Below are 57,320 nucleotides of genomic sequence, written 5' to 3'. Positions count from 1 at the left end.
TCACGGCGATGTATAAAGATATTTGGAAAAATTAAATGGAATTTCACGAACTGCTTCCCGTTTCAGCCATACCGTTCTCTTTGAAATTCTTCCACCCCCACCACCCGGCAAGCAGCCCGGTAATCAGGGTCTGGAAGAAGATATAAAGGATGATTACAGAGAGAACACCCTGACCCTCGAAACTCCCCACACCTATAAGAAATGCTACACCGGCATTGCGGATGGAGGTGCTGACCGCCATCGATTTCCTCGTCCCCTCCGCCGATCCCCCGAGATAATAGCCCGCTGCAAGGGATATGAACACGAGCAGGACGATCGCAAGGATCCCGCGTATGCCGATAATCCCAGCGAGGGAGGATTCAGATTCCGAGAAGAACTTCAGCCCGAATGCAAGAATCACGACAACAAGCGCGGAGATGTTGGAGATCCAGAAGACGGGGCCGGATGCCCTCTCCGCCATGTGCGGCCTCTTCGCCTTCAAAAACATACCGAAGAAGAGAGGGATCACCTGTATTACCGCAAGCGTCTGGATTACCGGCCAGATATCGATACTGCCGGTACCGGGTACCAGCAGAAGGACCGTAAGCGGGGCGGAAATTATCGCGATCATACACAGGAGGAACATGACGCCTATCGAATGCCCGACATCCCCTCCTGCAAACTCGATTATCTTCGGCCCGTATGAAGCCCCGGGTGAACAGGCCATTATCAAAAACCCGAAGAGGGCGACTCCGTCAAGACCGAGGAGAATCGCAAGCCCCACACCTGCGAGAGGTATCGCGATAAGGTTCAGCAACAGAGAATTAACGAGCACACCGGGTTTCCTGAACGGATCGAGTATCTCTTTTACCCCGAGATTCAGGCCGATCTGAAACATCGACGAGACGATAAAAAAATAGATCAGCCAGAGGATCAGGTCGAAAGGAGTCACAATAAATAATAGATGCCTATTACTTAAATCCTGCTCTTTTTAAGAGAGTATTACAGGCTTTCTGAAGTATGAAAACCGGATCAGCGAAGACCGGACTTTTTTTTCTCAAGGGCGATCATCTTCTTCATCCCTTCCGCTGCCAGTCTGATATCGTCTGCACCGGCAACGGCGGAGATTACCGCGATACCATCCGCGCCTGCCGATATAACATCCTTCACGTTGTGCAATCCTATCCCCCCTATACCAATCACGGGGATCTCCACATTCGACCGGATTTGAGAAAGCATCTCCAGCCCGTGGCCCGGCCCTGCATCAGCCTTGGAGCCTGTTGAAAAGACAGGGCTCAATGCGACATAGTCGGCTCCGGCTGACTCTGCTTCGATCGCCTCGGCGACGTTTCCGACTGAGATTCCAATAATAAAACCAGTGGGGGATATTCTCCTTGCCCAATCGGCAGGCATATCGTTCTGCCCGAGATGAACGCCATCAGCTCCCACCGCAAGGGCGGCATCGATCCTGTCGTTTACTATGAACATTGCCCCCGAAGTGGCTGTAATATCCCTTATTTCCTTTGCCGTTTCAATAAATTCGCGAAAAGGGAGGGTTTTGTCGCGGAACTGGATGACATCCGCCCCTCCGGCAGTAGCCTCCAGGGCGATCTCCCGGTGGGTTCTCCCCCGCCCTATCTCCCTGTCTGTTACGACATAAAGATCATACGGCATCCTTTGTCCTCACCTTTGCATGCTCCGCGAGATCAGCTTCAGTCAGACTGAAAAGCTCATCAATAAGGGCAGTCCGGAATGAATATGGGCCTTTTGATTTCCCGGCTGCAAGCTCGCCGGCTCTTCCGAAGGTGGCGAATGCTGCCGCCGAAGAGATGACATAGTCTTTTTCCACGGCAGCAAACGCCCCAGCGAGGGAGGCCCCCATGCACCCGGTTCCCGAGAGATTGCCCATCATGGAAACACCGTTTTCTACAAGCATCACTTTTTTCCCGTCGGAGGTTATATCGACAGGGCCGCTCATTGCAACTGTTGTATTCAGGCTCTCGGCACATGTACGTACGGTTTCTTCGGGATCACTCAGAACACCGCATGAGTCGACACCTCGGATACCACCCTCTATTCCTGCTATCGTGCCGATCTCCCCGGCATTGCCTTTTATTATCGCGATATCGATCCTGTCAAGGAGCTCCATAACTGTCTGTGTCCTTAGTTTTGTGGCTCCTGCACCAACCGGATCGAGGATTACAGGAGTTCCGAGTTCATTGGCCCTTTTCCCTGCCTCAAGCATCGATTCCACCTGAAAAGAGGTCAGTGTACCGATATTCAGGACGAGAGCATTCGCAGCAGAGACCATCTCGGCGGCTTCGGCCTTATCACAGGTCATCACCGGTGCAGCACCGGCAGATATGGTGATATTTGCGCAGTCGTTGATTGTCACGATATTCGTAATATGATGCACAAGAGGCCGGTTCGCCCTCACTCTTGCAAAGATCCCAGCTATATCCTTCCCGTTCATATGCCTGACTCCTGTCCCCTGATCTTTAACCCGGACAGGCAATTCATATCATATATGTAAGGACTGCCTCATATACGGTTTCACTATACATCAAAAACGACAGCAGAATTTCTAAGTTTATAATACACAAAATGTGAAACACCAACCAAATTTCAATAATTACGGAGACCCGGTAAAATTACGGGAAATCCGATCTTTAAAATATTCTGACGAGTTAGGGTATACATATAATATTATGAGGAAGCCCTGAAACATATAAATTCAGATTTAAAATCTTTCGAAAATCCCTCAATGTATTATATCCCTCAAGGTGAAAGATATTAGAAGTAAAGGAGCCGCATAAATAATGAGCGACAACAGCCCCGGTCTCGGAAAGAAATTAGAAAATTCATTTGAAAGGGTTCTCTGGAGCCTGAGGTTCATTGTGCTCCTCGGGGTAATATTCGGTGCAATAAGTGCGATTATCCTCTTTGTCGTAGGATCGTTTGAAATTTTCAGCGTTCTTAGTGAGGCATTTTTTGAAGTTGAATCCCACTTATCACATGAAACGATACTCATCGGACTTATAGGCGCAATCGACTTCTACCTGATCGGCCTCGTCCTCCTGATATTCAGTTTTGGAATATATGAGCTTTTTATCTCCCAAATTGACATTGCAAGGAGCTGCGGAAGTTTCACAAATATTCTTGAAGTAAGGAACCTTGATGATCTTAAAAACAAGATCCTGAAAGTCATTATAATGGTGCTTATCGTAACTTTCTTCCAGAGAGTCCTCGACCTGGATATGGCGTCGTCACTCGACGCCCTTGCGATGGCAATCTCGATCTGCCTGATCTGCATAGGCGTCTATTATATGGGAAGGCACAACATCTGAATTTAAAAATTGAATTTTTCTTTATTTACGGGTTGAATAACCCTCTTCAAGAAGTATCCGTTCCATTTCGGAGTCCCATAATTTCTGGTCGGAGGGGTCAAGCAGTGCGATCCTTTTCGCCCAGATCTCTTTGAGCGTATCGTCATTTGTCCTTAGAATCCGCGGCCCTGTTATCCTCCCGACGGGCTTTCCGCCGGCTTCAAAAATAAGGATGCGCCAGCAGCCATAACTCCTGCACATATCCGTCCTTGTTTCGTGGATGATGCAGCAGACTCGGTTGTTGGCAGGATCGGGCCTGAGAAAGGGGCAGGCCTCGGGAAGCTCTTCGAATATGCTTCTGTCAGGGTAGAGGTGCAGCTTATCCTGATCTATGCTGACCCTCTTTCTCTCGCCCGTATACTGGTTGCATATGACGAATTCGGTCTCGCCGATCTCCTCCTCAATGGTAAGAACCGTTCCGAGGTAGCTGCAGCATTCGCCGCACTGAAGGCATTCAAAGCCCAGAAAAATCTCTCCTCATTTTTCCGTCAGCCATATCGTTCAGAGATTTATTGAACTGCAATTATCAAAAAGGAACCTGAAATAAAACTCAACGGCCCGGATCAATCTTTTCCCCCGAAATAATTTTATGCTGATGCTGAACCGCGATGATCAATTAATATTTATACTGTCGAAAAAGAGAAGGAATCATCATGAAATGGCTGGTCGCTGCCGGACTGATCATGGTCATCTCCTGCGGCTGTGTTGCATTTACGGATGAGGCCGTTGGCACATGGGAGAACAAAAGTCTGCCCCTGCAGGAGATTATGACGATCAAATCCGACGGAACATATTACATGTCCGATATGAACGGAAACGGGCTGTCTGGTGGAACATGGGTAAATATCGAAGATCACTACATATTCACCCCGGAGAGTGGCGGTGAGAAGATGTACGCAGGAATCGCACGGGGAGGAAGAGGGCAGGTTTTCATGATCTTCGACAATATCACGTATCTTAAGATTTGAATCCGAAAAAACGTTTATGAAACAAAGTTTTCATGGACTGTTTCATGTAAATCACAACGTGATTTTCATGTAAAATCAGATCTTGTTTAGGTACTTTGTATATTCCTCCCCGTAAGAACTAACCACCTTCACTGACAACTGGTCCTGTTCCCCGGGAGACCCGGAAAGGAAGAATTCTGTTTTTGGAAGATATTCCTCATCTTCAGCCGATTCTACGGATTTATCTTCAACAGAACCGTCCGCTTTTACCAGTTTGGCTTCTATCGCACGAATGAAATAGCTCTCCGGACCCCCATTGTATGATACCGTAATCCTGCCCGTATCATAGTTCTTCATTACCTGAAAATCAACCTGAATATCGTGCAGTCTCCAGTAGACCTTCTCACCGCCAAGTTCAAGTTCGAGATATGTATCCGGAGAAACTGAATAATTTTCAGCCACATCATAGATTATCCATCCTGTAAGGGCACCGGACCCTTCTACAGCGTTAAGGGACGAAAATACCTCCTTCCCCACATATATCTCACCCACACCCCGGATTACGAAGCGGCCGTTGATCATAGTATCATGAGACACATCATTTTCTATTACCGCACCGAGACCCTCAGCAAAATTCAGATTCGGAGTGATATTTTCCGACGGGTCCACTACGATGAAATCTCTGGTTGCAGGAGTAGTATGTCTTTCAAGATGGGCAGCGACCGGGGCGGCAGTTACACTCACAAGCAGAAATTTGAATCCGGCAGGAGGCGATATCTCATATTCATGGCCCGAATAAAGGTCTTTGAGATACATACGGTTCATGGTCTTCGTCCTTCCGACAGATAATGATATATCACTTCTTTCGTCTCCTTCGGAGAGGATCTGCATTCCGTCTTCATCGTAGAGTACATATTCACCGTAGCCGTGAGCCACGGATGCAATCTCGCTGAAAAGTTCGTCCGGACCTTCCGACGAATAGGAGCCGGTATAATTATCAGGACTCTCAGCCTGGCCGGCAGATTCAGTTGAAATATTCTGGCCGGAAGGTGCTGATTCTGTTCCCGAAACTAATTTGGATTTATTATGAGCAGAAATATAGTCCGAATCTGCCTGGATGTAAAATAAAACTACAAGGAAGAATGCTATAAGGATAATCAATGCCGCAATCATCCGTTTTTTCATTATTCCGGTATATCGGGCAGAAAAATATATATCGTTTTTCAATTATCAACCCGATCAGGCCTATTGCACCCGGTTAGGAAGAATCCGATACATGAAAATAGATGAGAATTATTTTCATCTTAATAGCAGATATAATAATTACAGATAAACCCGGCTCCTGTAGAGGAAATATTGCATTTCAGCTATTTTTTCCAGAAATATCCTGAACCGGCACCAGATTAACGGAGTTAATCATATGGCAGATACGATAAAAGGCAATGCAAAAAAAATCTTAATTGTCGAAGATGACGATCTCGTCGCCTCGCTTATAGAGGACGTTCTCGGCAAAAGAAATTATACAATCATCGATAAAGTCACCACAGGCGAGGAAGCACTCGATAAGGCGATTAAACACCTGCCCGACATCATACTTATGGATATCCGGCTGGAGGGAAGGATAGACGGGATTACTGCCACCAGGTACATAACATCACTCTTCGGAATCCCGGTGATATTTATTTCCGGAGAAAAAAACGAAGAACTGTTCAGGATAGCGGCCACGGCAGGGCCGAGCAGCTTTATTACAAAACCTTTTACTGCAAACGACATCTACTCGAATATCGAGATCGCTCTTGCAAAGGGTGAGATGAAGAAAAAAGAGAAGAAGAACCAGTATGATCTCCCTGCGGTCATTCTATACAAATCTCTCTCAGAGATGGACGCCTACTTCATCCTCGATGAAAAAGGGGGAATTATATTTTTGAACCCATATGCAGAACACATGATAAACACCAATATTTCCGGGGCTGCAAGAGAATCTATCAACAAGTATCTGCTCTTTTATAATGCGGCAACAAGGGAACCCTACAGGGATACGTTCAACAGCATTGTCAGGGAATGCAACTTCTTCGGGGAAAAATCAAAGATAGCTATAAAAATGTCAAACGGAGCGTTCAGGCCTGCTGTGACCAAATCATTTGTCATCTATGACCTCTTTCAAAACCAGATCGGCACGGTCTTCAGGCTCCATCTCAAAGCCAAAGGAGAGATGTGATTTTATTTCTTTTCTTTACCAGGGATATTATTTTCAAGTTCTCCAATCCTGGACGAGAGATCGTCCTGAAAACCCCTGCATTCCTTTAAGAGCGAATGAATCTCCCCAATCTTTGCGGTAATCTCCGGATCAGGCCCGGTATCCTCTTTCCGGGATACAAGTTTGGTCGACAGAAAACCTGCCAGTGTTCCGAATACGCTGACTCCCGAGATCATAAGCACAATACCCACAATTCTTCCTTTGACCGTAACCGGATAAAAATCTCCGTACCCGACAGTTGTAACTGTTACGCACGCCCACCAGATGGCATCTCCCCCGGTAAGAATATTTGCTTTCGGGGACACACTTTCGAACTGGACCACAAGGACCGACGATAGTTCGATAATTATTATGATGAATATCAGGATGAAGAATAAGGCAACCTCGGCCCTGTTCTTTGATACCTCTTTCCGGATCTTATCGACGCCGTTCTTTCTCATCACATAGACAATCCGTATTATCCTGAAAAGACGGAAGATCTTGGCTATTGGAAAAGGAACTGCAGAGAGGAGATCGGCCCATCCCCAGTTTTTAAAGAAATAATGGTACTTGGAATCATATGTAAAAAAACGGAAGAGAAAATCAGCCATGAACACTAAACTGATGAAGAGATCGATTATGCCAACGATCTCTGTCGCCGCAGGAACCAAATCGGGGAGGAGATAGAATATTATATTGAATACGGAAAGAGCAGACAGCAGCAGGATGAAGACTTCATATCCGGTGCCTTTGTATTCATCAGAAGAATGATCCGCTTCCTTCATAGCCAATCATATTTACCGGAGGGATTTTATGGATTTTGGTTTACCGGGACCTTCAGGTTGACAGCCGTTTCAAAAATATTAATATGAAAGATCATAAGGCAGGTAACCGCCGTCATGAGGAACCAGTCCCATACCGGTTACCAGGTGCAGGATAACCAGAAAAAGAATCATCTCCACCAGGATAATCGCAGATGAAAACAGGATAAAACGACTGATACCATCTTTCCCGCCAATCCAACGGTTACCATCGACAAAATACCCGATTAATCCTCCGATTATTCCGCGGGAACGGGAACGAAAAAGAACTGGAACCCGAAAAAATACAATATGAAAGAATTGTGAAGTATGGTTAGATCAAGGATATAATAAAAGATTCCGGGAATAAAGGCGGCAACAAGTGCTGCAAGCAGACCTGAACCGGTCTTTTGTTTCTTCGATCGTTTACTGATTAATTCAAAATCCCGTGATGCAAGGTATGCAGCAATCATGGTAAAAACAAAAGCCATGAAATAAAACTGTATTGCAACCTCCCACCCGAGATTATTGTAATTTCCGTACCTCACAATACCTGTGGCCATAAAGTACAGGACAAGTCCGAACACACAGGATATAATCGAAATTATGATGCCGTACTTTATTGCAGGTTTTTTCTCAAAAAAAATAAACAATTCACCTTTAGATCATCCATAATCATTCTGTCGCAGGGAGAATATTTGATCTTTTTGAAATGATGCGGGCACCTGCGGCAGGTGCCGGAACACCGAAAAATCATAAAACCGGCATCCATCGTTATGCATGACCCGATCTTCCATCAGGCCCTTTTCAGGGCAGATCGAATCCCGCAAAAAACGATCGTTTTTATTGATAAATCCGGTATAGGATTTGTAATTATTTATCATCAGCAAAGTACTTAAATTCAATAAATTCAGTTTACTAAAAACAAAACTATAAATATTGCTTGTTGGAATATATATTCCATAAGCTATAAATATTTAATATGTTAACTTACTATTTGTCAAAAGAAACAATGGGTGTAAACACATGCGACAGATAGCAATTTACGGAAAGGGTGGTATCGGAAAGTCGACTACCACACAGAACACAGTAGCGGCACTTGCAGCTTCAGGAAAGAAGGTCATGGTAGTCGGGTGCGACCCGAAGGCCGATTCAACGAGGCTTTTGCTCCACGGACTATGCCAGAAGACGGTGCTTGACACACTAAGGGATGAAGGAGACGACATAGACCTTGAGGATGTCCTCAAGCCCGGTTTCGGAGAGACTATGTGCGTTGAATCCGGAGGTCCTGAACCTGGTGTAGGCTGTGCAGGAAGGGGTATCATCACATCGATCAACCTCCTCGAATCACTCGGTGCATATACCGACGATCTCGACTACGTCTTCTACGATGTCCTTGGTGATGTCGTATGCGGAGGATTCGCAATGCCTATCCGTGAAGGAAAGGCTCAGGAGATCTATATCGTCGCCTCAGGAGAACTGATGGCGCTCTACGCTGCAAACAACATCTCCAAGGGTATCCAGAAGTATGCCGAAACAGGCGGCGTCAGGCTCGGCGGAATCATATGCAACAGCCGTAAGGTCGACCACGAACTCGAACTTCTCCAGGCATTTGCAACAGAACTCGGCTCGCAGCTCATCTACTTCGTTCCCCGTGACAACCTCGTCCAGAGGGCGGAGATCAACAAGAAGACAGTCGTCGATTTCGATCCCGAATCCAACCAGGCAAACGAGTACCGCAGCCTTGCAGCTGCAATCGACGGCAACAAGATGTTCGTCATCCCAAAGCCTATGAGCCAGGATCGCCTCGAAGAACTAATGATGGAGCACGGTTTCCTCGGACTCTGAACAGAACCAAATATCAGGAGAGTGACAAAGATGCAGTTCGTAAGAGCGATAGTCAGGCCCGAAAAGAAGGATGAGGTTCTCGAAAACCTCTCGGCAGGCGGATTTCATGCCGCAACAGTCGTCGACGTAGTAGGCCGCGGAAAACAAAAGGGTATCAGGATGGGAGACGTCTTCTACGACGAAATCCCGAAGACCTTAATCCTTGTTGCCATCGAAGACAAGGACAAGGACAAAATTACGGATATAATAATAAAGACCGCAAAAACCGGCACCAGCGGAAACTTCGGTGACGGAAAGATATTCATAAGCCCGGTAGAGGAGGCATACACGATCTCCAAAGGAACAAAGGGTCTTTGAGCAGGAGGTGCTGAAATGAAGGAAATTTTGGCAATCGTGCGAATGAAGAAGACCGGCGCCACGAAGCGTGCCTTAATCGAAGCAGGTGTCGCCGGTTTTACCGCGATGAGGGTCATGGGCCGGGGAAAACTCGTCCATGACGAGAATATCATCACGCCATGCAAGGACATTCTGAAGGGCATGGCGCCGGACGACGTCATCGAAGAGCATGAATCCGAAGAGCAGATCGTTACATTCCTCGACGACACGAGGATGTTTCCCAGACGTCTCTTCACGATCCTCGCGTATGACGAGGATGTCCCAAGAATAGTTGAAGCAATAATGAAGGCCAATCGCACAGAACGCGGTGCAGGCGACGGAAAGATATTCGTTACCCCGGTAACCGACTCAATCCGTGTTCGCACGGGAGAATCGGGCGACGCTGCGATCTGGTAAGGCTGACAGGAGCGAGAAAAATGACACTTACTGAACTGAACACAGACGAGATAATGACTCCTTACCCTGACAAGGTGAAAAAGAACAGGAAGAAGCATATCGTCGCAAAGACCGGTGAGGCCGCCTCCTGCCCGCAGATCGAGGCGAATACGAGAACGGTCCCAGGCATAATATCCCAGAGGGGATGCTGTTATGCAGGCTGCAAGGGTGTGGTCGTAGGTCCGATAAAGGATATGATCACGATCACTCACGGCCCCATCGGATGCGGCTACTACAGCTGGGGAACAAGGAGGAACAAGGCAAGAGCCGATGAGAAGACACCCCCCGAACACCTCTTCGGAACGATGTGCTTTTCGACCGACATGCAGGAGAGCGACATCGTCTTCGGCGGCGAAAAAAAGCTCACGAAGATGATCGACGAGGTCGTCGAGATCTTCCACCCCAGAGCGATTAACATCTGCTCCACTTGTCCGATAGGACTTATCGGAGACGACCTGAGTGCAGTATCGAAGGCCGCAGAAGCAAAGCACGGGATTCAGGTTCTCCATTACAACTGCGAAGGATACAAGGGAGTCAGCCAGTCGGCGGGCCACCACATCGCCAACAACCAGATAATGGAGCGGATCATCGGAACAGGAACCGACGAGCTGGAAGGCGATTACATCATCAACATCCTCGGCGAGTACAACATCGGCGGGGACGGATGGGAGATCGAGCGCATCCTCAAAGATATCGGATATAATGTCAACTCGATACTTACCGGCGATTCGGCCTACGTGAACATCAAAAACCTGCACAAGGCACACCTCAACCTGGTCCAGTGCCACCGTTCGATCAACTACATCGCCGAGATGATGGAGACGAAGTACGGAACTCCCTGGCTGAAGGTGAACTTCATAGGAGTGGAGGCGACGATCGAAAGCCTTCGCGACATGGCGCAGTGCTTCGGGGACGAAGACCTGATTTCAAGAACTGAGATAGTAATCGAGCGCGAACTTGCCGCAATCTCACCGGAACTTGAAAGGTACCGCAAGATATGTGAAGGCAAGACAGCATTCGCATTCGTCGGCGGTTCACGAAGCCACCACTACCAATACCTCCTCAGGGACCTGGGGATGGAGGTTGTGGTTGCAGGTTACGAGTTTGCCCACCGTGACGACTATGAAGGCCGTGAGGTAATCCCGACGATCAAGAGCGACGCCGACTCGAAGAACATCCCCGAGCTCCACCTCGAGCCGGACCCCGAGATGTACGAGGAGCCCCACCTCCACCTGAAGATGTCGAAGGAGAAATACGACAAGATGGTTGAGATGGGAAAACTCGGCAATTATGACGGAATGTATCCCGATATGATCGACGGCAGCGTAATGATCGACGACCCGAACCACTACGAGACCGAGGAGCTCATAGAGATCTTCCATCCCGACCTGTTATTCTCGGGAGTCAGGGACAAGTACATTTCGCACAAGATGGGAGTCCCGTCAAAGCAGATGCACTCGTACGACTACAGCGGCCCGTACGCCGGATTCAGGGGTGCGATAATCTTCGCACAGGATGTTGCAAACGCACTGTCGACCCCTGCATGGAAGATGATCACCCCGCCCTGGGAAAAGGACGAAACCGGAGGAGATGAGTAAAGATGCTCGACTGCGTACCAAAGGAACCTGTCACAACACATACTACAGGAAAGATCAACCCGGCAAAAACATGCCAGCCGCTCGGTGCGATGTATGCCGCCCTCGGAATTCACGGTTGTCTCCCGCACAGCCACGGGTCACAGGGATGCTGTGCATATCACAGGATGGCGCTCACCCGCCACTTCCGTGACCCTGCAATGGCATCATCAAGCTCCTTTACGGAAGGAGCTTCAGTATTCGGAGGCGCTGCAAACCTGAAGACATCGATAAAGAACATATTCGAGATCTACAACCCGGACATCATTGCAGTCCACACGACATGCCTCAGTGAGACAATCGGGGACGATATCCCGACGATCATCAAGCAGACCGAGATCCCGGAGGGCAAGTATGTCATCCACTGCAATACCCCGAGCTACTACGGCTCGCACATAACAGGGTTTTCGAACATGTGCAAGGGAATCGTAAACTACCTTGCAGAGTCGGACGGAAACCCGAAGAAGGAGCAGGCGAACATATTCCCCGGCTTCGTAAACCCTGCGGACATGAGAGAGGTAAAGCGGATCGTGACCGAGATGGGAGTTCAGTCGATAATGTATCCGGACACCACCAATGTTATGGACTCGCCCCTGCTGAAGAAGTATGAAATGTACCCGATGGGCGGGGCGAAGATCGAGGACATCAAGGACTCGGGCAACTCTAAGCTGACGCTCGCACTCGGTGCATGGTCGTCTGCAGAGGCAGCTGCGATCCTCCAGGAGAAGTGCAAGGTCCCCGGTGTCCCGCTGAAGATCCCAATCGGGATCAAGGCGACAGACGCTCTCATCATGGCGGTAAAGGACGGCTTCGGAGTAGAAGTCCCACAGTCCCTCGAGATCGAGAGGGGTCAGGTCATCGACACGCTCATCGACACACACTTCCATTACCAGGGGAAGAAGGTCGCTATATTCGGTGACCCGGACACTGTAATCGCGATGACCGAGTTCCTGATCACTATGGGAATGATCCCGAAGTATGTTCTTACGGGAACAAACGGCAGGAAGTTCGAGGAGACTATCAGCGCAATGCTCGAAGAGGCCGGAATCGAAGGAAGCAAGGTCAAGGCCGAAGGAGATCTCTTCGACCTTCACGAGTGGATCAAGGAAGAGCCCGTCGACCTGCTGATAGGAAACACACACGGGAAATATATCGCAAGAGCCGAGGACGTCCCGTTCGTAAGGTTCGGGTTCCCGATCTTCGACCGTGCAGTACACCCCCTGATGCCGGTTACCGGCTACAGGGGATGCCTTCGCCTGATCGAGATGATAAGCAATGCACTTCTCGACCGCCGTGACCGCGACTGTGCCGACGAAGACTACGAACTCGTATTGTAACGGAAAAGGAGGAATGACAATGGATAACACATGTTCGCTGACAGCGGATACGGATAACCTGATCACAGAGCGCCGGAATTCGATCGTCACCACAGGTAAAAACAAGAGCAGCATATGCTGCACATCAGACAGCCTGGCAGGCGCGGTAAGCCAGCGGGCATGTGTATTCTGTGGTGCAAGGGTCGTTTTGAATCCGGTGACCGATGCGATCCATCTGGTTCACGGGCCGATCGGCTGCGCCTCGTATACATACGATATACGGGGCAGTCTTTCGAGCGGTTCTGAAAACTACAGGAAGAGCTTCTCCACCGACATGAAGGAGAAGGATGTAATCTTCGGAGGGGAGAAGAAGCTGGCCGCCTGCATAGACGAGCTGGTGGAGAAGTACAACCCTCCCGCGATATTCGTCTACTCTACCTGCGTTGTCGGGATGATCGGGGACGACATCATCGCCGTCTGTAAGAATGCCTCGCAGACATACGGGATAGACGTAATCCCGGTCGAGTCGAGCGGTTTCGTATCGGGCAACAAGGTTGTTGGTTACCGGGCTGCAGGAGAGGCACTCTACAAGCTCATAACTCCAAAGGAAGGAGATGTCATCGAGAAGACAAGGAAGCTGAACTTCCTCGGCGAATACAACCTCGGGGGAGAGAAGTGGGTCGTCGAGAGATATCTCCGTGAGATGGGGATCGAGATCAATGTCGCAATGACAGGCGATTCGACCGTCGAAGCCCTGAAGAAGTCTCCCGGTTCGTGCCTGAACCTCGTGCAGTGTACTGGTTCAATGCACTGGCTGGCGAACAAGATGCAGGAAGACTTCGGCATACCGTACATCGATGTGAACTTCTTCGGTGCGGACAACACGGCCGAGAGCCTTAGAAAGATCGCTGAGTTCTATGACGACCCGGAGATCACCGCACATTGCGAGGCCCTTATCGAAAGGGAGATCGGGGCTGTCCGTGAAGTCAACGCGAAGTACAGGAAGAAGCTCGAAGGAAAACGTGCCGCGATCTACGTGGGCGGTGCTTTCAAGGCGTTTGCAATCATCCGCCAGCTGCAGGATCTCGGGATGGAGATCGTCCTTACGGGCACCCAGACAGGAAAGCAGGAAGAGTACGAGAGAATGGGCAGACTGCTCAGTGAAGGAACGGTCATTATCGATGATGCAAATCCGGCGGAGATAGAGAAGTTCCTGGTCGAGAAGAAGGTCGACGTCATGGCAGGCGGTGTGAAGGAGCGTTTCCTTGCATACAAGCTGGGCGTCGGCTTCATCGACCACAACCATGACAGGAAGGACGGCCTCATTGGATTTGAAGGGGCTATAAAGTTCATCCGCGAGGTCTATGCCACCACATGCTCCCCGGTATGGAAGTACATGAGAGAAGAGAAGGGAGGAATGTAATAATGCCAAATTCCGATCACACCAGAACCAATCACACGGATACGGCCAAACTTGTCAACGAGAACCAGTGCCACATGTGCATGCCGCTCGGAGGAGTTGTCGCCTTCAAGGGCGTCGAAGGATCTATGGCCCTGGTTCATGGTTCGCAGGGATGCAGCACATACATGAGACTGACCAACGTGGAGCATTACCACGAGCCGATCGACGTGGCATCATCCTCCCTGAACGAGAAGCAGACCATCTACGGTGGTGAACAGAATCTCATGAAGGCGCTCGACAATGTGAGGAGAGTCTATAAGCCGAAGGTCATAGGCGTCCTCACAACCTGCCTGACCGAGACGATGGGAGAGGATCTGAACAGGATAATCTCCACTTACAAGGCAGAGAAGGGAGAGATCGACACCGACATAATCCCTGTCTCGACACCGAGCTACGACAAGAGCCACACCGAAGGATTCTGGACCGCGACCAGGGACATAATCGTACACTACACAAGAAAGGACATCGCCTACCACAAGAGGATCAACGTGATAATCCCGCATATCAGCACTGCCGATATAAAGGCGATCAGGATGATCCTCGATACATGGGGCGTCGAATACACGCTCCTGCCCGACTATTCCATGACTCTTGACCGCCCGTTCGCCGGAAAGTACATGAAGATCCCGGACGGTGGAACACCAACGTCGGCTATTTCGGAGATGAGCGGTGCCCCGGTTACGATCCAGTTCGGACTCACCTGTGAGAAGAATATCTCACCCGGGCATTACCTTGAGGAGAACTTCGGTGTCCCACTGATCAACCTTCCCCTGCCGATAGGCATAGGTAATACGGACATGCTCATGGACACCCTGAAGAGAATCACCGGAAAGCCCATGCCGAAGAGCCTCGGTTATGAACGTGGCTGGCTTATTGATGCAATGGCCGATTCGCATAAGTATAATGCATCGGCAAGGCCGGTAATCTACGGGGAGCCGGAGCTTGTCTATGCCTATACCTCATTATGCCTTGAGAATGGATCGATCCCTTCGGTAATCGCGACTGGATCGGCCCATTCGCGGCTTATACCTGCACTCGAAAAGCTCCTTGAAGAATCGGACTGCGACGAGTACCCGGTTATTCTCGAAGGTGCGGACTTCTCCATGATCGAGGCGGCCGCACTTGAGGCCGGTTCGAATATTGCCATCGGCCATTCGGGAGGAAGACTGCTCGAGGAGAAGCACGACATCAGGATCGTCAGGGCCGGTTTCCCGATCCATGACCGTGTCGGAGGCCAGAGGATACTATCTGCAGGATACGGAGGAACGTTATCATTCCTCGACCGGTTCACAAACACCATACTCGAAAAGAAGCACTCTTCATACCGCGAACTCAGAAAGCAGGAGCTTCTCTCGAAGATAGCCACGGTAACGGAGACTGGATTTACAGCAGAATAAACAGAGGCAAAAGACATGCAGAAACCAAAATACCACATATTCGTATGTTCAAGTTCAAAGCCTAACGGCCAGCAGAAGGGATACTGCCATTCCCAGGCAGGAGTGGATATCCTGATGAGATTCGTTGAAGAGATAGATGAACGAGACCTCGGCGGAGAAGTGTTCGTCAACAATACCGGATGCTTCGGGATATGCGACAAGGGACCGATCGTTGTCGTATACCCGGACAATGTCTGGTACGGATCCGTCACGCCCGACGACGTGGAGGAGATCCTCGACGAGCACATCGAAGGTGGGAATGTCGTAACCCGCCTGGAGATCTGAGTAAAATTCATGTGTCCATGTGAAGCCTGCGAAGGGAAGAGAACTGAAGTTGCAGTAATCCTGGGTTCCGAAGGGACCACTGGAATACTCTCCGAGCCCGGAACGATCATAGTATACGAAAGAGGCGATGACTGCTCGTGGCAGCCCATCCGCGAGACCGGGTTCGAGATGAAAGGAGAATCCCTTCAGGAGATCAGGCTTAAGATCTCCGGCCTGATGGATTTCTTAGGGGATTGCCGTGTCTTTGTGGCGAGAGCCGCAAGCGGAGCGGTTTTCTTCGAACTCCAGAAGGCCGGTTTCTCAATCTGGGAGATCGAAGGACGGCCGGCTGAATTTCTCGATGACGTCGTCGAAGAGGAGGAAGCCGAAGAGAAAGCCGGAAAGTCAACCGTATTCGAGATCCCTGCACCCCTTGAAATATCTCCAAAGAACTATACCATCTCTATCAAAGATGTCCAGGGAAAGATCCCCGGAATCAGCAGTAAAAAAATACTCCAGCATTTCGTCAGGACAGGAGATTTCGAGCGGCTCGAGGTTATCTGCGACCACGTTCCCCCGTGGATCGAACTCGACGCCGTTATGAGCGGACTTGACTGCGAGTCCGAAAAGACGGGGCCGGGAGAGTACCTTGTCGTCCTGACCCCGAAGAGAGCCGAATCATAACCTTATCCATCAACTACCTTCTTTTTTATTTTTTAACCTGGGCTGCCCGGAACACGTAATTGGTGCAATTATTCATCAGTGTTCAATAGTGGCGGGATCGATTACAGGAAACTGTTCGGAGATCTGGATCACCTGCCCGGTTTTGCTTATAAACACCAGATAAGGTATCGGCAGTTTTCCTCCCTTATCGACGGATATTTTCACGTAATAGACGTCCTGTTCGTTCAGTACGGCTGGGCCGTAATCGATGATTGCGTACTCATGACCATCGAAAATTTCAGCAACACCTGGATCGGCCAGTGCTATGTCGGTCAGTTCATCGCCGGTATATTCCTTTTCCGACAGGCATCCGGGAGTCAGGATAATAACAATCAATAGTAAAATGAGTGTACCTTTATTCACAATAACCCCCATTCAATAAAATGTAATTGAGAACGAACAAATATTTCTTTTTCGATCAGCAGTAAGTACTAACCCTGACTTTCCGGCCGGGAGCAACCGGATTACTGTATTATTACGGAATTTTTTTTCCCGGAAAAAGATCATTACTAATAATACTCATATATTGCAAATTAACAGGACCGCCCGAAGAATATCCCGATATATTAAATGTGAAATAATGAATTTGAAAAAAATTGGACAAATTACACAGAGACCGCCGCTCTACGAGAAAGGAAACTGTGAGATGTGGAATGACGAACACATCTCGAAAATTCTCCTTGAGACGCACCTCAGCCAGGATTCGGATCTCGCAAGCCGGAGAAAACCGGCGATTGAAAAGACAGTCGGATGGATTTTTGACCGGCTTGGAAAGGAAAACGCCAAAATCCTCGATCTCGGGTGCGGCCCGGGACTCTACTGCGAGATGTTTGCAAAGGCCGGGCATGACATAACCGGCGTCGACCTCTCGAAAAGGTCCATAGATTATGCAAAGAAATCGGCACAGGAAAAGGATCTGGATATAGAATACATCAACAAGAACTATCTCGAACTTGATCTTTCTGAAAAGTTCGATCTCGTTATGATGATCTTCTGCGACTTAGATGTCCTTAATCCTGGCGAGAGGGATGTCCTCCTTGAGAAGGTGTATTCGGTATTGAAGCCCGGAGGAATGTTCGTCTTCGATACGATGAACGACAACACACCTACAGTAATGAACCCCGGTGAAAAAAGCTGGGAAGCTGCCGGTTCGGGTGGATTCTGGAGGGCCGAACCGTATCTTGCCCTTACGGAATCATTCCATTATGAGGACGAAAAGGTCATCCTAAGCCAGACGATCATATATTCGGAACCTGAGGACTATCGCATCTACCGGTTCTGGACGCATTATTATAATTCCGGCGATCTTAAACAGATTCTTGAGGGCAGGGGATTTTCGGATGTCACCTGTTATGAGAATGTTCTCTCCATAGAGGACTTTTACTGTGCGGAGACCGTTGATTTCTATACTGCAATAAAGTGAGGATGAAACTCCTCAGTTTATTCTTTTCCTTCGAATAATTCCATCGCAGTGTAGCCGATCTTCCTTTGGACGATTTATTCCCTGCTCTGGATTGCGGCTTTAAAAATTATAAAAATAAATTTTCATTCTTCTTTATAGGAGACCGCAATAAAATCAGTCCCCTCCGATCCGAACTTTTCAACATCCGGAATCGATCCGGAATAAGATGGATCATATTTTACTGCATTATCGAAGCATACCGATGCCCCTTCCTTGTCGCCCGAATTTAAGAGGATGATGCCTTTAACGTACCATGCAAGAGCATATTCAGGTTCCAGTTCCAGCGAACGGTTCACGCTTTCGAGGGCTTTATCGTGCTGGTTGAAATTGCCGTTGTAATACATCGCCCTGACGCACCATGCAGTCGCGTTTTCAGGATCTGATTCTACCGCATGGTCGTAGTATTCAGCACTTGCATTCACATTTGCGGCAAATTCTGCCAGTCTCTCCTGGTAGTCCTCGTCCGAATGCCCCGTGCACCCGGAGGAGAGGAGAACCGGGATCACCATAAGAATAACGGTCAGTAATATGTTCATCTTTTTCATAATTTTAAACCTCATAATTCAGGTAATGGTATCCTGTAATCGTGATCAATGTCCTTTGTAGAATATACGATATACAAAGGCTTCGTAGAATTCATAGCGGATGCCCTCTCCTGGGCCGGACTTACATGTATGCCGAATCCCTCACCGGACTGTGACTGGAAAAAGATCTCCTGACGGTACAGGCCGGAACCTCCTCCGGCATCATCGCTGAATTCAAATAGCCCCGCCCCGGCGCTTTCCGAATCGTTGATATAATGGATTATGGAAGAATACGAATCAACACCCAGCCCGTTTTCCAGCACACTGCTTTCAATGAATATATAATTCAGGTCGTATACGGTATCATAGATCCTTGTTCTCAGGGTGGTGGAATTATCCCGCTTTAATCCCAGATCATGAATTTCCACCAGGTCGCAGGTCATGACATCAGGCGGAATGTAGATCGTCCCGTATTTCTCAGTGATATACTCCGGAACAGGCTCGCTCGTATTGAACCTTGCCTCGACTGCATTGGTGTATCCGATTATATCACAAATAAGCTCGGCATTTTTCGGATTCTCCTCCACAAAGGACTGACCGCTACCACCTGAAAAAATAACCGCCGATAAAGAGATAACGACAATAAATACGGCTGCAAGACCTAAAGCCAATATAACCTTTTTTTGTTCCATTAAACCCCCACAACATTTAACAGTTGGAAACGAGTATTAAAAAAATGTTCGGACTGAAAAGCGAAATCAGGATATAAGAAAAAATTATCAATCACCGGATATAACTTGATATATCAGCCGGGCCTGCTTCGGCAGGTTTGAAGATGGGGTATAGAAATTGCTGAAGACAGATTTTTTCGACAAACTTCTTGATGATTGGGCGGACGGGCTTTTATATCCGGAAAGCCAAATTGCGGTTTTCAACCGGATCCGTGATCTGCCATATGCCATAATGCCGGACCAGACCGATCCGCTCAGGGGACCTCTCAACCTCTTAAAGGAAGGGAGAGGGGACTGCACTTCTAAACATTTCCTCCTTGGGATTCTTTTTGAGAGGCTTGGAATCTCGATAAAATACGTGAGTGTCCCGTTCCTATGGGACCAGCAGGAGTTCCGGTATCCCGACAATCTCAGGGAGCTCGCAGCATCCCTTCCTGTGAGTTACCACCTTGCCTGCCGGGCCCTGATCGGCGAGAGGTGGGTGCTGGTCGACGCCACATGGGACGTTCCGCTTGCAGCAGCCGGGTTCCCGGTGAACAAAGAATGGGACGGTCTTTCAGACACGCTTCTTGGGGTTATACCCGCACTTGCCGTTCCCCCGGATGAAGATGAAAGCGTCTCCGAGATCGTTCACGAATCTGCGGATGAGAGACCGGAACTGCACAGGAAGGTCAGGAGACAGTATACTCCTGAAGATTTCGCCAGGAGGAAGGAGTTCGATGAGGAGCTTAATTTATGGCTGGAAGAGATCAGGAGAGGGAGCCGGAGAGAGGAGTGATTTTATATCTAATAATCAATCTCCCAATAATTTCTGAATTATTATGGAAGTAAACCATGATCATAATTTTTATTTTTATAATAATCCCGATCCTGCTTTCTCTTTCAATATACGCATTCTTGAAGAATTTGAATGGTAAATTTAAAAAAATAATGCTGGTTTCTGCCCTCTATACAATATTGTTCATAATAATTGCATCCTATATGAATCAGATACAACCTGATGATCCTCTTGTAATCATTTTAGGTCTGATATTACTCACGTTCTCGATTGCATGCCCTTCTGCCATTGCCGTTTTTTATTTTGAAAATACATTCGAAAGAAAATATGAGATGGTTGAGGCATTCTTTTTCCCGCTCGTATCATTGCCCTACCTTGCATTCTTTATCGGTCTGGAATTAATCGAAGGGCAACCTCTTCCTCCTGATTATTTTCAGAGCATAATTCCGCTATTCGGATGGTTCATCGATCCGGTCTTCAAAGATGCCGACCTGGCAGTAAGCCCTGAAACATCGATTATTACGGGTTTGATATCAGACATCGGTATCTTTTTCGAAGTTCTCATCACTCTCTTTGTTCTGTGTATTATCATGCGAAAAATTAAGGAGATTGTTGATAATGTCAGTTCATAGTTTTATTAAATTCCCGCTAATCAGATCTAACCGTAGAAGAGTTCCCGGGGGAATCTGTCTTAAAAAAAAGAAAATTTTCCAGCAGTAAGTAGTTTGTCGTTAGCCGGATAAAGTAAGTATAAAGATACAAGGAAGGATTTGAAACAATGAATAAATTTCAGAAATTACTGGCCTCATCAGTAATAATTATCCTTATTGTTGTTATCTTAGCTTTCCCGCATCTGATGTCATCAACAGTTCCCCCGGATATTCTGCAGGTAATTCAGGTTTCAGAACAGAAGGCCGGGGAAGGCAAAATTATTCATCTTGATGATGAGATTATTTTGAATTATCCGGTTTTGGAAGAAGTTCTCCAAAACACCGATAGTTATGAAACCGATGAACCATATCAGGATGGAGACCTGCTAATCATCGGCAGTGTTGATTTTCCTGAAAAGATAAAACAGGATACTGTTGATAAATACATCTTTGATAATGAATCGGCCAAGAGAAAATACTTTGAATATGCCGAAAATTACTACAGGATAGGAACCATATATGCAGATTAAAAGGACACACCGGTGCCTTACATAAATAACTAACCGGTTTCAATCAATTATGAGAGACATAAAGAAAACCCGGAAAAATATCATCCTACTCATTGCAGCAGTCTGCATAATTACTGTTGTATTAATCTGTTCATATGCAGTCTATCATCACATATTCACCCCGGATACTGTTTATTTCGCCGGAGCTTATCCTTTTGAGGGAACGGATTTAAATTCCGATGCCGTCGTTCTGAATTTAAGTGAGTCCGATTTCGAACAATATCCTGTTCTGATGTCGCTGGTGAATGATCCCGAAGGAGGTCATATTACATTCAGTCACTTTGAATGGGATTATGACGAAATCCAGGATTTCAGGAATTTATACTGTGTAAAAAGAGAAGTTAACAGGTATGTCTTCTGGAACGGTACCTATTATCAGATTGTTGTCGGCCAGTCGTGATACAGAAAATTTTGAAAATTTGGTTTGATTTTGGAGAAGATGGCTTTCACTTAAAATCAAGAAAAAGATAATGGAAGAACAAAAATAATTTCTGTAATAGCCTCTGAAACCGGATAAAAAATACATGATCACAGGAGACACTGATGGCAGAAATTCCACTGACCGATACAAAAACTGAAAATATTGCTGTAAACCGTATTCTGAAAACTGTCAAAGCAATAAAGGAGATGACTGGATATGCAAAAGCCTGATAAGAGTGAATTCTATCCTAATTTTTTTCCGGACTTTCTGAAACCAAACATGAATCTAAAAACTATTTTTTGTATTTTGGCCTTATTCGGATTGATTGTCATTACCGGATGTACTGAACCCTATATTACGGATGCGGAAGCAGTCGTAATCAAAATCTCTCCTGATGGAGAGAAGATATCGGAGACTGTTATACCCTGTCCTGATATCTATCATACATCCTCTTATATCCATACCTCCGCCGTGGAAATATCCGGGGACGGATCCTTTGTCATAGTCCAATACCCCAACAAAACTTCGCAATTTATAACTCGTGCATTAATTATTGATAATAATGGCAAAATGATAAAAGATACCGTCTTCCCGGCGATTAACAAAGAAATTTATGACATAATCACTTTAGAAAATGATACCATCATTGCAATTTCAATAGATGGAATGTTCTATTCCTTCAGTTCAAACGGGGATTTAATTACAAAAAACAGTGTTGACGAATTTGACAGAAATCTAACGAATTCAGGAGAATCTTCCAATTCTACCTCCCCTTTCTCCGAGAACAGTATCATTCTGGCGGGTGAAGATAAAAAACCCGGATATGTGTACATCCTTAAAATTTCTTTGGATGACGGAAAAGCAAGTGAGATCAAAATCAAAATCGGCGGAATGCCGTGGGTCCACAAAGTAATTCAGACAGGTGACGGAGATTTCCTGATCGGCGGCTCATATTCGGACTCCGAATCATTTCCTCTTTCCCGTCCATGGATTGCAAAGGCGGATGATGAAGGCAGTCTGCTATGGGAACATAAATTTGGCAACGTAGGTGATGGGTTCCTCGGTTTTTATGAGAGCGAAGTCGGAGAATATCATATCATCTACGCTTCATCAATAACCGATGAAAAAGGATCCGCCCGTGACCAATATATTGAGGCAATTGCGGATAACATCGGGAATCTGTTAAGTACGACCAATGACACTATTTTAAAATATCCCAGTCTGATCTCGAAAGACGGCCTGGTATTCACGGAAACCATATCCGGCACAGATGGCGGGAAGAAGCTGCATATCACAAAAACAAATGCCGAAGGTGAAACAGAATGGGATAGTCTCTGTGAATTGGAAGATTCTTCTGCGACAAGTTCAAGTATCGGTTCCGGGATAGTTCAGATGGCTGACGGAGGATACCTGATAACCGGAGCGAGATATTATTACTGAATCGTTTTTTTAGAACTGAAATAAGGAACGGCAGGAGTTGTACAAGTTTATTTACAGGCGAAGGAGAGATCCACCACCACTCTCATTCTACAAAAATACCAGTGAAATTTAAGTCAAAGAAAAAAAATTAATTTTATACAGCCTTATGGAACTGAATAAAAATTACATCATAGCAGGAACTTCGTTGATCCTGATAGTACTTCTAATTCTGATGATGTTTTCGGGAGTATTCTTTCTTCTTCCCTGGCAGATATATCAGATAATTAACGGGACATTTCCCCTGATCATCCTGGTTCTTTTGATTATTGTACTGTTCGCATTGATGATAGGCAATCCTGAGAGTACTTTAGGGAAGATCATCAGCAGTACTGCTATTATCGGACTGCTGGTGATAATTGCAGGGATCTTCATTCCGATCCTTTACTTTGAGGCTTTCGTTCATAATCAGGGACAGACTTATGAAAGCCCTGAAATCCCGGATTACCAGAATACAAATTATTCAAGAGAGAATACCACATTTATTGACATTTCCCATAAAGACGGCATTGGAACAATTTTAGATCCGGAAGACACCGATTACCCGGCCATACATGCAGAATGTCTTGAACAGATCCGCTGCATCAACGCCCAGATAAAAACAGGATTTTCCAGGACAGAACTGATTGCGATGAGGCAAAACAACTCATACGTTGCATTACGTTTCCCTGCTCCGGCTACGTTCAACACGAGCTATATCGTCGACGGTGCACCCAAGACGATAACAATAGATGAAGCGATATTCTTCCTGGATTCGGAATACGACGATATAATAATCACCCCCTCCCGGGATGGCACCGGCGTATGGGGAACGTCAGGTGACCGCGGAAGACTCATGGAACTTGCTGATCCGGTTTTACAGATGTTATCAGATGAGCTTCAAGACAGCGAAATTCTGAACTCCCAGATGCATATATAACGAGAGCAATTCAGATCGCCCTGGAAAATGCAAAAGTTCAGATGATGCCTCCATAGAATATGAGATCATTGATGGATTCCATACTTAAGCCTATAATGGAGCGGGATATTAGCGCCAAAAAAAGGATTATTAATTTTGATAAGGAATATCCCTTAACACAAGAACATCACCAGCGCAGGAGAAAAAATCAGTGGTCATCATCCACAGTTTCTCTAAAGGTTCCCAAAATATTAGTTATACCAAATCTAAAAAAAATATCACCCATTAATAAAATAATTCTTTCAACTTTTTTTGAGTATTGTTCAAGAGCATGGTGAAAATCGTTATTATAGGGCCACATCATATTTTCAACCGGGGGCGGATGAAGGAGTGATCCTTCACTAAACCCATTTTCAAATAAATCCAATGAAATGGCTAATAAAGGGCTGAATTATAGAGCCTAAATTTCACGTCAAACTCTATTAACAGTCCTTCATTTGCCGACTTGTAAAACCGGCATCTCCTATGTCAGCATAATTGCGGATTAAGGTTTGCATGCCGGTAAAACTGGTAACAGGTGAGAAAATGAAAACGAAATTCGGTATGCAGGCTTTAATCCTGCTATTGGTAGTGGCACTCGCCGGTGCGATCTTCGTTCCGGTCGTTAGTGCTGATGAAAAGGAACAAATCGTCGACAATAACGACATTGTCGCATTATTTGAACCATTAAATGATGAGATAGTAAGTAAGATGGCAGAAACCGTCACAACCAACGGACTTGCAAAAACAGACTTTAATTCCGACAAATATTCTGAAGAATTGATGAAGAAATATCAGAAAAATCTGGATCTGATCATCGATTCTCTTAAAAAAGAAACCGGAAAGGAATTATCAGAAGAGCAAAGTGAAGATCTAAAACGAATTATCGTCCAGGAACATATCGAAAGAGTAGCCTGGGATGAATTTAAGAAAAAAATGGGAGTAAAAGATGATGATTTCAGGGCACTTACTCCAACTAAGATAGATCCAATGACACAAAATGTAAAAAGTCTCCCCCTTTCTCTTATCCTTATTCAGGTTGAAGATGATGTAACCGGAGGTATAGGTATTGATGGGTCAGGATTACCTTACGAAGTCAGAGGTGACAATGTTCTTTTAGAGGTGTCTGTCGATACGGTGTATAATGGAAAAGATCTTTATGAGTGTCTTTTCAGTGATGAAGATGCCCCTAATCCAGACTTAGATCTAAGCTATGATGCACTCCGCCTAGCAATTTACCATACGCTTAATGATCGTCAGGGGTTCTTTATATATGATCCCGATTCATTAGGAGATCGCGATATCGAATTTGGAAATGATTACGATAACGGGTACTCATACGCAGAAACCTATGGACAACATGGTGCATTAGTGACATCGTGGGATGTTGGTGACGAGATCTATATCAGTAATGTATGGAATCATGCCATGAGTCTGGATGACCGGAATTCAAACATGGATAAGATACCACACTATTACTCCTAATTTTTTTTAATTCAAAAGGGAGAAATGATACCTAATGAATCTTTATAGAGCAGCAAAGAACCTTGATCGGATATTCTATTACAGCCTGCTCGGAATTTTAATTTTAAATTCATTAATGTATATTTTCATGTTCATACTCAATTGGGAAGCCTGGTTTTTCGGAATGAAAATGGACGGGCTGTATGCAGGTGTAATACTGTTCACGTACTTTTTTATCTCTGCCATTCTCGCATATATCCTGTACAGGTACCCCAGGAGTATTTTGATAATTTCGCTTTTATCGATCCTCTTTTTCGGTTTCAAGTTTATCGATTCTGCGGAGACTGTTCAGGAATTAAGCAAAGGATTAGGTTCATATAACGAATTCATGATAATCTTTTTAGTGATCCCTCTGGTTGTCCTCACAGGGCATATCATAGTCTCACGGTTTTATAATCCTGATGAATTTTTTAGAGAGAGCGGACAGGTGAAAAGATCGCTTTTTATTTCACTAAGAAACCTGGAATCCGGAGACTATCTTTCAAGAGATATTTTAGCCCTGTTAATCATAGCATTGGGTGCATTTCTCCTATACGGTATACCGGGTTTAATCGTGATGCTTATTTTAATTTCCATTATCGTTTCTTTTTGGATCTTCAAAAGAAAAGAAAAAGAGAATGATGAAAGGAACAAAAAAAACAAAGATCCATGATCCTGAAAATGGGGGCTCCATCAAAAACGATCTTTCCAAAAATTATCCTGAGCGGGAAATTGTCTGGGAACCAGACTGGTTCGAAGGCGGAAGACTGGGATTTGTATTCCCGAAGAAGACTGATCCTGCTGTGATTGCGAAGACGATGAGGGAGATTATTGAGGAGACGAGTGAGAGGATTTGAGGGGAGATTGAAAAAAATTGCTTTTAGTAAAAATCGAGAGTTAGATTATCCTATTTCCATATGGATATCCTACATAGATACTACAACAACCCTTATTAGTTTACAAAACATACTAAAAGTTACGGTTTGTAAACCGTGTGTGTGTGGAGATGAATCAGATAGGCGAGAGAATAAAAGCGGCCCGGAAAGGTTCAGGGCTGAGCCTGAGAGCACTGGGCGATAAAACCGGCGTTTCACAGACTGCCATATCGAAATATGAAAAAGGTGAGATCATTCCCGATTCCGGTATGTTGATAAAGATTGGCAATGCTACCAACACCACTCTTGACTACTTTTTCAGGCAGAATACTGTCGAACTGGCGGAACCGTGCTACAGGTGCAGAAAGAGTATCGGCCAGAAAGAAAAAGATGTAATCCATGCAAGAACTTCCGACTGGCTCGAAAGATATCTTGAGATTGAACATCTCAGTAACGAGAGGATCGAAACCGATCTGCCAGATAAGGCAGACCGACATGCTGATTCACCGGATGACATCGAATCAATCGCAGTAAAAATTCGCAGGCACTGGAATCTCGGGCTGGATCCGATCGAAAACCTGATCGACAGTTTTGAGATGCACGGAATAAAAGTGGGTCTCATAGATGCCGATAAAAAATTCGATGCATTAACCTTAATGTACGAAAGAAGCCCGGTTATCGCAATCGCAAAAAATATTCCGGGCGACCAGCAGAGATTCAACCTGGCACATGAACTCGGACACATCATCCTTGATTTAAATCCCAAAATCGATAAAGAAGCAGCAGCGAACAGGTTTGCAGGTGCGTTCCTCATTCCCAAAGAGATGATAAAATATGAATTGATGGAGAAGAGAAAGTCTCTCGATATCAACGAACTCTACAGACTGAAGCACAAATACGGGATAAGCATGATGGCCCTGATTCACCGTGCATCCGATCTCAATATAATCAACCGGAATGTTGCAGTAAGTTACTACAGATTATTCTCAAAGAAAGGCTGGAATAAAAATGAACCGGGGAAAGAATTCCCCAGTGAAAGACCGATTCACATGGAACTTTTAATCCTCCGTGCCCAGGCAGAGGAAAAGATCAGCAGATCGCGAGCGGTCGAGCTTTTCGGGGGGCCGCTTACAAACATCCTCGGCGAATACCGGGAACCGGAGATGATTAATGGCTGATTTTGAAAAATTCCAAATTTAAACTGGTGAACATGAATGATCATGCTTTGGAATTCTGCATTTAATTTCTTTCAGATCAGATCCAGAAATTCTTCTTTGGTTATTTCAGCACCTTTTAAAATTGAGATCAACGTTCCCCTGTCCAGTTCATCATGGAGAGGAACCGTCACCGTTATCTTTCCGTCATCTGTCATTTTAGCCAGACGAACATGGCTTCCTTTCTGGCGGTTTACGACAAAACCCTCTTTGACCAGAATTTTAATTAGATCTTTTCCGGATATGACAGGCAAACCTGTCATACCGTGACCTCGACGACTCTCGCCTTGCCGGGAATATTAAGCACGTCGTCATCGGGCTCAAGGTAAAGTTCTATGGCTTCTTTTATATTTGCGAGTGCTTCATCCTCTGTTTTGCCCTGTGAGACGCAACCCGGAAGAGCAGGAACTTCTGCGACAAACCAGCCGTCTTCCCCTGGTCTTATGATGACCTGTAACTGCATGTTAATTTTCTATTTGATTTTTTGAGATTTATAAATGTGGTTTGAACGAATGTTGTCGTGATCGTCCACGAGTCCCAAGGGAAAGGCAGGAGTTATACAAAAGGGCGAGGAGGAGATATACCATTAAAGATATTGCCCGGAGGAAGGAGTTTGATGCGAAGTTTAATTTGTGGTTGGAGGAGGTTCGGGGAAATTTCTAAATATAATCAGAATTTTTATTCAGGATTATGTTTCCGATAATTTCTGATTCTTTCAAGACTTGCTTTGTCACCGAGAAGTACCAGCCGTGATCTGGCTCTGGAAAGGGCAACATAGATTAATTCTTTATCCATTACAATATCCCCAGTAATAATCAGATATACGATCTGACTCTCCAGTCCCTTGAACCGACGTATGGTATCAAGAATAATCTTGTCATCTGAAGGGTCTGAACAGAGATTACAGGAAATTGATCCTATTTTTCCTCTATTGACTAACCGATCAAGTATTTTTTCTGAGCTGATCAGAACTGCAATATTTCCGGGCATTACCTTTTCTCCAGAAATCAGACGGTTTATGTCAGAATATAATTTCTGCCGGATATCGCTGAATGAATCACATACATGCCATTCTGGTTCAATACCTTCTGGTCCGATACTTTCAACCGGATAACCATTATAATATTTCATGGCCAGCTGATGAACAGGACGAGAATTTCGCATATTTTCCCGAAGATGGATTGGAACCATCTCAAATTCAGATGAGAGATAATCGGTACTTCCATATACTTCCTGATTGCAGTCATAAAACACTCTCATCAGCTTTTTACCTGATGGATCAAGTGCCATATCCAAAGCTTGCCACCAATTTTTAATGAAATCCTGACCTTCGTCAACAATAATGACATCATATCTGATGTCAGGAAGTATTTCCATTGCTTTGATTAAGATTGCCGGATATATTTCCTTAAATAATCTTTCACTATTTGCGCCTGCAGGAATTCTGATACCCGCAAGGTCTGCTGTATGGTGACACAACTTATGAAATGTTGCAACATGTATATTTTTTTCCTGCTCAAGCTGTACTTTCATGTGCTGTGCAAGTGGATTGTTATAACAGGTAAGTAAAACCCTCAAGCCTGAATCAGCACACCGTTTTGCTTCCTCCATTGCAAGGATCGTTTTTCCGGTCCCTGCCCCTCCTGCTATTGCTGCTTTAGGAATTGCTTCAATTGCAGAAAGAAGATGGTATTGTTGCTGAGTAAGAATTCTGATTTTTTGATCATCTTCATCAAGAAGTTTTCTCAGGGGAACATGGAGATGAAAAGGATATGCCAGAAGTTTTTCAAGTGCCAGAATTCCGTCTTCTCCGAGGGGATATTCACGGGAACTCAGAGGAACCTCTGAACCCATACGTTTTACAATCCATGAACGAAAATCTCCTTCAATATCCTCCAGATAACAGACCATATCCCTTGGAATATCCGCTGCTAGATTTTCTTCGGTTGCTGCACAATCCGGAAAAATTATCCCGTGACGTGCTCTGATCCATCTGGGACTCCATTCTCTTGATTCATTCAGTTTTTTAATAATCTGGTGTTTTGAAGTTCTTGCCTGTCCTACAGGATTCTTGATAAAATGAGTGATATTATAACGATCTTTACTGGTCCATTTATCAAGAGCAGCATTGTATAATATCCCACCTCCTTTTACTTCCAAGGCAAGAAAACCAAGATCCGGATGAGCAACGATAAAATCACATTCACCGTCAATTTCTTCCCCATTGGGTCTTTCCCCCAGCCAAGGGCGTGAATAAAAAACAACGAACGGATCTTCAAGTACCTCTTCGAGACGACGGAACACTTTACACTCGGCAGCTCTTAGGCTGTTATGGGTTATATGATTTGGAAGCCTCTTAGGCCACATTACAACCATTAATTTACCTTTTCAGTAACTGGGTAAAATAACCGGTCCCAAGTTTCTCAGGTATTCCTATTAGTGTTGCCCGATCTAGGAAACGGTTATATGTTTCACATGAGGTCTCAGGTGCCAGACAGCAGGCATGACAAGCTGCGAGATTAAAATGGTTTTCCGACGCATCGGATAATTCCTGATTATGAATACACAGCGGATCCGATGAACACCACTCCATACTTTGAATCGCAGACCGTACAGCATCCTCGATCCTCCCGGGAGTTCCCTGACGCTGCAGTCCCCCAAGGGTTCCGTCCGAATCAGATGTTGCAGTATAGATCAGAACTCCGGCCATACCAGTCTTTCCCTCACTGATATATAACCGCTCCCGCAGGGAGGCGCTAGAATATCCGCAGTCAAGCGTCAGCTGACGCATCAGGGCATGAGCAAAGGTATGAACCAGCAAATATCGGGGTGTAATTTTAGCAGGGGGGTTACTTTCCGCACCATAACGTTTTCTCCATTCCTGCAACCACGGATTATTCACCTTATCCGCACGCTCAATATTATCCCTGTTTTTTTCCCATTTTAGCAGAGCTTTTTTTTCAAACTCCAGAAATATTCCTTCTCCCCTAACTTCAATTGCCGGCAGCCAGTGGAGGTCTTCGCTGAATATAGGAGAGATTACCTGATCATCAGATCCCCCAGGTGGATTAATTCGTGTGAAGCCCCTTAATGCACGGACTTCCCGAAGCCTCACTACTCGAACTATATGGCTGAAATATGAGGATAGAGAATTCGGAATATTAATATTCCGCATTTCGAATTCACGGTCATCCTCACGACTTGTATTTGTCCCGGATGTTAACTGACGGTATTCCTCCTGTCTGATATCAGGATCAGTATCCTCAGAGTATCTTGATAACCGTTCTTCGATCTGGTCTGCAAGCTCTTCAGGTGTCATATGAAACTCTCCCAGAACCTGTTTTAAATCCTTACGTGCAAGAATCCGAATATATAAAGCACGTTCAGAAGGGTCTTCTGTTCCAACAATAGAGCTCCAATATATTCCAAGTGCTGACTGTAACCGGTCTGTCCAGGGAGGAATACTCAGTGCAGATTCAAGAACAGGGAAATAAAGGTTTGATGCACCTCTCTGAAGAGTAATTGGCTGTTTGGTGCAGTTCTGATCAGGTCCACTCAGCCACGGTCTTTTCCCATAACAATTTGTTACTCCCATCATAGTATCTGGATTAAAGATACCGTCCATTGAACGTGATGCACCACATTCCGGACAACTAACATACAATCCTGCCAGACCGGGTCGTTCATAATGCAGTTTGAGGAATCCACGATGATGATTCTTATTCCAGCTGCAACTGTCCTTGTGCCCAACCCACCTGTGCCAAGGAAAATCCTGAATGTGTCCGCTTTCACAGGCCATAATAAAACGCACAGGTATCACGAATACCTTTTTTCGTCCGGATGAGCAGTTTGGACAGTATCGATATGCCCTGCCGGGATCATTATTCCATTTCCAGAAAGGAGCGATTCGTTCACATTCCGGACACTGAAGCCATTTGGGAAACCGAACTGCAACAAGGCGGCGCCCGTCCGGTCTACCGCTTTCATCACGATAACCTTCATCGACGACAGGTGGCAGGCGAAATCCCCCGACTCCAAGTCTTTTTTCAAGACGCGGTTCTGATATCTTCTGTGGATTCGTAAGACCATAAGGAGGGAAATTACGATCCCATTCTTCAAGTCCTGCAACAACACCTGAAACCGGAGCACCATCTGCACGAAAATCGACAATCGCTCCCGGGGCATGCGTCATCACAACCATACTTCTTCGCAGCTTACCCAGATCATTGTTTACCATTCTAATCACCATCCCTAGAAAAATCCTTCAGCTTTTCCTTTAGCCGAAATGGCGTTGAAGGTTCTACACTTCGCATATTGTTCATTGTTGGCCAAGCGTTACCGATATGATAACCAAGGGCCTTCAGTGTTGCAGCTTTTTCGGCATCCTGCAATAATGACTGGCTTGGCTTACGTGAATCCCAGTAAGCTCTGGGCTGGCGGATCTGCCAAGTGTCAAGATAATCCTGAAGTTCATAACCAATCGCAGATTCTTCCGGATCAACCTTTCGGGCACGTTCAGTAATATATGAAATCATATCATCAGCAGTTCTGAGGTCATCCTCACTGATTATTGGCTGATCCAACATTCCCGGTGCATTGTAACGCAGAAGTGCGACTAAGACTGCATGTAGTGCCCGATCACGTGCACGGGACGCAAACGGAGTAACACTGGTTGCCTCCACATCACGGTAGAGAGTGTTATGCCACGTCCCAAAGGATTCATAATGTGACCGGTCACGGGCCTTTGCGTTGTTTAATAGTGCGACGATCAGTCCCGGAACCGTGCCACGACCGACACGGCTTGTTGCCTGAATATATTCGGATATGCCCTTTGGCTGACCATTCACAAGCATCAAACCCAACCTTTTAATATCAACACCAACACTCAGCATATTTGTTGCCAGAACAACATCGATCGCTTCCCCGCTGTCCGCTTTTCTTTCCAGAAGTTCAAGCATTTCACGAACTTCTTCCTGTGTGCGCATGGAGGTCAGTTCTTCCTGATCTTCTGGTTCCCGCTGACGCTCATGTCTCCGTGCGGCAATCATGGAAATGGTATCATTTACGTCATCCCGCATCAGGACAACTGCACCGCCTAATTCCCTGAGTGAGTTGAAATATGATACAAGAGTCCAGTAATAATCCCTGTACGGATCTTCGAGGCCTCCTTCAACAGACTGTAACAGGGATGCACTGACAGCCTGCAGACTGTATTTTGCTGATCTTCCTGCGGTTGTTACACCCAGATAGACACGTCCCGGTGCATCTTTATCCACAATAGCAAAACCCGAATCGTCAGCATCAATAGCTGCAGGAGGGAATTGACAGGTTTCACGGTTGAACAGAGCATTGACCTGATCACGAGCTCTGCGAATAGTTGCTGTTGATCCGATAATTTTCGGCCGGATTCCATTCTGCGTGAACAACTGATCAATGGCAGTTTCATAAAGGCCAGCCAAGGTACCAAGAGGCCCCGAAATCAGATGTAGTTCATCCTGAATGATCAGATCAGGTTTTCTTCCTTCTTTCAGCGAAAAAAGATGGCTCACTTCCTTCCGACGAAGTATTTGTGCAAACTTATCGATAGTACCTATCAGGAGTGTTGGCTGGCTCCTGTAAATGTCATCATCAACCGTATATACCGGCAACGGATTTCCGCCATTATGAAGGATACATTCTGTATCAGGACATCTTACTTCAATTTTTTCAGTGGAGTCATCAAAGGTCCATTTAAGTGCTGATTTACATGCAGGGCATATTTTTAACTGTTTTGGAGTTGCGAGACCCGGTGTTCCTTCTAGAGAATCCCTTGCAATCCTGAATTTGTTGGGTGTAGCCTCTCCACCAACCCAAAGCCCAATCGAAAAAGGCGTATCACCTAATTTATCAGTGCCAGACACTTTGCCTGCTTGCCCACGGCGAATTGCATCACATGCAAGAATCATCGAAGATGCACGGATAAATTGTTGGGTTGTGAGTAGCCGGAGCGTATATCTCATTAACGCCGCAACCCCTGCACCTTCATCAGGATTTGAGGGAGAAGACAATCTTCTGTAAAATGCAAGAAATGCAATCAGTCCCAAATAGGCCTCTGTTTTCCCTCCGCCAGTAGGGAACCAGAGCAGATCCATTACGTTGCGATCCGGATGGGAACGATCTGCAACAGAACTGACGGCAAGAAGAATAAATCCCATCTGAAACGGTCGCCATGTCAGGATTTCGCCGGGATTTTCAGTATTCCATTGATACTGTAATTCCATAGCTCTGTTTGCAAGTCTGAATGCTTCAGCGACAGCGGGATTGCTACCAATAAGTTCAGCTCCCTGATGCATTCTTTGCAGTGATTGCCGACAGCGTGCAATGTTCCGTTTTGCCTGTTCACCAAAGGGAGGAGAGAGTATATTTATTTTCTCTTCCTGAAGAGCAATCCATCTGGCATAAGCATTTGGTATTTCATCCAGTGCCTGCCCTAGTTCAGCGTCAGAGGCATCAGAAAGCCATTCTGCAGATAACGGCCCGGGTGTTTCCGAGGACCTGAGTGAACTAAATATATTATGACCTTCTGAACTGAAGGAGGGTAAAAAGGCGTGGGGAATCCATGTAGTAGCAACCATCGATGCGGTTCCGGGATCCGATCCTGACTCCCATTCTGCAGAAGATGTGTGGCCAGTGGCATATTCTAGTGCATTACGATAAAGAAGTGCTGTGGAGAGGTCTTCATCATCATCGGAGTTTCCGGTTACCGCCCGTCGGGATGGCCGGGCTACAAGTGATGTGCCTGATTCCGGACGTATTTCAAGACGAACCTGAAATAAAGAAAATAACTCCCGATCGTTTCTGCCAGTTCCCTGTGGGGGTTCGCTCTTGTTTATTAGTGTCGCTGTGACAAGCCAGTGTTTTTCTTTCCAGTGGACTGATCGGATATGGAGCTGAATTCTAGGTAGTAAATCGGGATCTTCAATTTCAATGATATTGTTTCCGCCGTCCGGAACTTCGATATGAAGAATGTCAATTTTATGTTGGTGACGGATCCATTCGATTTTTGATTTTTTCCTTTTTTCTGCTTTATTCCCATCTGAATTATCCTCTTCTTCATCTGTTTGGACATTCTGATATGAATAGGTGGCAAAAAAGACTTTTGCAGCTATTTTAGGTATTTCCTTATTTGATGCAACAGCAAACGACAATCCTGCACTACTTGGCCGGTTTATGGATGATACTGCGATCTCTTCTTCCTCACCTGTTCCGGCAGATTCCTCGTTGTCAAAACCGGCCGATGCCAGACCAAGTTGATCATCTTCCTCCGGACCTATGCGTGTATCCTTTGGCCAGAGAATCCCGGATATATATACATCTGAGGGTCTGGATTCCAGTTTTTCATCTTCTTTGTACGGACCAACAAGATCCTCAGATAATCTTTCAATTATTTTTTTTCGCTCTGTTACCGTCATAATCAGCTCCGTTAATAATACTTGAAAAATGCCTTAGGATAACCTAGGACTACCGGTGCCAGCATAATCCCACTCTCCGACCATGGTTCAAATAACTTTCCACGTTCGGAAGAATCAGGTGGGAGTACAAGTGTTCGTGTTCCATAAATCCGAAGATACCTTAGCTCATCAGGTGGACGCCGTTTTCCTCCACCGAGAATTGTATGAATCTCCTTGCCTACTTCAAACAAATCTGAATTCACGGATTGTGACAGGCAGCAGACATCTTTACCATATGAGAATTCTCCTGATTTCAACCTGTAAATATGTCCACTTCCATGATCAGATACGGCATACGCTGGCGTGATCTTTCCCCGAAGACTAAGGATCAGCTCCTGTTTTTTCCGTACATCATCAATTGAGGAATAGTGACTAGTTCCGGTAATTCCACTCGCGGTAATATCACCATCTCTTCCAATCTCTACCTGTGCCGTAGGCGAACCCTGGTTACATAAAAGTGTATACGCTCTGCCAGATACGGGAAGTCTTTTGGCGTGGAGAGTTGCGAAACCTGACCCGACATGAAGCAGGGATTTTGCACGAGTTGCACCAACAAATACCACACGTGTTTCCTCATCATCATCCAATTTATGTCCATGATTTTCCGGAATAAGAAGACAGACTTCATCTGTTTCCCGTCCCTTGGATGCGTGGATTGTACCGATAATCGGGCCTCTGAAGCCAATTTCGCTATAACAGAATTCTGAGGGAGGTTGTTTCCTTCCAAGAACCTGTTGCAGATTTCCCATATTTACAATTTTATCTGACCGCCCCGCATGCCTTATCAGATGATTCCACATCATATCGGCATTTCTTAAGCCTTTTTCAGAATTGTCAAAATTTCTTTTCCAGAGGGAAACGAAATCACTTTTTCCAATTGTTCTTTTTGTGTATTCAGACAAACACGCTCCTATCCATGAATGCAGACAGACCGGCAGGCCCGACATACGAATTCGGTGTGGGTTTGTCCCGAAAAATGAAGCAGCATAATGCACATCTGCTCTCCTGCGATATAAAATAAAACTTTTATTGGGATTCTGAATTTCATGATCCTGAATTTTTCCAGATATCGAATAGTGAGCAAGACCTCTAATTTCTTTTTTGATTTTTTTATGTTTGAGTTTAACGTCGGGGTCTTCCTCCAAGACTTTTTTACGTGTATCGGTAAAAAGTGTTTTCAGATTTGGATCACTTGTCCGAAAAACCGTACTCAGACCGTATTCCCTAAATTCATTTTGTTTGGATTCCCTGATTTTTTGAGGAAGTGTAAGCTGGACAGCATCATAGGAAGATGGTTCATCATCTTCGAGCGACCACCCATATATTGCCTGTGCCTCATCAGCAAAGACTGAAACGCCACATGATAAAGGTAATTTTTTAATGATTTCAAGAATCAAATCTGCACGGATTCCAACTATATCCTGAGCCTCATCAATAATAAGATATTCAAATGAAGATTCCAGATAATCGATAACACTGGGGTCAGACCTGACCATCCCGGTCATTACTTCGATATTTTCATCATAAGAGCTGAATATTTTTGGAGTTTCATCAAATCCATAATGGATTGCCCATGCATGTGAATCCAAAGTTGCAATTTTCACTGAATTTGCATCTCCTCCGTTTCCGACATAACTATGAATACGATCACGTATTTCCCTGACTGCTGTCCGTGTAAAACTGACAACCCAGATATTACCGGGTGCGACTCCTTCACTGATCAACCAAGCAACACGGGCACAGGATACTGCAGTTTTTCCGGTACCTGGCCCTGCATCGATAATACATCTTTCAGATTTGGGTGCCTGAATAACCTTTAACTGACTTTTATCCCAAGTCTCCACTATTTTTGTCATTTATTTTTCCGGCAATACTTTTTATAAAAAATAATCATTTTTAATTATTATGTTTTTACTTTTTTTACTTAATTAAAGATATTTAGCATTAAAAGGAATCATTGAATTTTTTAACCAATTTAGAATCTAAAAAGCATTCTTTATTAGTTAACCAGGCAAAGAATAGATTAAAAATAATGATTTTGCTATGAAAAAAAATTATATTGCTCTTGATATGTTCGCAGGCGGTGGGGGCCTTACAGAGGGATTCATACGTCAGGGATTTGATTTTGCCGCACATATTGAAATGAATGAGCATGCAGCAAAGACACTGGAAACACGTCTTTGTTATCATTATCTAAAACAGAACAAAGATCTTTCTCATTATGCCGATTACTATATGGGAAAAATAAACCGTGAAGAATTATTTGACGGTATTAATGAGCCAAGCATAGTAACAGATTCCATAGTCAAACATGAAATTAACGATGAATCTGAAAAAATACTAATAGAATCGATTAAAAAAAATCTTTATGAAAAATATGGCAGAACTGATGTTGATATTGTTATAGGAGGACCTCCATGCCAAGCATATTCCCTAGCCGGAAGGGGGCGAGATAAGAAGGGAATGAAGGATGACCCCCGGAATTATCTCTACCGACACTATATCAGTTTTTTGGAGGCATTTGAACCAGAAATGTTTGTTTTTGAAAATGTTAAGGGCATTACCAGTGCAAAAGACCAGACAATATTCCCGGATATCTTTTTGCGTTGTAAAATGGCCGGATATCATATTGACTCTGAACCAAGAATAATCAATGCCAGTAAATTTGGTGTACTTCAGAACCGTGAGCGTATTATCATTATTGGGTGGAAAGAAGGATCTAATTATTCCTACCCCGAATTTAAACAGTCGTCCCTCAGAGGGAAGGTCTGGGATCTTCTGAATGACCTCCCGAAACAACAGGCAGTTAAAACAAATGAGGATATTTTTCTCCCATATGTCGGGGAATGCTCTGAATATGCGAGAGCTGCAAAGATCAGAAACGGTTTTGGGGGAGTGCGTCACCATGCTGCAAGATATCATAACGAAAGGGATAGAGAAATTTATCGGAGAGCCATAAGGAAATGGAAGCATGGGGAGGGTACACGACTAAAATATAATGAACTCCCTGAACATCTTCAAACCCATGAAAACAAGAAAGATTTTCTGGATAGGTATAAGGTTGTAAACGGTAACGATCATTCTCATGCAGTTCTGGCACATCTTGCAAAAGATGGTCATTATTTTATACACCCGGATATTAAACAGGCCCGTTCTTTAACTGTCCGTGAAGCAGCTCGTTTACAGTCATTCCCTGATGACTATTTCTTTGAAGGGCCGCGTTCGGCGAAGTATACACAAATTGGTAATGCAGTTCCGCCACTGATGGCTGAGGGAATAGCAGGTAAAATCAGAAAAATGCTTGCATAGTTTTAGTTTCTTTTCTTAATAGCTTCAGCAATTCTGTCAACAACAGATTCCTGCTCCTTTCTCACTTCATGTTCCCAGAACCTGAGGACAAGCCAGCCATTTTTTTTAAGTTCTTCGTTAACCTGCAGATCCCGTTCTACATTTCCGTTAATTTTTTTCATCCAGAAGTTCCGGTTGGTCTGTGGTTCATGGAAACAGATTGGACATTTATGCCAGTAACACCCATCTATGAATATTGCAATTTTTTGTCTTGTAAATACAAGGTCCGGCTTTCCCGCTATATTGTGATGAATGCGATATCCACGAATTCCTCTTGCATAGAGTCCCCTGCGTATAATAAGTTCGGGTTTTGTATTTTTCGCACGGATTGCTGACATATTGCGACTGCGTTGTTCAGCCGTATGAACATCTGCCATGATAATCAGTATTTTATCTAGATTTTAGTTATTTCATTAATCTTTATAGAATTTTGGATAATAGACTTACCCATTACCTCAAAAATTTATTAATTAAAGCCTTCCATATTCAAATTAATGGCTAGGTCTGATGAAGAAATAGAATTGGCTATAAAAGAAAACCAAAATAAAAGGCGTAATGAACGGAAATTACGAGAGGAAGAGAGAAATCAGGTTTTCAAAGGGATCTACGGTTCTGCAAAAAAAATATTTTTAAATGAATTTTCACCTCTTGAACAAAATATGATAATTACTAATCGTAAAGAAATATTGAAATTAATTAATTTAGAAGATTCACCACCTACAAAAACCGCAACAATTAAACAATTTCTGTTTGAAAAAAAAGGCATTCCACAAAGAAATAACAGTACAAAAGACAAAGAGACCTCAAATAATTATAAAAACCCTCAAAAAATGAAGAACGGAAATTATGAACAAATTAGAGCTAAATATGCTAAAAAGAATGAAATAAGAGAGATCAGGAAAAAAATTGAGATTCAGACCACAAAAGAGATTGAAAAGAAAAAAAAAGAAAATCAAAGAGAACTTGAATTCTTAAAATCTTTATTTGAAATTAAACTCAGATTTGAATTATCTGATGAGGACGTTGTTATTATTAAAAATGAAATCGGCCCAAAATCAATATACTGTATGAATAAAAAAGAAAAAAGAGTATTTAACCAAAAAATCGATAGCTTGTGTAAAAGAATAAAAACATTAAGAAATACATATGGAGATGATAAATCTCTTGAGCAGTTATTTAATCCATATATCTTCAATTTACACAAAAAAAGTGAGAAAATATACTCGGGAACTCCTAAATTAAAAAGAAATTCTTTAAAATACTCAAAAACTGAAGAATCATTTAATTATAAACAAAACCTATGGGGCTCTAATTAGCACACCAAAAAACAAAAAAAAAATTATTTTGCCTGGGCCTTGGCCCTGATCTTCTTGAGACGGACAAGTTCGTCCCTCTCCATCTCATCAAGTCTCATCTTGATGAAGTCACGAGCCTCTGAAAGCTCAGGGATAACCTTGAACTCAAGAGCGTTGACACGGCGTTTCGTGGACTCGATCTCGTCGAGAAGCCTCTTCATCGTCGTCTCGATCTCGGCAGCCCGGATGATCGAATCGACGAGCTCCTCGAAGGCTTCGGCGGTCTCGTCTATAACGGCAGACGAACCGAGGACACCATATCCTCTCTGGATGATGTCCTTTCTGACAGCCGAAGACTCGATCTCGGGCACAACGACACCCATGATGTTCTTCTGCTTAAGTGCGATCTGGGGATTCTCCTGCACGGCCATCGCCGCCGCCTTCACCCTGATCGCACCCTCGACAGTGTTCGCCACCGCGATCGTCTTCAACGCCTTTTCGTAGTTGTCGTTGAGTTCGCTCTTGCTCTTCTTCGCTTCCTCAAGCACCTTGAAGAATTCAAGGATTAGTCCGTCGCGCTTCATCTTGAGAATGTTATAGCCTCGTTCGGAGAGTTTGATCCTCTTTTTAAGGTTGATAAGTTCAGACCTTGTTGGCTTTACATCTTTAAGCGCCATATGCCAGGCTCACTCCTTCTTTCTGTACTTCGGGTGGTACTTGTGGATCATCTCGCGGTCGATACGTGTAAGCTGATCCTCCGGCAGGGTCGCAAGAAGCTCCCATCCGAGATCGAGCGAATCCGCAATCGACCTGTCCTCGTCGTGGCCCTGGCGGACAAACCTGTTCTCGAAGAGGTCCGCGAACTCCAGGAAGCGCTGGTCACGCTCCGAGAGAGCATCCTTTCCGACGATAGCCACGAGACCGCGGAGATCTACACCCTCCGCGTATCCTGCATAGAGCTGGTCGGAGACCTTCTTATGGTCCTCACGGGTCATGCCCTCGCCGATACCGAGGTTCATCAGACGTGAAAGCGACGGCATAACGTTGATCGGCGGGTAGATACCCTTCCTGTGAAGTTCACGGGAAACAACGATCTGGCCTTCCGTAATATATCCGGAAAGATCAGGAATCGGGTGGGTGATATCGTCGCCGGGCATCGTAAGGATCGAGAACTGGGTAACCGAACCCTTCTTGCCCTTGATGATACCTGCACGCTCGTAGAGCGATGCGAGATCGGTATACATGTAACCGGGGTAACCACGGCGTCCGGGAACCTCTTCACGTGCCGCACCGATCTGACGGAGAGCCTCACAGTAGTTTGTCATATCAGTAAGAATGACAAGCACGTGGTAATCGAGTTCGAATGCAAGGTATTCTGCGGTCGTCAGTGCGAGACGCGGCGTGATGATACGCTCTACAGCCGGGTCGTCTGCAAGGTTGAGGAACACTACAGCGTGTTCGAGGGCGCCTGTCCTCTCGAAGTCGGCCATGAACTGGTTCTCTTCCTCTTTCGTGATACCCATTGCAGCGAATACGACAGCGAACTGCTCATCCGAGCCCGGGACCTTTGCCTGGCGGGCGATCTGGAGAGCGATCTCGTTGTGCGGAAGACCTGAACCCGAGAAGATCGGAAGCTTCTGACCACGAACGAGTGTGTTCGTCGCGTCGATTGTCGAGATACCCGTCTGGATAAACTCATCGGGTGATGCACGTGCATACGGGTTGATAGCCGCACCGGTGATCTCGAGCCTCTTCTCAGGAACGATCTCGGGTCCGCCGTCCTTCGGCTTACCGCCGCCGGAGAGGATACGTCCGAGCATGTCCTTTCCGACAGGCATCTTGATGGTCTCGCCGAGGAACCTGATACCCGAGTCCTTTCCGATACCGGCAGTCGACTCGAAGATCTGGACGACGACGATATCGTCGGAGGTATCAAGAACCTGACCGCGTTTGATCTGGCCGTCGGCCTGGACGACGTTCACAAGTTCGGAATAACCGACCGGCTCCGTCTTTTCGACGAATACAAGCGGTCCCTGGACCTTTGTAACTGTGCGATACTCCTTCATCTTAATCAGGCCTCCTTAACCTTGGCAAACTCTTCGTCCATCTGCTTCAGGATCTTCTCGAGTTCGGGCTTGTACTCGGCGATGAACTTGATCTGTGCAAGCTCGTTCTTCGCCTTGACGCCGACGACAGCCGCGATCGGTGCGCCGGACTTCTGTGCGTCGTAGCCGAGGTCCGCGTACTTCTTGATCGCCTTCATGATGTCGAACTGCTTCTCCATCGAACAGTATGTATCGACGGGGTCGAATGCGTTCTGCTGGAGGAAGACCTCACGGAGAAGACGTGCGACCTCGATCGTCACCTGCTCCTCGTCGGGCAGTGCGTCTGAACCTACGAGCTGAACGATCTCCTGAAGTTCCGACTCCTTCTGGAGAACAGCCATCGCCCATGTCCTGAGCGGGTTCCACTCAGGCGAAATCTTCTCGTCATAGTATGACGAAAGCGAATCGAGGTAGAGCGAGTACGAGTTCAGCCAGTTGATAGCCGGGAAGTGACGGCGCTGCGACAGCTTTGCATCAAGTGCCCAGAAGCACTTTACGATACGCAGAGTGTTCTGCGTGACAGGCTCCGAAAAGTCACCACCGGGCGGGGAGACCGCACCGATAACCGTAATCGAACCGAAGTCGTGGTTGAGTGTCTCCACACGTCCTGCACGCTCGTAGAACTCGGAGAGACGTGCCGACAGGTATGCCGGGTAACCCTCTTCTCCGGGCATCTCTTCAAGACGTGACGAAATTTCACGCATTGCCTCTGCCCAGCGGGAAGTCGAGTCTGCCATCAGCGATACATCGTATCCCATGTCACGGAAGTACTCCGCGATGGTGATACCGGTGTAAACCGATGCCTCACGGGCCGCTACAGGCATGTTCGAGGTGTTCGCGATAAGAATCGTCCTCTCCATGAGAGGCTTTCCGGTCTTCGGGTCCTCGAGCTCGGGGAACTCTGTAAGAACCTCGGTCATCTCGTTTCCACGCTCACCGCATCCGATGTAGACCACAATCTCGGCATCGGACCACTTTGCGAGAGCCTGTTGGGTAACAGTCTTTCCTGAACCGAACGGTCCGGGGATAGCTGCCGTTCCGCCCTTTGCAATAGGGAACAGACCGTCGAGAATACGCTGTCCTGTAATAAGCGGGATGTCCGGGTTCTTCTTCTCCGTAACAGGTCTCGGGACACGTACAGGCCACTTCTGCATCATAGCGACCTCTTCGCCGGAGTCGAGAACACAGACGATCTCATCTACAGTGAACTCGCCCTTCTTGATCTCCTTGATCTTTCCGCCCTTCAAGGTCGGCGGGATCATGATCTTTGTGACGATGTTCGTCTCCTGGACCTCTCCGATGATTTCACCGGGGACTACTTCGTCGCCCTTCTTCTTTAATGGCTTAAATTCCCACTTCTTTGCATGATCAAGACCCGGAGCTGACACTCCACGCTCGATGAAACTGCCCATCTTCTCCATGAGCACTTCGAGAGGTCTCTGAATACCGTCGTAGATACTTGTCAGAAGACCGGGTCCGAGCTCTACCGCGAGGGACATTCCCGTGTTCTCCACAGGCTCCCCCGGACGGATACCGTCGGTCGCTTCGTAAACCTGGATGATGACGTTGTCACCGTCGATCTTGATGACCTCACCCATGAGCTGCTCGTCTCCGACCTTCACCACATCGTACATGTGGGCATCAAGGTCGACGGCAGTTACGACCGGCCCGGAAATCCTCTTTAGAATTCCTTTTGATTTTCCTTTTACTTCCACAGATCAACACCCACTGATCTCTTAATTCTCTCTCTGATGGAAAGTCCGCCCTCTTCGCCGCCGATGGCGATAACCGTCGGCTTTACCGAATCCGAGAGGGTGGTGCGCATCCTGAGCGGCAGTTTTGCCATATCTTCGCCGTTCATCACGAGTATGCCGACCTCGGCGTCATCCATGACCATTGTCACGAGATCAGCGATTACATCGCTTTCCTCTGCCGCATAGGTCTTCTGGATGCCTGCAAGGCGGAACCCGAGAATGAATTCACTGTTTCCTATAACTGCGATCTCCATCTCTTACACCACCATGCACGCCTCGATACTGTCGGCATCGAGCTTCGACGCCTTGCCGCGTGCTACGGCACGGATATTCGAAACCTCGTACTGCTTGAGTTCGAGGTAGAGCAGAATCGGGCACACCGAAAACTGGTAGCGTTTCGCCAGTTTGTCGAGCTGAGCGAGCTTCGCCTTCGTAAGTGCGGTCTCGATCTTGTGCACCGATTTCTCTTCCCTGAATTTTTCAAGAACTTCCGTGAACGATTCGATATTCAGGCGGTTCCTGATCGTCTCGATAATCTCGTCGCTGCTCTCCGAACCGGCCAGGCGAACAAGCTCGTCGACGGAGAAAGTTCCGCCGGGGATCATAAGTTCGCGCAGGTCGTCGCTCTCAAGAGAACCCTTTACACGGAATACCGTCATCAGGTTCTTCGTATCGATGGCCAGGCGGATATACTGCAGAAACACGTATCCGCCTTTAACTCCGCTCTTGGCCGCGTGAATGATATCCGCGTAGTATGCCTTGTAGAGCTCGTTCTCCATACGGGCGAAAGAGCCCGATTCGACGGCTCCGGCCATCTCCCGCTCGAAAACGGGATAGAGTTCATGACCCCTGAGGTTCTCCACGATCCTGTCGACCGAGTCATCCGCGATGAGTTTGTCGAGAGCTGCCTTGTCGAGGCTTCCTGCAGGGATCGTTATCTCTTTGATCTTTCCCTGCGGAACACCCTGCGACTTCCCACGCATGATCGTCAGGACATTCTGTATGTCCCAGCGAAGGAGATAGCACTTGGTGAATCCCTTAAGGTGACCGGGCACCATCGCAATTACTCTCTGGTAATCCTTTGCAAGATTCCATGACAGTGCAATTTCGAACAGGTCGATCCCTGAGAAAGACGAGTTGAGCTCATCTATCTCAGCCTTGTAGTGCGTCTCTTCGATGATCCTTGCGATCTCGGGCAGCTCCATGTTGAGCATACGCATATACTCCTCACGCGGTATGAGGGACGCCTTTCTCACCTTCATACGGGTGCAGGCGTATATGTAGGGAGCAGGGCCTGTAGTATTTACTGCAGCCATTTTCTGCCTCCCTCTCTACCCGAAGAGCTTCTCTGATGCGTCCCGAAGGCCGGTCTCCCAGACCTCGGAAAGATAGGAGCCGTAACTGTAATCCAGCTGCAGCTGCCCGTCTTTGCTCTCGGCAATGACGCCACCTGAGATATTTTTTGTTCCTGCCAGCGAGAACCCGGCGAGGGTCTTCAAGTCGGAGATTGCGTGCTCCACTGCCGCCTTGTCGCGTTCGTTGCAGTAGAATACACCCTCTCCCAGCTCTTTTGCCGCCGCCTTGCAAAGCTCGCGAACCGCTTTCTTATGGAAATCCTCCGGCAGATCGCTGATTGCTTTGACAGTTGCAGCGTGAACCTCGTCCAGCAGGGCCTTCTCTGCGTTCAGAATCTGGCGCTTTACTGCCAGGTTTCCTGCGGCAATCTCCCTGTTGACAATCTGGGTGGCCTGCCTTGCGGCATCCTCCTCAGCCGAGGTCTTTATGGCTGCAACCTGCTCTCCGGCTTCCGCAAGAATCCTGTCGGCTTCCGCTTTGCCTTCCGCTTTGATTGCAGCGGCCTCTTTTTCGCCCTTTGCCTTTATCTCGCCGACTACAGCATCCAATGCCATTGTCTTATCTTCTCCTGGAATCCGTTTTATGTGAAGAGCAGAAGAAGTGCAACTACAAGACCAAAGATAACGACTGTTTCCGGAATGACCGTGAAGAGAAGTGCGAGACCGAACATCTCTTTGTTCTCTGCGGTTGCTCCTACTGCTGCTCCACCGATACCGAGCTGTGCAAGACCGGTACCCATTCCTGCAAGACCCACTGCGAGACCTGCACCGATTGCTTTGAATCCTACTGCCGAGGCCTGAGCCACTTCAAGTGTCATTGTATCAACCATTTTTTAATCCTCCGTAAATTTCCTAATAATTCCAAACGGTTCGTATTTTTTGCCGCCGCCCTGGTAGAACTTCGTGAAAAATTCCACGTAGTGCAGACGAATAGAGTGTAGACCACCGCCAAGAAGACCAAGTGCGGTGTTTAATGTGTGTCCTATGAGGAATACGAAGATTCCCACGATAATCATTACAATACTTACAATTCCGAAATCGGCAATCGCCGGCTCGATCATCATTCCGATAGCAATATAGTTGACTACGGCCGCGATTGCGACTGACGAGAGACCGACTGCAGCCAGACGTGTATAGGACAGCACGTGGCTGATGATTGTCGGAAGTTCCATAAGTTCAAGTGCACTATCCCTTCCGATTCCGATAATACCAACAAGAATCATCAGTGCACCGACGAGCAGGAAGATGTTGTAGCCTGCGACGGCGAGTGCGCCTGTAAGATCCGGCATCATTGGGATCGGTGCGATAGTCCATATCATCAGGAGAATACCCCACATGACGATGATCCACCCGATCTGGGCAAAGACCACCTTGCTGCGGTGTTCTCCGGGGTGAAGCTGAACCATTGCGTTTCTGGCGTGAAGAGCTCTTCCAAGTGTGATATGCAGAATACCGACCCATGCCGTAACAATCAGCAGAAGGATCGCATCAGGCCCGTGGCCTGCGTGCTCCGCCCCGATATTGAAGTGACGGCTCATGATAATAGGGTTCCACGGACATGCAAAACCAAGGAATTCGCTGTACAAAACACCAAATATTATACTTGCTACGCTTGCATTTCTTAAAACATCAAGCAGCTGGTTTCCTGCAATACTGTCTTTGACATACTTGCGGAGCCAGTAGCTCATAATCAAAAGAATTGCACCGTATGCGATATCTCCGAGAATGAATCCGAAGAATATCGGGAAGACGATCGCGACAAGAAGCGTCGGATCGAACTCGGTATACTGCGGCCTCGAGTATATGTCCATCAAAGCCTCTGTCGGCTTTGCCCAGTTGGGACTGTCGTACTCGATAGGTACAGTATCCTCATCATAGTTGATCTCCTCTTCGGTGATGAACACCTTTCCGCCAGTGGCAGCCTGGAGATCGCTTGTAAGGCCTTCCACTACATCCGATGGCACCCACCCTTCGGCAACAAATGCCTCTTCGGTAGTTGCGAATCTCAACGGTGCTTCTGCACGCTCTACATCTGCCGTGAGCAGTTCTTCGCATGCCACCAGGAATTCGGCGTATTTTTCTTTCTGAGCAGTTATCTGCTCCGACATCTTACCAATCTCGCTCTCGAGACGGGTGATCTCCTGAGTGTACTTTTCAATGTTGGACTCTGCAGTGCCATCCTCGTTCGGAATGGCAACAGCCGTAAACCCTGAATCGACAAGGAACCTCTCGGCTTCCTGCGACGATTCCTTAGGCACGACTACGATCAGGAGGTTTCCGGGAACCTGGTCGGTGAAATATTTTTCACAATCGACCGGCAGCTCGACGTCCTGCGGAATAGTTCCTGCAAAAACGTCGAAGCCGTCATATCCCCGTAGAAGGGAAAGATCCATCGGGACTTTTGCAAAGGTTTCAAGGTCCGCCTTTTTCTGGACACATTCCCTGAGACTGCTTTCGAGAGAGTTCCGCCGTTCCACTAGGGAACCGATCTCCTCTTCAATCTTCGGGAGTTCACTCTCGATCTTCGTCGAAAGTGCACCTTTACCCTGCACTGCACCTGACTCTACATTATCGGGCGAAACGCCGATCATGTTGGCCAGCGAGCGAATCCTTAGAAGCTTTCCGGAGGTAGACGAGGCTCCTTCCATCGGTCTCCCGATCTTAAAGCCTTCGTATTCTTCCTCCCCCTGGTCGACAAAGTCCTCTATATGAAAGACATTGTGACGGTACAACTCACGAATAACCGGTTCAAGCTGATCTTTAGACGCTGCGATGAGCAGCTTGCTCATCCTCTGGACTTTAAACATTGACCTTCACCTTGAACTGTGAAACAAGTTGTTCCACTGCTTTGTCAAGGTTGGAGGCTGCGTTCTTTTTCAGAGCTTCAGCTCGCTTCTCGCCTTCTTTGACGATCTCTGCGTATTGTTTGGCTGCCTCAGCCCTTGCGTCTGCGATGCGCTTGTTCTTGTACTCTTCGGCATCTGACTTTGCTTTCGCAATAAGATTTCCAGCTTCCTGCTCCGAATTAGCGATTGCGCGCTTCTTTTCTTCGTGGGCAGTGCTGATCATTGATTTGTACTCTTCTTCTGTCTCTTTGATGCTCTTGAGGACCTCAGTCTTCATCCAACCCTCCTCTCACGGCAATACATTAACTATCATGTAGGAAGGCTATTAATGATTTTTATTTCAAGTTGCGATGCCCTTTAAGGTCTCGCGATAAAAGTGAATTTCATTTTCAGCAGACGCCGATCTCCGGTTGGAAAGGCCCGGAGTTTAGCGGGCCACTGTGGTTTGAATCTTCGATATCGAGAAGAATTTCTCCTCTGACTCCGGAAGCGAGATCTCCACTCCCCCGTGCACCGAAGACAGCCGCAGGTTTCCGAACTCTTCCGATGCACAGATCACGTCCTGCTCCGGGTGTGTCCCGCGTACGATATCGCACTTTGGAATTACTGCGGACCCTGCGGAGACAACCATCGAAAGCCTCGCGGAGCCGGGATGATCCTTCGGAATCACGAAGACCGGCTGGTGATATGTCCTCACCAATTCGACCAGGATCTCTGCCTGCCTCACGTCTCCTCCCTCCGGCGCGGAGGCAACGATCAGATCCCCTGCCTCGACGGTCTGGCATAATTCCTTATCATATGTCTCTATGCACAGCACGAAAAGCTCCGGTGCCTTTGCAACGAGCAAAAAAGGGTCCCCTCTCCTGATTAAAAGAAGCTCGTCATCAAGAGGGACTAGCATACTTCATCTACTGATTCCGACTGGCAGGTGGGGCAGACAGGGTGCTTTGACACGCTCTCGAATGTTGCCCCGCAGCTCCTGCACTTGTATTTTTTTGGTTTGAGACGCTGGGTCAGTTCAACGTCGAAACCACCGGCTCCTGAACACATTACAGTTTCACCTGAGAGATAATCGGCAGGGATTCATTTAATCTTTTTTGTTTTTGGCAGGTTCGACATGAATCGTAACGAAAATCCGCCCGAGCTTCGACTTTAAGGCCGCCTCGATCCTGTCGGTCAGTTCATGCGAATCGTTTACACTTGAATCGCCCGGGACCGTAAGATGAAACTCGACGAAACGATCGGGCCCTGCTCTTCTCGACCTTATCGCGTGGAAACTTACGTTGTTCCCGCAGAATCTCATGAGTACCTCCCGGATCTCCTCCATCTCATCGTCAGGAAGTGACCTGTCGGTAAGGTGGGCGAAGGATCTTTTTATGAGATCGTAGGCGGCATGCAGGATGACAAACGAGATTCCTATAGCAATTATCGCATCAAACTGGACAAAACCGGTAATCCGTATAAGAATAAGGCCGACCATCACTCCCGCAGAGGTAAAGACATCGGTCCGCAGGTGCCAGGCATCACTCTCGAGCGCAATCGAACCGGTATCCTTTGCAACGGAGAAGAGTTTCGTTGAGACATAGAGGTTCATTATGGTCGAGATCAGCATCACGGCTATTCCGACGGAGAGCAGCTGTTCTGAGGCGATATCATGACCGCTTACAAGGTTCATGACAGCCTCGTAAAGGATAATCAGCGATGCGACCACTATCAGGAGCGCTTCGATAATTCCCGACATGTCCTCGAACTTCCCGTGACCGTATTCGTGGCACATATCAGGGGGAACTGCTGATTTCTTTACGGAGATATAAGCAATCGCCGATGCGATGAGATCCACGGCCGAATGAACAGCCTCCGAGATTATACTTATTGAGCCGACTGCAAGACCGGCACCCAGCTTCATGAAGACAAGAAATGTATTTGACAATATCGAAAGGCGGGCCACTCTTTTCTTTTTAAGGTTTTCAGCCTCGAAATCTCTCATAACAGCAATGAGGAAGAATATATTTAATAGAGGTTATTTATATTGTCGATCTGCCAGGGTGCACTTCTGCTGATTATCAGGGACATCGCCGATGTAGATGTAAGTTCAAGCGAAAATTCCTCCCCGGGCCCGAGTTCTTCCCCCGGGGCCAGGTTGACATAGATCGTATATGTTTCACCGGATTCAAGAACCGTATCACCGGCCGCATCCGTGGGTTTGATCCCCACAATCCCCCATTTTCCTTCATCGATCGTGGTATTGTAAAGAGGCTCGTTCGCATCATAGATTCTGATCTCATCTCTGGTGGTCCAGGTGAGAACCATCTTGCTGAAATCTATGTATTTGCCTCCAGGGGCGAGACCAACGTTGAATTGTATGGCACCGATCTCATCATCCGCTCTTTTTATTCCGTGTACATAACCAAGGACCTCAAGAGTCGAACCTGTCTGCTGAAGTGCCGTGTATGCAGTGCTCTGGGTCTGCTGGGTTGCAAAATACCCCGCACCGATTACTGAGAATGCGAAAACTGATGCAACTACAACAAAAGCTATTAAAACAATAGCCGCCTCCAGGCCGGTGAAGCCTTCGCATCGCTCCTGCAATATCAACATATATTAACCCTGGCAAACCCTGACTTGTCGTTTATAAGATAATTATAACCTGACAATTTATTTAGTTATTATTGTATTTGCACCCGTTTACAGAATAGAGAATGAATATTATTTATTTTCAGGGATTGTTTTAAGGCATCTGTTTCTTTGACATTCATCCTCTATATGAATATATATCTATCATCCTGTTAAAGAGGAATTCACACGACCTATATGAACAGGTTGAATATCACCAGCGCAATAATGAGCATAATTCCGGCGTGTTTTATGCCCGATTTTACCATTCCCTCACCCATCTGACCTGCAATGATACCTGAAAATATCGCCTGTATAAGGCAGGTGTGATATAACAGGCGCCTGAATACGTCGACATCCATATTAGTCGCCATCGAAAACTCCGATGCCCCGGCGATCGACGACCCGGAACTAGTGGTCACATTGCTGAGCTGTTCAAGAATTTCGAGAAAGTTCGTATTCAGCACTGCAACCACGAAGATGAATACGACAAACGCCAGGTAGATGATTACGGTATAGATGAACATCTCACCCTGCCTCTCCTTCTTGAGAGTCTCGTTCATCCTTGCATCGGCCGATGCAATTCCAAGCACCTCGCCAATATCCCCGGTCATCTCGCTGGCCTTGGTAATCAGCGTTACAGTTCTCGCAATTGCCGCAGTATTCACACGCTCTTCAAAACGTATAAGAGCATCATTTACACTCGCGCCCCATTCCAGGTCTCTCTTTATTCTCCGTATCTCGTAAGAAATAAGCCCCAAGTTGGCCTTGACAAGAACATTGATTGCACCCGCTATAGTGAGGCCGACCCTGTTTATACCCGAAAGCCTCTCAAGGAAATCCGGAATCGAGGACTCGATCGCCTTGAGCTTTCGCCGCCAGAACTCAAAAAAAACGGCATACGGAATGATCACTATAAGCATGGCGATTATCACGTGATCGTCGACCACCGCAATATAGAGCTCAGTATCCGAGTACTGGGGTGTAACCAGATAGACAGCAAGAATGTATATAAGAGCAAGCGGAACCGTGAAATAAAGGGTCCTGTTCGCATTCACTATGAACCAGTCGAATGGACTGGTGAAAAAACCCCGTATCGCCTTCAGCCGGTCGTACCAGTCCAGGGCCTTGTAATTGCGGACATCATCCTCTTTGTCTTCGATCGGAACATCAATGAACTGTTTCATCTCGGTAATGCGTGTATATCTCTCCGCAACCTCATCGGACAGCGACATCATGTCGATAAAGAGAATGAATATCACCGCACCTACGGGAAGAAGTACATATGCCACCAGGCTGAATTCAAGAACGGCGGATGATCCGACCATTCCCATAACGACCATTATTATGACCAGAAACAGAGGCCCTGCGACAAAGACGGTAACATATGCTTCGGCAACTATCTGGAGGGTCGAGAGAAACTGAAGCTGCTCGAATCTTGCCTCCTCCTGGTACATTCTCACCCTTCCCTCAAGATATTCGGAGATGTTTCCGCCGCTCCCCGTGACGGACACCAGATCTTCCAGGAAATCCTTGAGTTTCTCCGAAGGTGTGGTCATGCTGAGGTTTTCCAGTGCGGAGATCAGGTCGTGGCCGAAGTATTCGGCATCTCTTAAAACCTGCCTGAACTCGATCGCGACTTCACCGTAAACGACAGCGTTCTCTGACATCGACCTGAATATGTCGAGCATCTCGGCACCACCCCTTCTCATTGCAAACATATACGAAACCGCGTTGTGCAGGGAGAGATTGATCTTTGTCGTCCTGGATGCTTTCTTGATCGAGGGATATTTTAGCATCACCTGGTACGAGATAAACGACAGCAGGACAAATATCACAAAAAATGCCAGGATGGCAAAGTTCGTCTGGTTCAGCTGCGGGATATAATATGACGGAAGCTGGAGATTGAATACATTATAGATCTGTATCGAAACTCTCGGTATATAAATAAATGATGCGAAAAGAGCGGCCGCAATTCCTGCGGAAAAACCGGTCACCAGGGCACTGATCAGGCATATCTGCAGGAAACGGCTGAGAGTGATGCCCATCCTCGCGGATATCAAATCCGCATGGAGCTGCATAAATGCATCGGGGTTCCTCTTAAGTTTCCAGCTGACATACCTGTCGACTATCATAGAAATGCCTTCTTAAGATCGCCTATATGTTCTAGAACATTGGCGGAATTGATGAAATAAGCCTGGAATATCTTGGTGACATTTATATAATCTATAATTCCCTGGTCGTGCATGGCCTGGATTATGCTGCGTCTCCTCTCTATCTCCTCGTTCATCTCCTCCCTGCTCCAGCCGCGAATCTCAAGGATTTTGGAATATACCTGAGATCTGCCTGAATATGTATGGATATCCTTTACAGGGTCGTATTCAAAAACAGTATTTACACGGAGATTTCCTGTTCCGGGATCGATTCCCGCTATCTCGACGATCTCCATCGCTCTCCTGACCCTGTCCTGCCCCCTGTATACAAGCGCCTGTATCGAAACTATGTCAAGCGCCTGAACCATGTTCCTCGGAACGTTCAGGGGGGGATTTTCGAGCCTGTGGATAGCGGCGTCCACGCTGTTTGCGTGAAGAGTGGAGAAGGTCGTATGCCCGGTATTCATCGCCTGGAAAAGAGTCTGGGCCTCGACACCCCTCACTTCACCGACAAGGATGTACTCCGGCCTCTGCCTCATTGCTGCCTTCAGCAGGTCGAACATATCGACCTTGGCCCCGGATGTCTCGACTACAGCCTCCCTCGTAACCGTCGCAAGCCAGTTGTCATGGAAGAGAGTGATCTCCCTTGTATCCTCAATACTCACCACTTTTGAGAGAGGCGGGATGAAGAGCGATACGGCGTTGAGCGATGTCGTCTTTCCACTTGCTGTTCCTCCGACGAATAGCAGGCTCTTGTTGTTCTCGATTGCAAGCCAGAAGTAGACAAGCTGGTCGACATTGAATGTGCCATAGTCGATGAGTTCGATAGGTGTAAACGGCTCTTCACGGAATTTACGAATCGTAAACGAGGTTCCCCTGCTTGTAACCACCTTTCCGAGTGTCAGCTGGAGACGCGAACCGTCAGGCAGGGTTGCATCCAGCATTGGCTGGGAGACGGATATGTGCTTTCCCGATCTCTGTGCAAGGAGTATGGCAAGAGAATACAGAGTGTCTTCATCGAAGGAGATGTTCGTCTTTATATTCCTGAATTTCCTGTGGTACAGGAATAACGGTATGTCCGAGCCGTCGCATGATATATCCTCAATATTCGGGTCGAACATGAGGGAGTCGAGCTTCGACCACCCGAGAAAGTTCCTGAGAAGATAATATTGGAGTTTAAAGAGGGCATCATCTTCGATTTTAACCTTATATTCATGCAGAAGGTGGTTCATCTTATCCATAAGGACACTCTCGCGATCCTCGAGGATCTCCTCGTCTGTAAGAATCAGGACATCCCTCATGTCTTCATAGAGCCTCTCTGCGAGTTCTCTTTCGAAACTGGATAATTTCGGTTCATAGAGGAGATACTCTTCGAGATGGTTTTCAGGATTTTTCGCGATAAGAACCTTTGATCTTCCTTCGTGTATCCAGTATTCATCCCTGAGAACGTATCCTTCAGGAAGGATAGGGTCCACAAGAGGACCGTCTGTCCCGAAATCATACAGGCGGATCTTTTCGATCTTCTTCTTCAGGAGCAGGCCCTTCTTTTCATCCTGGACACGGGCTTTTGACGACTTTTTCTTCTTTTTGATATAATTTAGATCCTCACCGCCGCCTTCGTCCTTCCCGGTGGTCTCTGCTTTCTCAACGGACTCAGGCCATTCCTCTTCCTGTCCCTTTACCTGTTCCCTGACGGGCTGATCAGACGGTTCTTCTATGTTTCCGATTTCTTCCTTTTCGGAAATTTCATCTTTTTCCGGCTCTTCAGGGTGTTCCTGAACCGACACGGGTTCGGTGGAATCCTCTGTTAGGACCACGCTTTCTTCAGGAGTCTCAGGGGCTATTTCCTCAACTGATCCTACGGGTTCAACAGAACCTTCTTCCTGGATTTCCTTTTCTTCAGGATTTTCAGGGGCAGTTTCCTCAACTGATCCCACGGCCTCTACAGAATCTTCTGCACTGATTACTCTTTCTTCAGGCTCTTCGGGTGCAGTTACCTCAACCGATTCCCGGGGTTCCTCACTGGCCGGCACCGGTGTCTCTTCTACAATGGAAGATGTAAGAGAATCAGGTTCAGGCGTGCCTGCGGGTTCAATTTCCTCTTCTTTTCCCGCATCATCAGCTCTGTTGATATTTTTTATAATATCCCCGAGATTCGGTTTGTCGGGCAGATCTGCCGGTTCTTTATTCTCTTCTTTTCCGGCATCATTCACTCCGTTGATCTTCTTTAAAATATCCTCGAGTTTCGGCTCTTCGGGTTCTTTGCCGACAGAAGGATCAGTCTTCTTTTTCTTATGAAAACCGGGAAAAGGCATATTACATAACTCCAGTGTATCAAATTAGTCTTCGGGCAATATATACGGTCCTGATTTAATAAAAGACAACTGTTCATATATAAATTATCATAATCAGAATCCGTCTGATTTTATGGCTTCGTCAGCAGGTGGAAGTTTTAGCGTTTGGTTTCAGCAAAATGTTTACATAAAAGGCAGATGAATTTATCATTAGGATGAATGACAATCTGAACGAGCGTATGCCGACCGGTATATCTTCCCTCGATCCGGTACTGGACGGAGGAGTTCCGCCGGGGTCGGTCGTCCTGCTCATCGGCGAACAAGGGGCCGGGAACAGGGAATTTGTCCAGAGTTCAATGATATATCTTTCAAAAATGAAAGCGGCCGGCCAGAACGGAGATAACAGAATCCTTCCCGAACAGATGGTCTATGTATCCTTCACAAGACTTACGTCATCAATTATAGATGAGATCAAGATCTCGTACAAGAAGGACCTCGTAACAGCAATAGAAGACAATATCTCTTTTATTGATCTCTCCAACTTCTACTTCGAAAAGAGTGTCGTCCCGAGAGGATGGTACTCGCGTACCTCGCTTCTTACTGAAAAGGAAAAAGGCAAAGTTTCCGACAGCCTTGTCGCCGAACTGACGAACAGCCTCAGGAAGATCAAGAACAAAAGTCTGATCATCATCGATTCGCTGACGGATCTGAATACGACGATTAACAATCCTGAGGAATGGAAACAGCTCGTAGAGTTTCTGAGAGGATTGCAGAGAGTCGCGAAAACATGGAGAACCACGATATACATACTTGTCTCTGAGGGAATCTTCGAACACAGCAAGCTCATGGAGGTTGCGGACTGCTGCGATGCAATTATCGATTTCAAGTGGGAAGAGAGCACGGGCAGAAAGAGGCAGAGGATCATGTACTTCGTTAAATTCAGCGGAGCCATGCCCCATCTCGAAGAGAATGATCTTGTAAAGTTCGCATCGAAAATCACGACGGAAGCCGGATTCGAGGTCAGCAACATCAGGGTAGTTATATGAAGAAGAACAGGGTCAAAATGGGCATCGACGGTCTCGACGAAATGATGGACGGGGGGCTTATCGAAGGCAGCATCTGTTCGATAATCGGGACATACGGTACCGGAAAGACCACTTTTGCCCTCCAGTTTGCATATGACGGCCTTAAAAATAATGAAACGGTCGTATACATCAGTCTTGAGGAGAAGAAGGAGACAATCTATGAAAAGATCGAGGACCGTGGTTTCGAACTGGAGAAATACCGCGACCTGACTCTTTTCGTGATCAAGCTTGATCCTACGGACTTCAACCTTTCCATAAACAGCATCAGGAACGAACTCCCTGAACTTATCTACGAGATAGGTGCAAAAAGAGTGATAGTCGACCCCATCTCCCTCTTCGAAGGTCTTTTTGACGACGAATCCCAGAGGAGGCTCGAGATGTTCAGGCTTGTCGAGATCCTCCGCGACCTGAAATGCACTGTTCTCATGACGAGCGAACACAACAGGAACGATGCATATGCAAGCCGGTACGGCCTTATCGAGTATCTTGCGGACACCGTCGTCGTCCTGAAGTACATCCGCCCGGACGATCTCGCCGAGGTTCACACGGCAGTTGAGGTCGTCAAGATGAGGAGCTCGAATCATTCCAGGGAGATCAAACCCTACGAGATCGAGGAAGACGAGATCAATGTTTACTCGGAAGCCAGTGTCTTCTGATTTTTTTTAAATTTTTTAATGAGCCGGACAAGAGGGAGGAGGATTCCCTAATCTCCTGATGACTAATAACAAGATTTTCCCTAGGGCAACCCTTGCGCAAGTTCGCTTCGCATCCGCTTCGCGAACACGCCCTGACCTCAGGGCTTTGCGCTATGGCGATAACCCGGCCTAGACGCTACCCTCACGGGTAGCCTCGGCCGGAGAGAACAAACATCCTGAGATGATTAAGGAATGACAAAATTCATGGAGTAGGAGGGGATGCTCGTCCATCCCCGACTGCGACCTATCGCCATGTGGGGGAGGGTAATAGGGAGGGGGAACCTT

60 protein-coding genes and 1 pseudogene are annotated in these 57,320 nt (G+C 46.6%); 27 read left to right on the top strand and 34 right to left on the bottom strand.

The window, feature by feature from the left end:
- Window positions 1-43: 43 nt before the first annotated feature.
- The 3 genes from METPAY_RS10075 to thiM form a co-directional block, all read right to left on the bottom strand.
- On the bottom strand, window positions 44-931 hold the full coding sequence (locus tag METPAY_RS10075; protein WP_048152069.1) for a bile acid:sodium symporter family protein: 888 nt from the start codon (window positions 929-931) through the stop codon (window positions 44-46).
- Window positions 932-1,011: 80 nt separating this feature from the next.
- On the bottom strand, window positions 1,012-1,653 hold the full coding sequence (gene thiE, locus METPAY_RS10070) for a thiamine phosphate synthase (protein WP_048152066.1): 642 nt from the start codon (window positions 1,651-1,653) through the stop codon (window positions 1,012-1,014).
- On the bottom strand, window positions 1,643-2,452 hold the full coding sequence (gene thiM, locus METPAY_RS10065; RefSeq protein WP_048152063.1) for a hydroxyethylthiazole kinase: 810 nt from the start codon (window positions 2,450-2,452) through the stop codon (window positions 1,643-1,645). The genes thiE and thiM overlap by 11 nt, the downstream gene beginning before the upstream one ends.
- A 346-nt stretch (window positions 2,453-2,798) precedes the next feature.
- On the opposite strand from thiM, the gene METPAY_RS10060 reads away from it, so the two are divergent.
- Window positions 2,799-3,326 (top strand): YqhA family protein, encoded by a 528-nt coding sequence (locus METPAY_RS10060; RefSeq protein ID WP_048152060.1) that lies wholly within the window; start codon window positions 2,799-2,801, stop codon window positions 3,324-3,326.
- Window positions 3,327-3,347: 21 nt separating this feature from the next.
- On the opposite strand, the gene METPAY_RS15525 is transcribed toward METPAY_RS10060, so the two are convergent.
- Both METPAY_RS15525 and METPAY_RS15520 read right to left on the bottom strand, forming a co-directional pair.
- Window positions 3,348-3,566 carry a hypothetical protein gene (locus METPAY_RS15525; RefSeq protein WP_052418767.1) on the bottom strand — a complete coding sequence of 73 codons (219 nt, stop codon included), beginning with the start codon at window positions 3,564-3,566 and terminating at the stop codon, window positions 3,348-3,350.
- Window positions 3,567-3,611: 45 nt separating this feature from the next.
- Window positions 3,612-3,770: pseudogene (locus METPAY_RS15520) on the bottom strand (YkgJ family cysteine cluster protein); the annotation flags it as partial.
- A gap of 248 nt (window positions 3,771-4,018) precedes the next feature.
- Here METPAY_RS15520 and METPAY_RS10050 point away from each other — a divergent pair.
- Window positions 4,019-4,333 (top strand): hypothetical protein, encoded by a 315-nt coding sequence (locus METPAY_RS10050; RefSeq protein ID WP_048152054.1) that lies wholly within the window; start codon window positions 4,019-4,021, stop codon window positions 4,331-4,333.
- Window positions 4,334-4,408: 75 nt separating this feature from the next.
- Here METPAY_RS10050 and METPAY_RS10045 read toward each other — a convergent pair whose 3' ends face one another.
- Entirely contained in the window at window positions 4,409-5,497 is a 1,089-nt protein-coding gene (locus METPAY_RS10045; protein WP_157199061.1) for a hypothetical protein, read from the bottom strand.
- 235 nt (window positions 5,498-5,732) lie between these two features.
- Between METPAY_RS10045 and METPAY_RS10040 the strand changes: the two genes are divergently transcribed.
- Entirely contained in the window at window positions 5,733-6,530 is a 798-nt protein-coding gene (locus METPAY_RS10040) for a response regulator (protein ID WP_048152048.1), read from the top strand.
- A gap of 2 nt (window positions 6,531-6,532) precedes the next feature.
- On the opposite strand, the gene METPAY_RS10035 is transcribed toward METPAY_RS10040, so the two are convergent.
- Both METPAY_RS10035 and METPAY_RS10030 read right to left on the bottom strand, forming a co-directional pair.
- The gene (locus METPAY_RS10035) at window positions 6,533-7,333 is read right to left on the bottom strand and encodes a potassium channel family protein (RefSeq protein ID WP_048152045.1); all 801 of its coding nucleotides are present in this window, start codon (window positions 7,331-7,333) and stop codon (window positions 6,533-6,535) included.
- 275 nt (window positions 7,334-7,608) lie between these two features.
- The gene (locus METPAY_RS10030) at window positions 7,609-7,911 is read right to left on the bottom strand and encodes a hypothetical protein (RefSeq protein ID WP_211251529.1); all 303 of its coding nucleotides are present in this window, start codon (window positions 7,909-7,911) and stop codon (window positions 7,609-7,611) included.
- A 463-nt stretch (window positions 7,912-8,374) separates the two neighbouring features.
- Between METPAY_RS10030 and nifH the strand changes: the two genes are divergently transcribed.
- From nifH to METPAY_RS09985, 9 genes are read left to right on the top strand one after another with little or no spacing between them, the layout of a single operon-like run.
- A complete protein-coding gene (gene nifH / locus METPAY_RS10025) occupies window positions 8,375-9,196 on the top strand; it encodes a nitrogenase iron protein (RefSeq protein ID WP_013328220.1) in 822 nt (273 codons plus the stop codon).
- A 30-nt stretch (window positions 9,197-9,226) separates the two neighbouring features.
- Window positions 9,227-9,553 carry a P-II family nitrogen regulator gene (locus METPAY_RS10020; protein ID WP_048152039.1) on the top strand — a complete coding sequence of 109 codons (327 nt, stop codon included), beginning with the start codon at window positions 9,227-9,229 and terminating at the stop codon, window positions 9,551-9,553.
- Window positions 9,554-9,568: 15 nt separating this feature from the next.
- Window positions 9,569-9,988, top strand: coding sequence for a P-II family nitrogen regulator (locus METPAY_RS10015; protein WP_048152035.1), 420 nt, complete (start codon window positions 9,569-9,571; stop codon window positions 9,986-9,988).
- Window positions 9,989-10,008: 20 nt separating this feature from the next.
- Window positions 10,009-11,625, top strand: coding sequence for a nitrogenase molybdenum-iron protein alpha chain (gene nifD / locus METPAY_RS10010; RefSeq protein WP_048152033.1), 1,617 nt, complete (start codon window positions 10,009-10,011; stop codon window positions 11,623-11,625).
- A gap of 2 nt (window positions 11,626-11,627) precedes the next feature.
- Window positions 11,628-12,998 (top strand): nitrogenase component 1, encoded by a 1,371-nt coding sequence (locus tag METPAY_RS10005; RefSeq protein WP_048152030.1) that lies wholly within the window; start codon window positions 11,628-11,630, stop codon window positions 12,996-12,998.
- 19 nt (window positions 12,999-13,017) lie between these two features.
- A complete protein-coding gene (nifE, locus tag METPAY_RS10000; protein WP_048152487.1) occupies window positions 13,018-14,400 on the top strand; it encodes a nitrogenase iron-molybdenum cofactor biosynthesis protein NifE in 1,383 nt (460 codons plus the stop codon).
- A 2-nt stretch (window positions 14,401-14,402) separates the two neighbouring features.
- Window positions 14,403-15,836, top strand: a complete 1,434-nt coding sequence (locus METPAY_RS09995; protein ID WP_048152027.1) for a nitrogenase component 1 — start codon at window positions 14,403-14,405, stop codon at window positions 15,834-15,836.
- 15 nt (window positions 15,837-15,851) lie between these two features.
- On the top strand, window positions 15,852-16,160 hold the full coding sequence (locus METPAY_RS09990) for a 2Fe-2S ferredoxin (RefSeq protein WP_013328213.1): 309 nt from the start codon (window positions 15,852-15,854) through the stop codon (window positions 16,158-16,160).
- A 9-nt stretch (window positions 16,161-16,169) separates the two neighbouring features.
- Window positions 16,170-16,823 carry a Fe-only nitrogenase accessory AnfO family protein gene (locus tag METPAY_RS09985; RefSeq protein WP_048152024.1) on the top strand — a complete coding sequence of 218 codons (654 nt, stop codon included), beginning with the start codon at window positions 16,170-16,172 and terminating at the stop codon, window positions 16,821-16,823.
- A 75-nt stretch (window positions 16,824-16,898) separates the two neighbouring features.
- Here METPAY_RS09985 and METPAY_RS09980 read toward each other — a convergent pair whose 3' ends face one another.
- Window positions 16,899-17,225 carry a hypothetical protein gene (locus tag METPAY_RS09980; protein WP_157199060.1) on the bottom strand — a complete coding sequence of 109 codons (327 nt, stop codon included), beginning with the start codon at window positions 17,223-17,225 and terminating at the stop codon, window positions 16,899-16,901.
- Window positions 17,226-17,442: 217 nt separating this feature from the next.
- On the opposite strand from METPAY_RS09980, the gene METPAY_RS09975 reads away from it, so the two are divergent.
- On the top strand, window positions 17,443-18,285 hold the full coding sequence (locus METPAY_RS09975) for a class I SAM-dependent methyltransferase (RefSeq protein WP_048152020.1): 843 nt from the start codon (window positions 17,443-17,445) through the stop codon (window positions 18,283-18,285).
- A gap of 122 nt (window positions 18,286-18,407) precedes the next feature.
- Here the strand turns inward: METPAY_RS09975 and METPAY_RS09970 are convergent, their stop codons facing one another.
- Window positions 18,408-18,869, bottom strand: a complete 462-nt coding sequence (locus METPAY_RS09970; protein ID WP_084600825.1) for a tetratricopeptide repeat protein — start codon at window positions 18,867-18,869, stop codon at window positions 18,408-18,410.
- A gap of 11 nt (window positions 18,870-18,880) precedes the next feature.
- Entirely contained in the window at window positions 18,881-19,540 is a 660-nt protein-coding gene (locus METPAY_RS09965; protein WP_048152013.1) for a hypothetical protein, read from the bottom strand.
- A 157-nt stretch (window positions 19,541-19,697) separates the two neighbouring features.
- Between METPAY_RS09965 and METPAY_RS09960 the strand changes: the two genes are divergently transcribed.
- The 6 genes from METPAY_RS09960 (at window position 19,698) to METPAY_RS09935 (ending at window position 24,392) form a co-directional block, all read left to right on the top strand.
- Entirely contained in the window at window positions 19,698-20,357 is a 660-nt protein-coding gene (locus METPAY_RS09960) for a hypothetical protein (protein WP_048152011.1), read from the top strand.
- A gap of 152 nt (window positions 20,358-20,509) precedes the next feature.
- The gene (locus METPAY_RS09955; RefSeq protein ID WP_157199059.1) at window positions 20,510-20,989 is read left to right on the top strand and encodes a hypothetical protein; all 480 of its coding nucleotides are present in this window, start codon (window positions 20,510-20,512) and stop codon (window positions 20,987-20,989) included.
- A 146-nt stretch (window positions 20,990-21,135) separates the two neighbouring features.
- Window positions 21,136-21,537, top strand: coding sequence for a hypothetical protein (locus METPAY_RS09950; protein ID WP_048152004.1), 402 nt, complete (start codon window positions 21,136-21,138; stop codon window positions 21,535-21,537).
- 49 nt (window positions 21,538-21,586) lie between these two features.
- Entirely contained in the window at window positions 21,587-21,976 is a 390-nt protein-coding gene (locus METPAY_RS09945; RefSeq protein WP_048152002.1) for a hypothetical protein, read from the top strand.
- A gap of 327 nt (window positions 21,977-22,303) precedes the next feature.
- Window positions 22,304-23,437, top strand: coding sequence for a hypothetical protein (locus tag METPAY_RS09940; RefSeq protein ID WP_048151998.1), 1,134 nt, complete (start codon window positions 22,304-22,306; stop codon window positions 23,435-23,437).
- 145 nt (window positions 23,438-23,582) lie between these two features.
- Window positions 23,583-24,392, top strand: a complete 810-nt coding sequence (locus tag METPAY_RS09935) for a hypothetical protein (protein WP_052418764.1) — start codon at window positions 23,583-23,585, stop codon at window positions 24,390-24,392.
- Window positions 24,393-24,579: 187 nt separating this feature from the next.
- Here METPAY_RS09935 and METPAY_RS14965 read toward each other — a convergent pair whose 3' ends face one another.
- On the bottom strand, window positions 24,580-24,798 hold the full coding sequence (locus tag METPAY_RS14965) for a hypothetical protein (protein ID WP_157199058.1): 219 nt from the start codon (window positions 24,796-24,798) through the stop codon (window positions 24,580-24,582).
- 158 nt (window positions 24,799-24,956) lie between these two features.
- On the opposite strand from METPAY_RS14965, the gene METPAY_RS09930 reads away from it, so the two are divergent.
- The 4 genes from METPAY_RS09930 to METPAY_RS09915 all read left to right on the top strand — a co-directional run bounded on the left by METPAY_RS09930 (window position 24,957) and on the right by METPAY_RS09915 (window position 27,966).
- Window positions 24,957-25,895 carry a hypothetical protein gene (locus METPAY_RS09930; protein ID WP_048152483.1) on the top strand — a complete coding sequence of 313 codons (939 nt, stop codon included), beginning with the start codon at window positions 24,957-24,959 and terminating at the stop codon, window positions 25,893-25,895.
- A 163-nt stretch (window positions 25,896-26,058) separates the two neighbouring features.
- The gene (locus tag METPAY_RS09925; RefSeq protein WP_169743658.1) at window positions 26,059-26,586 is read left to right on the top strand and encodes a hypothetical protein; all 528 of its coding nucleotides are present in this window, start codon (window positions 26,059-26,061) and stop codon (window positions 26,584-26,586) included.
- The gene (locus METPAY_RS09920) at window positions 26,552-26,770 is read left to right on the top strand and encodes a hypothetical protein (protein ID WP_157199057.1); all 219 of its coding nucleotides are present in this window, start codon (window positions 26,552-26,554) and stop codon (window positions 26,768-26,770) included. Before METPAY_RS09925 ends, METPAY_RS09920 begins: the two co-directional genes overlap by 35 nt.
- A gap of 149 nt (window positions 26,771-26,919) precedes the next feature.
- Window positions 26,920-27,966 (top strand): helix-turn-helix domain-containing protein, encoded by a 1,047-nt coding sequence (locus tag METPAY_RS09915; RefSeq protein ID WP_048152480.1) that lies wholly within the window; start codon window positions 26,920-26,922, stop codon window positions 27,964-27,966.
- Between the two features lie 71 nt (window positions 27,967-28,037).
- Here METPAY_RS09915 and METPAY_RS09910 read toward each other — a convergent pair whose 3' ends face one another.
- The 6 genes from METPAY_RS09910 to METPAY_RS09885 all read right to left on the bottom strand — a co-directional run bounded on the left by METPAY_RS09910 (window position 28,038) and on the right by METPAY_RS09885 (window position 37,348).
- Entirely contained in the window at window positions 28,038-28,265 is a 228-nt protein-coding gene (locus METPAY_RS09910) for a type II toxin-antitoxin system HicA family toxin (RefSeq protein ID WP_048151990.1), read from the bottom strand.
- Entirely contained in the window at window positions 28,262-28,465 is a 204-nt protein-coding gene (locus tag METPAY_RS09905; RefSeq protein WP_048151987.1) for a type II toxin-antitoxin system HicB family antitoxin, read from the bottom strand. The genes METPAY_RS09910 and METPAY_RS09905 overlap by 4 nt, the downstream gene beginning before the upstream one ends.
- A gap of 215 nt (window positions 28,466-28,680) precedes the next feature.
- Window positions 28,681-30,378 carry a nuclease-related domain-containing DEAD/DEAH box helicase gene (locus METPAY_RS09900; protein WP_084600797.1) on the bottom strand — a complete coding sequence of 566 codons (1,698 nt, stop codon included), beginning with the start codon at window positions 30,376-30,378 and terminating at the stop codon, window positions 28,681-28,683.
- 4 nt (window positions 30,379-30,382) lie between these two features.
- Window positions 30,383-32,239, bottom strand: a complete 1,857-nt coding sequence (gene drmB / locus METPAY_RS09895) for a DUF1998 domain-containing protein (protein WP_048152478.1) — start codon at window positions 32,237-32,239, stop codon at window positions 30,383-30,385.
- A 1-nt stretch (window position 32,240) separates the two neighbouring features.
- Window positions 32,241-35,453, bottom strand: a complete 3,213-nt coding sequence (locus METPAY_RS09890; RefSeq protein WP_048151982.1) for a helicase-related protein — start codon at window positions 35,451-35,453, stop codon at window positions 32,241-32,243.
- Window positions 35,454-35,464: 11 nt separating this feature from the next.
- Window positions 35,465-37,348: a UvrD-helicase domain-containing protein gene (locus METPAY_RS09885; protein WP_048151978.1), complete on the bottom strand. Its 1,884-nt coding sequence runs from the start codon at window positions 37,346-37,348 to the stop codon at window positions 35,465-35,467.
- Between the two features lie 187 nt (window positions 37,349-37,535).
- On the opposite strand from METPAY_RS09885, the gene METPAY_RS09880 reads away from it, so the two are divergent.
- The gene (locus METPAY_RS09880) at window positions 37,536-38,801 is read left to right on the top strand and encodes a DNA cytosine methyltransferase (RefSeq protein WP_048151976.1); all 1,266 of its coding nucleotides are present in this window, start codon (window positions 37,536-37,538) and stop codon (window positions 38,799-38,801) included.
- A gap of 2 nt (window positions 38,802-38,803) precedes the next feature.
- Here the strand turns inward: METPAY_RS09880 and METPAY_RS09875 are convergent, their stop codons facing one another.
- Complete coding sequence (locus tag METPAY_RS09875) at window positions 38,804-39,217, bottom strand: very short patch repair endonuclease (RefSeq protein ID WP_048151974.1); 414 nt, start codon at window positions 39,215-39,217, stop codon at window positions 38,804-38,806.
- Window positions 39,218-39,334: 117 nt separating this feature from the next.
- Here METPAY_RS09875 and METPAY_RS09870 point away from each other — a divergent pair, with 117 nt between their 5' ends.
- Window positions 39,335-40,156 (top strand): hypothetical protein, encoded by an 822-nt coding sequence (locus METPAY_RS09870; protein WP_048151971.1) that lies wholly within the window; start codon window positions 39,335-39,337, stop codon window positions 40,154-40,156.
- A gap of 23 nt (window positions 40,157-40,179) precedes the next feature.
- On the opposite strand, the gene METPAY_RS09865 is transcribed toward METPAY_RS09870, so the two are convergent.
- The 15 genes from METPAY_RS09865 to METPAY_RS09800 all read right to left on the bottom strand — a co-directional run bounded on the left by METPAY_RS09865 (window position 40,180) and on the right by METPAY_RS09800 (window position 55,276).
- Window positions 40,180-40,812, bottom strand: a complete 633-nt coding sequence (locus METPAY_RS09865) for a V-type ATP synthase subunit D (protein WP_013328190.1) — start codon at window positions 40,810-40,812, stop codon at window positions 40,180-40,182.
- Between the two features lie 9 nt (window positions 40,813-40,821).
- Window positions 40,822-42,201, bottom strand: coding sequence for a V-type ATP synthase subunit B (locus METPAY_RS09860; RefSeq protein WP_048151968.1), 1,380 nt, complete (start codon window positions 42,199-42,201; stop codon window positions 40,822-40,824).
- A 5-nt stretch (window positions 42,202-42,206) separates the two neighbouring features.
- A complete protein-coding gene (locus tag METPAY_RS09855; protein ID WP_048151964.1) occupies window positions 42,207-43,955 on the bottom strand; it encodes an ATP synthase subunit A in 1,749 nt (582 codons plus the stop codon).
- Window positions 43,946-44,248: a V-type ATP synthase subunit F gene (locus tag METPAY_RS09850; protein WP_048151961.1), complete on the bottom strand. Its 303-nt coding sequence runs from the start codon at window positions 44,246-44,248 to the stop codon at window positions 43,946-43,948. The genes METPAY_RS09855 and METPAY_RS09850 overlap by 10 nt, the downstream gene beginning before the upstream one ends.
- Before the next feature lie 3 nt (window positions 44,249-44,251).
- Window positions 44,252-45,310 carry a V-type ATP synthase subunit C gene (locus METPAY_RS09845; protein WP_048151958.1) on the bottom strand — a complete coding sequence of 353 codons (1,059 nt, stop codon included), beginning with the start codon at window positions 45,308-45,310 and terminating at the stop codon, window positions 44,252-44,254.
- 15 nt (window positions 45,311-45,325) lie between these two features.
- Window positions 45,326-45,904 carry a V-type ATP synthase subunit E family protein gene (locus tag METPAY_RS09840; RefSeq protein WP_048151955.1) on the bottom strand — a complete coding sequence of 193 codons (579 nt, stop codon included), beginning with the start codon at window positions 45,902-45,904 and terminating at the stop codon, window positions 45,326-45,328.
- Window positions 45,905-45,930: 26 nt separating this feature from the next.
- Entirely contained in the window at window positions 45,931-46,179 is a 249-nt protein-coding gene (locus tag METPAY_RS09835; protein WP_013328184.1) for a H+transporting two-sector ATPase subunit C, read from the bottom strand.
- A 3-nt stretch (window positions 46,180-46,182) separates the two neighbouring features.
- Entirely contained in the window at window positions 46,183-48,156 is a 1,974-nt protein-coding gene (locus tag METPAY_RS09830; RefSeq protein ID WP_048151953.1) for a V-type ATP synthase subunit I, read from the bottom strand.
- The gene (locus METPAY_RS09825) at window positions 48,149-48,472 is read right to left on the bottom strand and encodes a V-type ATPase subunit subunit G family protein (protein ID WP_013328182.1); all 324 of its coding nucleotides are present in this window, start codon (window positions 48,470-48,472) and stop codon (window positions 48,149-48,151) included. Before METPAY_RS09825 ends, METPAY_RS09830 begins: the two co-directional genes overlap by 8 nt.
- 150 nt (window positions 48,473-48,622) lie before the next feature.
- A complete protein-coding gene (locus METPAY_RS09820) occupies window positions 48,623-49,096 on the bottom strand; it encodes a hypothetical protein (protein ID WP_048151951.1) in 474 nt (157 codons plus the stop codon).
- On the bottom strand, window positions 49,090-49,245 hold the full coding sequence (locus METPAY_RS15155; RefSeq protein WP_169743657.1) for a hypothetical protein: 156 nt from the start codon (window positions 49,243-49,245) through the stop codon (window positions 49,090-49,092). The genes METPAY_RS09820 and METPAY_RS15155 overlap by 7 nt, the downstream gene beginning before the upstream one ends.
- 37 nt (window positions 49,246-49,282) lie before the next feature.
- The gene (locus tag METPAY_RS09815; protein ID WP_048151948.1) at window positions 49,283-50,182 is read right to left on the bottom strand and encodes a cation diffusion facilitator family transporter; all 900 of its coding nucleotides are present in this window, start codon (window positions 50,180-50,182) and stop codon (window positions 49,283-49,285) included.
- A gap of 23 nt (window positions 50,183-50,205) precedes the next feature.
- On the bottom strand, window positions 50,206-50,793 hold the full coding sequence (locus METPAY_RS09810; protein ID WP_048151945.1) for an archaellin/type IV pilin N-terminal domain-containing protein: 588 nt from the start codon (window positions 50,791-50,793) through the stop codon (window positions 50,206-50,208).
- 209 nt (window positions 50,794-51,002) lie between these two features.
- Complete coding sequence (locus tag METPAY_RS09805; protein ID WP_048151943.1) at window positions 51,003-52,943, bottom strand: type II secretion system F family protein; 1,941 nt, start codon at window positions 52,941-52,943, stop codon at window positions 51,003-51,005.
- Entirely contained in the window at window positions 52,940-55,276 is a 2,337-nt protein-coding gene (locus METPAY_RS09800) for a type II/IV secretion system ATPase subunit (RefSeq protein ID WP_048151942.1), read from the bottom strand. The genes METPAY_RS09805 and METPAY_RS09800 overlap by 4 nt, the downstream gene beginning before the upstream one ends.
- Window positions 55,277-55,470: 194 nt before the next feature.
- Between METPAY_RS09800 and METPAY_RS09795 the strand changes: the two genes are divergently transcribed.
- Both METPAY_RS09795 and METPAY_RS09790 read left to right on the top strand, forming a co-directional pair.
- Window positions 55,471-56,301, top strand: coding sequence for an RAD55 family ATPase (locus tag METPAY_RS09795; protein WP_048151939.1), 831 nt, complete (start codon window positions 55,471-55,473; stop codon window positions 56,299-56,301).
- A complete protein-coding gene (locus tag METPAY_RS09790; RefSeq protein WP_048151937.1) occupies window positions 56,298-56,996 on the top strand; it encodes a KaiC domain-containing protein in 699 nt (232 codons plus the stop codon). The genes METPAY_RS09795 and METPAY_RS09790 overlap by 4 nt, the downstream gene beginning before the upstream one ends.
- Window positions 56,997-57,320 lie beyond the last annotated feature (324 nt).

Origin of the sequence: Methanolacinia paynteri, from assembly GCF_000784355.1 — an archaeon.
Classification (GTDB): Archaea; Halobacteriota; Methanomicrobia; order Methanomicrobiales; family Methanomicrobiaceae; genus Methanolacinia; species Methanolacinia paynteri.
Note: the sequence above shows the minus strand (reverse complement) of the source record. Positions and strands in the feature narration are given on the sequence as shown.

Coding starts and splice junctions, on each gene's coding strand:
- thiE (WP_048152066.1), bottom strand. CDS start 1,653: ATGCCGTATGATCTTTATGTCGTAACAGACAGGGAGATAGGGCGGGGG.
- thiM (WP_048152063.1), bottom strand. CDS start 2,452: ATGAACGGGAAGGATATAGCTGGGATCTTTGCAAGAGTGAGGGCGAAC.
- METPAY_RS10060 (WP_048152060.1), top strand. CDS start 2,799: ATGAGCGACAACAGCCCCGGTCTCGGAAAGAAATTAGAAAATTCATTT.
- METPAY_RS15525 (WP_052418767.1), bottom strand. CDS start 3,566: ATGTGCAGGAGTTATGGCTGCTGGCGCATCCTTATTTTTGAAGCCGGC.
- METPAY_RS10050 (WP_048152054.1), top strand. CDS start 4,019: ATGAAATGGCTGGTCGCTGCCGGACTGATCATGGTCATCTCCTGCGGC.
- METPAY_RS10045 (WP_157199061.1), bottom strand. CDS start 5,497: ATGAAAAAACGGATGATTGCGGCATTGATTATCCTTATAGCATTCTTC.
- METPAY_RS10040 (WP_048152048.1), top strand. CDS start 5,733: ATGGCAGATACGATAAAAGGCAATGCAAAAAAAATCTTAATTGTCGAA.
- METPAY_RS10035 (WP_048152045.1), bottom strand. CDS start 7,333: ATGAAGGAAGCGGATCATTCTTCTGATGAATACAAAGGCACCGGATAT.
- METPAY_RS10030 (WP_211251529.1), bottom strand. CDS start 7,911: ATGGCCACAGGTATTGTGAGGTACGGAAATTACAATAATCTCGGGTGG.
- nifH (WP_013328220.1), top strand. CDS start 8,375: ATGCGACAGATAGCAATTTACGGAAAGGGTGGTATCGGAAAGTCGACT.
- METPAY_RS10020 (WP_048152039.1), top strand. CDS start 9,227: ATGCAGTTCGTAAGAGCGATAGTCAGGCCCGAAAAGAAGGATGAGGTT.
- METPAY_RS10015 (WP_048152035.1), top strand. CDS start 9,569: ATGAAGGAAATTTTGGCAATCGTGCGAATGAAGAAGACCGGCGCCACG.
- nifD (WP_048152033.1), top strand. CDS start 10,009: ATGACACTTACTGAACTGAACACAGACGAGATAATGACTCCTTACCCT.
- METPAY_RS10005 (WP_048152030.1), top strand. CDS start 11,628: ATGCTCGACTGCGTACCAAAGGAACCTGTCACAACACATACTACAGGA.
- nifE (WP_048152487.1), top strand. CDS start 13,018: ATGGATAACACATGTTCGCTGACAGCGGATACGGATAACCTGATCACA.
- METPAY_RS09995 (WP_048152027.1), top strand. CDS start 14,403: ATGCCAAATTCCGATCACACCAGAACCAATCACACGGATACGGCCAAA.
- METPAY_RS09990 (WP_013328213.1), top strand. CDS start 15,852: ATGCAGAAACCAAAATACCACATATTCGTATGTTCAAGTTCAAAGCCT.
- METPAY_RS09985 (WP_048152024.1), top strand. CDS start 16,170: ATGTGTCCATGTGAAGCCTGCGAAGGGAAGAGAACTGAAGTTGCAGTA.
- METPAY_RS09975 (WP_048152020.1), top strand. CDS start 17,443: ATGAATTTGAAAAAAATTGGACAAATTACACAGAGACCGCCGCTCTAC.
- METPAY_RS09970 (WP_084600825.1), bottom strand. CDS start 18,869: ATGAAAAAGATGAACATATTACTGACCGTTATTCTTATGGTGATCCCG.
- METPAY_RS09965 (WP_048152013.1), bottom strand. CDS start 19,540: ATGGAACAAAAAAAGGTTATATTGGCTTTAGGTCTTGCAGCCGTATTT.
- METPAY_RS09955 (WP_157199059.1), top strand. CDS start 20,510: ATGCTGGTTTCTGCCCTCTATACAATATTGTTCATAATAATTGCATCC.
- METPAY_RS09950 (WP_048152004.1), top strand. CDS start 21,136: ATGAATAAATTTCAGAAATTACTGGCCTCATCAGTAATAATTATCCTT.
- METPAY_RS09945 (WP_048152002.1), top strand. CDS start 21,587: ATGAGAGACATAAAGAAAACCCGGAAAAATATCATCCTACTCATTGCA.
- METPAY_RS09935 (WP_052418764.1), top strand. CDS start 23,583: ATGGAACTGAATAAAAATTACATCATAGCAGGAACTTCGTTGATCCTG.
- METPAY_RS09930 (WP_048152483.1), top strand. CDS start 24,957: ATGAAAACGAAATTCGGTATGCAGGCTTTAATCCTGCTATTGGTAGTG.
- METPAY_RS09925 (WP_169743658.1), top strand. CDS start 26,059: ATGAAAATGGACGGGCTGTATGCAGGTGTAATACTGTTCACGTACTTT.
- METPAY_RS09920 (WP_157199057.1), top strand. CDS start 26,552: ATGATGAAAGGAACAAAAAAAACAAAGATCCATGATCCTGAAAATGGG.
- METPAY_RS09915 (WP_048152480.1), top strand. CDS start 26,920: ATGAATCAGATAGGCGAGAGAATAAAAGCGGCCCGGAAAGGTTCAGGG.
- METPAY_RS09910 (WP_048151990.1), bottom strand. CDS start 28,265: ATGACAGGTTTGCCTGTCATATCCGGAAAAGATCTAATTAAAATTCTG.
- METPAY_RS09905 (WP_048151987.1), bottom strand. CDS start 28,465: ATGCAGTTACAGGTCATCATAAGACCAGGGGAAGACGGCTGGTTTGTC.
- METPAY_RS09900 (WP_084600797.1), bottom strand. CDS start 30,378: ATGGTTGTAATGTGGCCTAAGAGGCTTCCAAATCATATAACCCATAAC.
- drmB (WP_048152478.1), bottom strand. CDS start 32,239: ATGGTAAACAATGATCTGGGTAAGCTGCGAAGAAGTATGGTTGTGATG.
- METPAY_RS09890 (WP_048151982.1), bottom strand. CDS start 35,453: ATGACGGTAACAGAGCGAAAAAAAATAATTGAAAGATTATCTGAGGAT.
- METPAY_RS09885 (WP_048151978.1), bottom strand. CDS start 37,348: ATGACAAAAATAGTGGAGACTTGGGATAAAAGTCAGTTAAAGGTTATT.
- METPAY_RS09880 (WP_048151976.1), top strand. CDS start 37,536: ATGAAAAAAAATTATATTGCTCTTGATATGTTCGCAGGCGGTGGGGGC.
- METPAY_RS09875 (WP_048151974.1), bottom strand. CDS start 39,217: ATGGCAGATGTTCATACGGCTGAACAACGCAGTCGCAATATGTCAGCA.
- METPAY_RS09870 (WP_048151971.1), top strand. CDS start 39,335: ATGGCTAGGTCTGATGAAGAAATAGAATTGGCTATAAAAGAAAACCAA.
- METPAY_RS09865 (WP_013328190.1), bottom strand. CDS start 40,812: ATGGCGCTTAAAGATGTAAAGCCAACAAGGTCTGAACTTATCAACCTT.
- METPAY_RS09860 (WP_048151968.1), bottom strand. CDS start 42,201: ATGAAGGAGTATCGCACAGTTACAAAGGTCCAGGGACCGCTTGTATTC.
- METPAY_RS09850 (WP_048151961.1), bottom strand. CDS start 44,248: ATGGAGATCGCAGTTATAGGAAACAGTGAATTCATTCTCGGGTTCCGC.
- METPAY_RS09845 (WP_048151958.1), bottom strand. CDS start 45,310: ATGGCTGCAGTAAATACTACAGGCCCTGCTCCCTACATATACGCCTGC.
- METPAY_RS09840 (WP_048151955.1), bottom strand. CDS start 45,904: ATGGCATTGGATGCTGTAGTCGGCGAGATAAAGGCAAAGGGCGAAAAA.
- METPAY_RS09835 (WP_013328184.1), bottom strand. CDS start 46,179: ATGGTTGATACAATGACACTTGAAGTGGCTCAGGCCTCGGCAGTAGGA.
- METPAY_RS09830 (WP_048151953.1), bottom strand. CDS start 48,156: ATGTTTAAAGTCCAGAGGATGAGCAAGCTGCTCATCGCAGCGTCTAAA.
- METPAY_RS09825 (WP_013328182.1), bottom strand. CDS start 48,472: ATGAAGACTGAGGTCCTCAAGAGCATCAAAGAGACAGAAGAAGAGTAC.
- METPAY_RS09820 (WP_048151951.1), bottom strand. CDS start 49,096: ATGCTAGTCCCTCTTGATGACGAGCTTCTTTTAATCAGGAGAGGGGAC.
- METPAY_RS15155 (WP_169743657.1), bottom strand. CDS start 49,245: ATGTGTTCAGGAGCCGGTGGTTTCGACGTTGAACTGACCCAGCGTCTC.
- METPAY_RS09815 (WP_048151948.1), bottom strand. CDS start 50,182: ATGAGAGATTTCGAGGCTGAAAACCTTAAAAAGAAAAGAGTGGCCCGC.
- METPAY_RS09810 (WP_048151945.1), bottom strand. CDS start 50,793: ATGTTGATATTGCAGGAGCGATGCGAAGGCTTCACCGGCCTGGAGGCG.
- METPAY_RS09805 (WP_048151943.1), bottom strand. CDS start 52,943: ATGATAGTCGACAGGTATGTCAGCTGGAAACTTAAGAGGAACCCCGAT.
- METPAY_RS09800 (WP_048151942.1), bottom strand. CDS start 55,276: ATGCCTTTTCCCGGTTTTCATAAGAAAAAGAAGACTGATCCTTCTGTC.
- METPAY_RS09795 (WP_048151939.1), top strand. CDS start 55,471: ATGAATGACAATCTGAACGAGCGTATGCCGACCGGTATATCTTCCCTC.
- METPAY_RS09790 (WP_048151937.1), top strand. CDS start 56,298: ATGAAGAAGAACAGGGTCAAAATGGGCATCGACGGTCTCGACGAAATG.